This is a genomic window from Pseudoalteromonas arabiensis, assembly GCF_001550155.1.
In the GTDB taxonomy this organism is placed as follows: domain Bacteria; phylum Pseudomonadota; class Gammaproteobacteria; order Enterobacterales; family Alteromonadaceae; genus Pseudoalteromonas; species Pseudoalteromonas arabiensis.
This window is the reverse complement of the sequence record NZ_LRUF01000024.1, coordinates 331,332-389,002: the sequence shown is the minus strand read 5'-3', so window position 1 is coordinate 389,002 and position 57,671 is coordinate 331,332. Positions and strand designations below refer to the sequence as shown.

At 40.7% G+C, this 57,671-nt stretch carries 54 protein-coding genes (2 of these 54 cut by a window edge); 22 read left to right on the top strand and 32 right to left on the bottom strand.

Annotation, left to right across the window (positions count from 1 at the left end):
• A protein-coding gene (locus PAARA_RS14980) for a cryptochrome/photolyase family protein (RefSeq protein WP_062569818.1) crosses the window boundary here: on the top strand, positions 1-779 show its 3' portion. It extends 775 nt beyond the left edge of the window; 779 of the gene's 1,554 nt are visible here — the last part of the coding sequence; the start codon falls outside the window, past its left edge; the stop codon is at positions 777-779.
• Between the two features lie 60 nt (positions 780-839).
• Here PAARA_RS14980 and PAARA_RS14975 read toward each other — a convergent pair whose 3' ends face one another.
• Positions 840-1,286, bottom strand: coding sequence for an Hsp20 family protein (locus PAARA_RS14975; RefSeq protein ID WP_062570041.1), 447 nt, complete (start codon positions 1,284-1,286; stop codon positions 840-842).
• 269 nt (positions 1,287-1,555) lie between these two features.
• Between PAARA_RS14975 and PAARA_RS14970 the strand changes: the two genes are divergently transcribed.
• The 5 genes from PAARA_RS14970 to PAARA_RS14950 all read left to right on the top strand — a co-directional run bounded on the left by PAARA_RS14970 (position 1,556) and on the right by PAARA_RS14950 (position 5,698).
• Positions 1,556-2,074, top strand: a complete 519-nt coding sequence (locus tag PAARA_RS14970; RefSeq protein WP_062569817.1) for a TlpA family protein disulfide reductase — start codon at positions 1,556-1,558, stop codon at positions 2,072-2,074.
• Positions 2,075-2,184: 110 nt separating this feature from the next.
• A complete protein-coding gene (locus PAARA_RS14965; RefSeq protein WP_062569816.1) occupies positions 2,185-2,448 on the top strand; it encodes a GrxA family glutaredoxin in 264 nt (87 codons plus the stop codon).
• Positions 2,449-2,595: 147 nt separating this feature from the next.
• Positions 2,596-4,416, top strand: a complete 1,821-nt coding sequence (locus tag PAARA_RS14960) for a DEAD/DEAH box helicase (RefSeq protein WP_062569815.1) — start codon at positions 2,596-2,598, stop codon at positions 4,414-4,416.
• A gap of 244 nt (positions 4,417-4,660) precedes the next feature.
• Positions 4,661-5,245, top strand: a complete 585-nt coding sequence (locus PAARA_RS14955; protein ID WP_209438188.1) for a hypothetical protein — start codon at positions 4,661-4,663, stop codon at positions 5,243-5,245.
• 81 nt (positions 5,246-5,326) lie between these two features.
• Positions 5,327-5,698 carry a hypothetical protein gene (locus PAARA_RS14950; RefSeq protein ID WP_062569814.1) on the top strand — a complete coding sequence of 124 codons (372 nt, stop codon included), beginning with the start codon at positions 5,327-5,329 and terminating at the stop codon, positions 5,696-5,698.
• Between the two features lie 73 nt (positions 5,699-5,771).
• On the opposite strand, the gene PAARA_RS14945 is transcribed toward PAARA_RS14950, so the two are convergent.
• The 6 genes from PAARA_RS14945 to PAARA_RS14920 form a co-directional block, all read right to left on the bottom strand.
• Positions 5,772-7,331, bottom strand: coding sequence for an AbgT family transporter (locus PAARA_RS14945; RefSeq protein WP_062569813.1), 1,560 nt, complete (start codon positions 7,329-7,331; stop codon positions 5,772-5,774).
• Positions 7,332-7,480: 149 nt separating this feature from the next.
• A complete protein-coding gene (locus tag PAARA_RS14940) occupies positions 7,481-7,756 on the bottom strand; it encodes a YfcL family protein (RefSeq protein WP_062569812.1) in 276 nt (91 codons plus the stop codon).
• A gap of 2 nt (positions 7,757-7,758) precedes the next feature.
• On the bottom strand, positions 7,759-8,901 hold the full coding sequence (locus tag PAARA_RS14935; protein ID WP_062569811.1) for an ATP-NAD kinase family protein: 1,143 nt from the start codon (positions 8,899-8,901) through the stop codon (positions 7,759-7,761).
• On the bottom strand, positions 8,891-9,460 hold the full coding sequence (locus PAARA_RS14930) for an elongation factor P hydroxylase (protein ID WP_062569810.1): 570 nt from the start codon (positions 9,458-9,460) through the stop codon (positions 8,891-8,893). The genes PAARA_RS14935 and PAARA_RS14930 overlap by 11 nt, the downstream gene beginning before the upstream one ends.
• A gap of 87 nt (positions 9,461-9,547) precedes the next feature.
• On the bottom strand, positions 9,548-12,724 hold the full coding sequence (locus PAARA_RS14925; RefSeq protein ID WP_062569809.1) for an HD domain-containing phosphohydrolase: 3,177 nt from the start codon (positions 12,722-12,724) through the stop codon (positions 9,548-9,550).
• Positions 12,725-12,924: 200 nt separating this feature from the next.
• The gene (locus PAARA_RS14920; RefSeq protein WP_062569808.1) at positions 12,925-13,575 is read right to left on the bottom strand and encodes a glutathione S-transferase family protein; all 651 of its coding nucleotides are present in this window, start codon (positions 13,573-13,575) and stop codon (positions 12,925-12,927) included.
• A 98-nt stretch (positions 13,576-13,673) separates the two neighbouring features.
• Between PAARA_RS14920 and PAARA_RS14915 the strand changes: the two genes are divergently transcribed.
• Positions 13,674-14,516: a LysR family transcriptional regulator gene (locus PAARA_RS14915; RefSeq protein WP_338053567.1), complete on the top strand. Its 843-nt coding sequence runs from the start codon at positions 13,674-13,676 to the stop codon at positions 14,514-14,516.
• A 14-nt stretch (positions 14,517-14,530) separates the two neighbouring features.
• Here the strand turns inward: PAARA_RS14915 and PAARA_RS14910 are convergent, their stop codons facing one another.
• Positions 14,531-16,534 (bottom strand): winged helix-turn-helix domain-containing protein, encoded by a 2,004-nt coding sequence (locus PAARA_RS14910; RefSeq protein ID WP_157066213.1) that lies wholly within the window; start codon positions 16,532-16,534, stop codon positions 14,531-14,533.
• 130 nt (positions 16,535-16,664) lie between these two features.
• Here PAARA_RS14910 and PAARA_RS14905 point away from each other — a divergent pair, with 130 nt between their 5' ends.
• Complete coding sequence (locus PAARA_RS14905) at positions 16,665-18,671, top strand: fused MFS/spermidine synthase (RefSeq protein ID WP_062569806.1); 2,007 nt, start codon at positions 16,665-16,667, stop codon at positions 18,669-18,671.
• Positions 18,672-18,760: 89 nt separating this feature from the next.
• Here PAARA_RS14905 and PAARA_RS14900 read toward each other — a convergent pair whose 3' ends face one another.
• The 5 genes from PAARA_RS14900 to prmB form a co-directional block, all read right to left on the bottom strand.
• Positions 18,761-19,108, bottom strand: coding sequence for a hypothetical protein (locus tag PAARA_RS14900; protein WP_062569805.1), 348 nt, complete (start codon positions 19,106-19,108; stop codon positions 18,761-18,763).
• A gap of 123 nt (positions 19,109-19,231) precedes the next feature.
• Entirely contained in the window at positions 19,232-19,579 is a 348-nt protein-coding gene (locus PAARA_RS14895; protein ID WP_062569804.1) for a hypothetical protein, read from the bottom strand.
• Positions 19,579-20,655 carry a hypothetical protein gene (locus PAARA_RS14890; RefSeq protein WP_062569803.1) on the bottom strand — a complete coding sequence of 359 codons (1,077 nt, stop codon included), beginning with the start codon at positions 20,653-20,655 and terminating at the stop codon, positions 19,579-19,581. Before PAARA_RS14890 ends, PAARA_RS14895 begins: the two co-directional genes overlap by 1 nt.
• A 232-nt stretch (positions 20,656-20,887) precedes the next feature.
• A complete protein-coding gene (gene aroC / locus PAARA_RS14885; RefSeq protein WP_062569802.1) occupies positions 20,888-21,988 on the bottom strand; it encodes a chorismate synthase in 1,101 nt (366 codons plus the stop codon).
• A 65-nt stretch (positions 21,989-22,053) separates the two neighbouring features.
• Entirely contained in the window at positions 22,054-22,989 is a 936-nt protein-coding gene (prmB, locus tag PAARA_RS14880) for a 50S ribosomal protein L3 N(5)-glutamine methyltransferase (RefSeq protein ID WP_054553196.1), read from the bottom strand.
• A 101-nt stretch (positions 22,990-23,090) separates the two neighbouring features.
• On the opposite strand from prmB, the gene smrB reads away from it, so the two are divergent.
• Both smrB and PAARA_RS14870 read left to right on the top strand, forming a co-directional pair.
• Positions 23,091-23,648: an endonuclease SmrB gene (gene smrB / locus PAARA_RS14875; protein ID WP_062569801.1), complete on the top strand. Its 558-nt coding sequence runs from the start codon at positions 23,091-23,093 to the stop codon at positions 23,646-23,648.
• Between the two features lie 24 nt (positions 23,649-23,672).
• Positions 23,673-24,593 (top strand): AEC family transporter, encoded by a 921-nt coding sequence (locus PAARA_RS14870; protein WP_062569800.1) that lies wholly within the window; start codon positions 23,673-23,675, stop codon positions 24,591-24,593.
• A 2-nt stretch (positions 24,594-24,595) separates the two neighbouring features.
• Here PAARA_RS14870 and PAARA_RS14865 read toward each other — a convergent pair whose 3' ends face one another.
• The 4 genes from PAARA_RS14865 to sixA are packed head-to-tail and all read right to left on the bottom strand — an operon-like array spanning position 24,596 to position 26,662.
• The gene (locus PAARA_RS14865) at positions 24,596-25,330 is read right to left on the bottom strand and encodes an SDR family oxidoreductase (protein WP_062569799.1); all 735 of its coding nucleotides are present in this window, start codon (positions 25,328-25,330) and stop codon (positions 24,596-24,598) included.
• Between the two features lie 2 nt (positions 25,331-25,332).
• Positions 25,333-25,803, bottom strand: coding sequence for an ASCH domain-containing protein (locus tag PAARA_RS14860; protein WP_167346345.1), 471 nt, complete (start codon positions 25,801-25,803; stop codon positions 25,333-25,335).
• The gene (locus PAARA_RS14855; RefSeq protein ID WP_062569797.1) at positions 25,787-26,137 is read right to left on the bottom strand and encodes a RidA family protein; all 351 of its coding nucleotides are present in this window, start codon (positions 26,135-26,137) and stop codon (positions 25,787-25,789) included. Before PAARA_RS14855 ends, PAARA_RS14860 begins: the two co-directional genes overlap by 17 nt.
• Positions 26,138-26,185: 48 nt before the next feature.
• Positions 26,186-26,662: a phosphohistidine phosphatase SixA gene (sixA, locus tag PAARA_RS14850; protein ID WP_062569796.1), complete on the bottom strand. Its 477-nt coding sequence runs from the start codon at positions 26,660-26,662 to the stop codon at positions 26,186-26,188.
• Positions 26,663-26,852: 190 nt separating this feature from the next.
• On the opposite strand from sixA, the gene PAARA_RS14845 reads away from it, so the two are divergent.
• Complete coding sequence (locus PAARA_RS14845; RefSeq protein ID WP_062569795.1) at positions 26,853-29,573, top strand: insulinase family protein; 2,721 nt, start codon at positions 26,853-26,855, stop codon at positions 29,571-29,573.
• Positions 29,574-29,749: 176 nt separating this feature from the next.
• On the top strand, positions 29,750-31,864 hold the full coding sequence (locus tag PAARA_RS14840; RefSeq protein ID WP_405128727.1) for a sensor domain-containing protein: 2,115 nt from the start codon (positions 29,750-29,752) through the stop codon (positions 31,862-31,864).
• Here PAARA_RS14840 and PAARA_RS14835 read toward each other — a convergent pair.
• Positions 31,861-32,055 carry a hypothetical protein gene (locus PAARA_RS14835; RefSeq protein ID WP_062569793.1) on the bottom strand — a complete coding sequence of 65 codons (195 nt, stop codon included), beginning with the start codon at positions 32,053-32,055 and terminating at the stop codon, positions 31,861-31,863. The genes PAARA_RS14840 and PAARA_RS14835 overlap by 4 nt on opposite strands.
• Positions 32,056-32,274: 219 nt before the next feature.
• Between PAARA_RS14835 and PAARA_RS14830 the strand changes: the two genes are divergently transcribed.
• On the top strand, positions 32,275-32,751 hold the full coding sequence (locus PAARA_RS14830; protein ID WP_062569792.1) for a DUF4234 domain-containing protein: 477 nt from the start codon (positions 32,275-32,277) through the stop codon (positions 32,749-32,751).
• Between the two features lie 101 nt (positions 32,752-32,852).
• Here PAARA_RS14830 and PAARA_RS14825 read toward each other — a convergent pair whose 3' ends face one another.
• The 7 genes from PAARA_RS14825 to efpL form a co-directional block, all read right to left on the bottom strand.
• Positions 32,853-34,172, bottom strand: coding sequence for a DUF58 domain-containing protein (locus PAARA_RS14825; RefSeq protein WP_062569791.1), 1,320 nt, complete (start codon positions 34,170-34,172; stop codon positions 32,853-32,855).
• Positions 34,169-35,152 carry an AAA family ATPase gene (locus tag PAARA_RS14820; RefSeq protein ID WP_062569790.1) on the bottom strand — a complete coding sequence of 328 codons (984 nt, stop codon included), beginning with the start codon at positions 35,150-35,152 and terminating at the stop codon, positions 34,169-34,171. The genes PAARA_RS14825 and PAARA_RS14820 overlap by 4 nt, the downstream gene beginning before the upstream one ends.
• Positions 35,149-36,297, bottom strand: a complete 1,149-nt coding sequence (locus tag PAARA_RS14815; RefSeq protein WP_062569789.1) for a DUF4350 domain-containing protein — start codon at positions 36,295-36,297, stop codon at positions 35,149-35,151. The genes PAARA_RS14820 and PAARA_RS14815 overlap by 4 nt, the downstream gene beginning before the upstream one ends.
• Entirely contained in the window at positions 36,287-37,753 is a 1,467-nt protein-coding gene (locus PAARA_RS14810; protein WP_062569788.1) for a hypothetical protein, read from the bottom strand. Before PAARA_RS14810 ends, PAARA_RS14815 begins: the two co-directional genes overlap by 11 nt.
• Complete coding sequence (locus PAARA_RS14805; protein WP_062569787.1) at positions 37,743-38,693, bottom strand: stage II sporulation protein M; 951 nt, start codon at positions 38,691-38,693, stop codon at positions 37,743-37,745. The genes PAARA_RS14810 and PAARA_RS14805 overlap by 11 nt, the downstream gene beginning before the upstream one ends.
• Positions 38,690-39,418, bottom strand: coding sequence for an RDD family protein (locus PAARA_RS14800; protein WP_062569786.1), 729 nt, complete (start codon positions 39,416-39,418; stop codon positions 38,690-38,692). Before PAARA_RS14800 ends, PAARA_RS14805 begins: the two co-directional genes overlap by 4 nt.
• A 225-nt stretch (positions 39,419-39,643) precedes the next feature.
• Entirely contained in the window at positions 39,644-40,216 is a 573-nt protein-coding gene (gene efpL / locus PAARA_RS14795; RefSeq protein WP_062569785.1) for an elongation factor P-like protein EfpL, read from the bottom strand.
• Between the two features lie 190 nt (positions 40,217-40,406).
• On the opposite strand from efpL, the gene PAARA_RS14790 reads away from it, so the two are divergent.
• Positions 40,407-40,793, top strand: coding sequence for an MmcQ/YjbR family DNA-binding protein (locus PAARA_RS14790; RefSeq protein ID WP_062569784.1), 387 nt, complete (start codon positions 40,407-40,409; stop codon positions 40,791-40,793).
• A gap of 14 nt (positions 40,794-40,807) precedes the next feature.
• On the opposite strand, the gene PAARA_RS14785 is transcribed toward PAARA_RS14790, so the two are convergent.
• From PAARA_RS14785 to fadI, 4 genes are all read right to left on the bottom strand, one after another.
• Positions 40,808-41,338 carry a GNAT family N-acetyltransferase gene (locus tag PAARA_RS14785; protein ID WP_062569783.1) on the bottom strand — a complete coding sequence of 177 codons (531 nt, stop codon included), beginning with the start codon at positions 41,336-41,338 and terminating at the stop codon, positions 40,808-40,810.
• Between the two features lie 99 nt (positions 41,339-41,437).
• Complete coding sequence (gene lepB, locus PAARA_RS14780; RefSeq protein WP_062569782.1) at positions 41,438-42,367, bottom strand: signal peptidase I; 930 nt, start codon at positions 42,365-42,367, stop codon at positions 41,438-41,440.
• 169 nt (positions 42,368-42,536) lie between these two features.
• Positions 42,537-44,762: a fatty acid oxidation complex subunit alpha FadJ gene (gene fadJ / locus PAARA_RS14775; RefSeq protein WP_062569781.1), complete on the bottom strand. Its 2,226-nt coding sequence runs from the start codon at positions 44,760-44,762 to the stop codon at positions 42,537-42,539.
• A complete protein-coding gene (gene fadI, locus PAARA_RS14770; RefSeq protein ID WP_062569780.1) occupies positions 44,762-46,072 on the bottom strand; it encodes an acetyl-CoA C-acyltransferase FadI in 1,311 nt (436 codons plus the stop codon). Before fadI ends, fadJ begins: the two co-directional genes overlap by 1 nt.
• 348 nt (positions 46,073-46,420) lie before the next feature.
• Here fadI and PAARA_RS14765 point away from each other — a divergent pair, with 348 nt between their 5' ends.
• The 8 genes from PAARA_RS14765 to PAARA_RS14730 all read left to right on the top strand — a co-directional run bounded on the left by PAARA_RS14765 (position 46,421) and on the right by PAARA_RS14730 (position 54,628).
• Positions 46,421-47,377: an AAA family ATPase gene (locus PAARA_RS14765; protein ID WP_062569779.1), complete on the top strand. Its 957-nt coding sequence runs from the start codon at positions 46,421-46,423 to the stop codon at positions 47,375-47,377.
• A 3-nt stretch (positions 47,378-47,380) separates the two neighbouring features.
• Positions 47,381-48,325, top strand: a complete 945-nt coding sequence (locus PAARA_RS14760; RefSeq protein ID WP_062569778.1) for a DUF58 domain-containing protein — start codon at positions 47,381-47,383, stop codon at positions 48,323-48,325.
• Positions 48,326-48,327: 2 nt separating this feature from the next.
• Positions 48,328-48,768 carry a DUF4381 domain-containing protein gene (locus PAARA_RS14755; protein ID WP_062569777.1) on the top strand — a complete coding sequence of 147 codons (441 nt, stop codon included), beginning with the start codon at positions 48,328-48,330 and terminating at the stop codon, positions 48,766-48,768.
• Positions 48,761-49,747 (top strand): vWA domain-containing protein, encoded by a 987-nt coding sequence (locus PAARA_RS14750; RefSeq protein WP_062569776.1) that lies wholly within the window; start codon positions 48,761-48,763, stop codon positions 49,745-49,747. Before PAARA_RS14755 ends, PAARA_RS14750 begins: the two co-directional genes overlap by 8 nt.
• A 1-nt stretch (position 49,748) precedes the next feature.
• Positions 49,749-51,623 carry a vWA domain-containing protein gene (locus PAARA_RS14745; RefSeq protein WP_062569775.1) on the top strand — a complete coding sequence of 625 codons (1,875 nt, stop codon included), beginning with the start codon at positions 49,749-49,751 and terminating at the stop codon, positions 51,621-51,623.
• Entirely contained in the window at positions 51,617-53,260 is a 1,644-nt protein-coding gene (locus PAARA_RS14740) for a BatD family protein (RefSeq protein ID WP_062569774.1), read from the top strand. The genes PAARA_RS14745 and PAARA_RS14740 overlap by 7 nt, the downstream gene beginning before the upstream one ends.
• A 103-nt stretch (positions 53,261-53,363) precedes the next feature.
• Positions 53,364-53,879 (top strand): sigma-70 family RNA polymerase sigma factor, encoded by a 516-nt coding sequence (locus PAARA_RS14735; protein ID WP_062569773.1) that lies wholly within the window; start codon positions 53,364-53,366, stop codon positions 53,877-53,879.
• Entirely contained in the window at positions 53,879-54,628 is a 750-nt protein-coding gene (locus PAARA_RS14730; protein ID WP_062569772.1) for a DUF3379 family protein, read from the top strand. The genes PAARA_RS14735 and PAARA_RS14730 overlap by 1 nt, the downstream gene beginning before the upstream one ends.
• 75 nt (positions 54,629-54,703) lie before the next feature.
• Here PAARA_RS14730 and PAARA_RS14725 read toward each other — a convergent pair whose 3' ends face one another.
• From PAARA_RS14725 to PAARA_RS14715, 3 genes are all read right to left on the bottom strand, one after another.
• Positions 54,704-55,894, bottom strand: a complete 1,191-nt coding sequence (locus PAARA_RS14725) for an amino acid aminotransferase (RefSeq protein WP_062569771.1) — start codon at positions 55,892-55,894, stop codon at positions 54,704-54,706.
• Between the two features lie 75 nt (positions 55,895-55,969).
• Entirely contained in the window at positions 55,970-56,629 is a 660-nt protein-coding gene (locus PAARA_RS14720; RefSeq protein ID WP_062569770.1) for a GAF domain-containing protein, read from the bottom strand.
• A 46-nt stretch (positions 56,630-56,675) separates the two neighbouring features.
• Positions 56,676-57,671, bottom strand: the 3' portion of a protein-coding gene (locus PAARA_RS14715) for a fused response regulator/phosphatase (protein ID WP_062569769.1). Its footprint extends 675 nt past the window's final position; the window shows 996 of its 1,671 coding nt (coding positions 676-1,671); its start codon lies off the right edge, out of view; its stop codon occupies positions 56,676-56,678.

Here is a 57,671-nt window from a genome sequence, read left to right as displayed (position 1 = left end):
ACGCCATGACATGTCAATCAGACTATCAATGGTCTTTGTATCATAGTCGCTTATCATTCGCGCTTAATACCAAAATGCTGCACCCGATGCAGGTCATTGAGCAAGTATTAAGTAGCTTTAAGAAACAGCACATCGACATTGCACAAGTAGAGGGTTTTATTAGGCAGATCCTTGGTTGGCGTGAATATGTTCGCGGTATTTATTGGCAAAATATGCCTGATTATGCGAGTAAAAATACCTTGAATGCTGAACGTACCCTACCCGACTATTTTTGGCACGGCAAAACGAACATGAATTGTATGCACCATGCCATTACACAAAGTTTGCAAACGGCCTATGCACACCACATTCAACGCTTAATGATCACCGGTAACTTCTGCTTGTTAACTGCTATTGATCCAAATGAAGTTGATGCTTGGTATTTAGGTATCTATATCGATGCTATCGAATGGGTAGAAATGCCGAACACGCGTGGCATGAGTCAGTTCGCAGATGGAGGGTTAATAGCAACTAAACCCTATGCCGCCAGTGGTAATTACATCAATAAAATGAGTGATTACTGCAAGCATTGTAGCTACAACGTTAAAGAAAAAGAAACTGATGACGCATGTCCGTTTAACAGTTTATATTGGCACTTTATGTTAGAGCACGAACAACAGCTATCGCAAAACCCACGTATTGGAATGATTTACAACAATTGGTATAAACAAGATGAGTCACTTAAGCAAGCAACGTTAAAACGTGCCAAGTGGTGCTTAGATAATTTAGAAAAACTGTAACAAAAAAAGCCGCCTCAATTGAGGCGGCAAAACTAATTCAGGGAACAATGCTGGTCGGTATTACTTATTTTCGAGTAAGTTACCATTACCGATTTCAATTTTACGTGGTTTTAAAGCTTCAGGGATTTCACGTTGTAAATCGATACTAAGTAAACCATTTTCAAGATCTGCACCAAGCACTTTGACGTGGTCACCTAATTGGAATTTACGCTCAAAGTTGCGCTCTGCTATGCCTTGATGAATGAATTTACGCTCTGCATTATCTTCTTTATCAGCTTTAGTACCGCTGACTTTTAAGGTGTTGTTTTCTGACTCAATAGTCAATTCACTGTCACTAAAACCGGCTACAGCCATAGTGATACGATATTTGTCTTTATCGAGTGCTTCGATGTTATACGGAGGAAAACTTGGCTGCTTGTCGGTACGTGCTGCCGCATCCATTAATGATGCTAAATGATCGAAGCCGATGAATGAACGATAAAGTGGTGATAAGTCTACTGTACGCATAATTATATCCTCATATTTAAGCGATATTTTGTTAGTGTTCTTCGTTTGAACAAACGCTAACAAAGTTAAATTAACATTATAAATTTCAATTACTTTAGTTGGTTTGGGACCCATCAGGCGTCCTCACTAAACTATTTATGGGCGGGTAAATTCTTTTCAAGATTTTTTAGTAAAAAAAATGGGGGTTTTTTCTAAAAAGTGAAATTCAAAAAGCCTAAAACTGGTCCGAATAGGTTGATTTTAAAAGGCTAAGCACGTACAAGGTGAGAATGAAAAAAAATCCTACTTTTTTAAAAAAATTTTTCAGTGTGATAAAAACTGCCGTGTTGATAGTTGTGGTTTTTTATGCTGTAACGACATTTCAGCAACGTAACTTACTCTCAACAGATAAAACGCCCGCACCTTATTTTAATTTAGCCACACTCGAAGACCCAAATCAGCGCGTCAGTATTGCACAGTTACAAGGTAAACAAACCGTGGTGTACTTTTTTGCCCCTTGGTGTTCAATTTGTCGCTACAGCATGCCAAATTTAGAAACAGCCCATCAACAAGGTAAGCTAAATGCGATTGCGATCGCTCTTGATTATCAAAATATTGATGAAATAAAACAGTTTACTGACTCATTACAGTTAACCATGCCGGTACTATTGGGCAGTCGAAACACAGGTAAAGATTATAAAGTGTCTGCTTACCCCACCTATTATGTGATTGATGAGCAACTGACCATTACAGCACGTTCTATGGGTTACTCAACTGAACTAGGCTTACGCTTGCGAACACTTGAGTAGTTAAATTATTCATAAAGAGAAAAAACAGAACAGTACAATCGATTTTATGCACTGTTTTTATTCATTTAATCCGTTAAGATGATAAACACATTCACATCGAGGAGAGCGATATGTTAACTGTAATTTTTGGCCGTGAAGGCTGCCCTTTTTGCGTTCGTGCTAAAGACGTTGCTGAGAAACTAGCAAATGAGCGTGACGATTTTAAATACCGTTACATCGACATTATCAAAGAAGGTATCAGTAAAGCTGATTTAGAGCAGTCTGCAGGCAAACCCTGCCCAACCGTACCACAGATTTTTATTGACCAAGCCCACATTGGTGGCTTCACTGAATTTGAGGCATACGCAAAAGAAAATTTAGGGTTATATCAATAAATTGTAAACATGGTTGATTTTGGCACTTTTGGACTGATTAAATTATGACCAACATCAACCACATACAAATTAGTTGTAATTTATACAAGCAATTGCCTTGTATTTCCTATACAATGCGCGCCTCTTTAAATTCGTTGAGGCGTATTAATGTCAGAACCAGTCACGTTTGAATCTCTAAATCTTTCTCCTGCAATCCTTAAAGCAGTTGAAGAGTTGGGTTACAAGACTCCATCTGAAATCCAAGCTCAATGTATACCGTTATTGCTAGAAAGAAAGGACGTACTGGGACTAGCGCAAACGGGTACAGGTAAAACAGCAGCATTTGCACTGCCGTTACTAAATAATATTGACCCGTCTGTAAAACAGCCACAGATCCTTGTTTTAACGCCTACGCGTGAACTTGCGATCCAAGTAGCTGAGGCATTCGAACAATATGCTAAGCATACTCGTGGAGTTGAAGTTTTAGCCCTATATGGCGGCCAAAGCTACAGCATCCAATTAAGTGCACTTCGTCGTGGCGCGCAAATTATTGTTGCAACGCCAGGTCGCTTAATCGACCACATTAACCGTGGTACCATCAAGTTTGAGAGCTTACAAGCGCTTGTTCTTGATGAAGCAGACGAAATGTTACGCATGGGCTTTATCGATGATGTTGAAAGCATCATGGAAAAAACACCGCGTGAAAAGCAAACATGCCTTTTCTCTGCGACCATGCCTAAGCAAATCCAAAATATCAGTAGCAAATACATGAATGAGCCTGAGCAAGTTCATATCTCTGCTCGTAACTCAACTGTATCTACTGTTGAGCAAGTATTTTGGAATGCACATGTACATAAAAACAAAGCTATCGTTCGCTTTTTAGAAGCTGAACAATACGATGGTGCAATTGTTTTCGTACGTACACGTAACGACACTGTACAGTTAGCTGAATTACTTGAGCGCGAAGGTTTCTCTGCGGCACCACTTAATGGTGACATGAACCAACAAGCACGTGAGCGCACAGTAGACCGTTTGAAAAACGGCCTAGTTGATATCGTTATTGCAACAGACGTTGCTGCACGTGGTCTTGATGTAGACCGTTTAAGCTTAGTAATCAACTATGATATTCCACAAGACTCAGAAGCCTACGTTCACCGTATTGGGCGTACTGGTCGTGCGGGTCGTACAGGTAAAGCGATTCTTTTCGTAAAACATAACGAGCGTTATTTACTTAAAAATATCATTCGCCATACGAAGTCAGAAATCGCACAAGTTGATTTACCAACAGCAAAAGTAGTTGAAGAGAAGCGTATTAAAGCGCTTCAAGATAAACTCACTATTGCACTTGAAAACAAAGATATCACCTTCTTTAATCAAGTGGCCGCTAACATGGCTGAAAAGCTTGAACTAAGCTTTGAAGATTTAGCTGGTGCGCTACTTTGTTTGGCACAGCAACAATCACCGATCAAAGTTGAAGAAGTTAAAGTTCAACCGCGTGGTGAGCGTAGCGAACGTAGCGATCGTCGTCGTAACGAACGTGGTGATCGTGGCGACCGTGCTGGACGTGAGCGTAAACCTCGTGAGCCGCGTGAACGCAACAGCCGTAGTATGGGTCCTATGGACACTTACCGTATCGAAGTCGGTCGTGAGCACGGTGTACAAGTTAAGAACATTGTAGGCGCGATTGCTAACGAAGCTGATATTTCAAGTAAGTTCATTGGTGATATCCGCTTACACGACAGTCACAGTACTGTGCAATTACCACAGAACATGCCAAAAGATGTGCTTGATCACTTCCAAAAGGTATTTATCTGTAAACGTCCTATGAATATGACGCTAACACAAGACCAAGGTCCTGCGGCTCCTCGCTCTGAACGCCCAAGCGGTGATCGTGGCGACAAAAAGCGCAGCTTCAAAGACAAAGATCGTGGTGAAAAACGTGGCGGCCCACGTAAAGAGCGCCGTCCAGTGAGCTTCACATCGAACTAATAGAGCAGTAAGCTTTAAGTAAAAACCTTGTCATGAAAGTGACAAGGTTTTTTTGTTTTTAGCGCTGTAAATTTTTTAGATCCATAGCGTTACAGCAGTAAATATCAGTCATACACCATCCCTCATTTATTGCTCGTAATAGTGTGTAATGTTTAATGATGAGTTTCTCAGCTATAAAGTTTGTGGAATAAGGAATACATCTTTATTCAAACTAATACTCAGCAAACTTAAATGGAGATTTATCATGTCAAATACACTTACTATACTACCGAATCCAAAAACAATCCTAGTTGCTAACACTACTCCTGCGAATACAACTGCGCTTGCATCAACTGAAGCGGAGACGTGGCAGATCTCGGAAAAGAAAGGGACTATTTCAGGTGTCGGTGTAACAGTATCTGGAGCTGGTGCTTGGGCTAAAATGTCTGGTTCTTTTGATTTTTCGATAGTAAACCTAGAAAGCTCTCGTACATATCAAAAAATGGTTTCTGAATACAATATATCAGGTGGCGTTAGTGGCTTTTGGGGATGGCTTGGTTTCGGTGCAAATGCCGAAACACACAAAGAGGAAATCAAGGAAGCAATGCAAGAGCTTAGTCAACAGCAAAAAGTCGATGGCTCCGTGGATGTTGACCTTATGGTCACTGGTTTGATCCCTGGCTTTGAAGTAAGTGCAACAGCATATATTCTGGTGCTACAGATTCAAAGCTCATCAGGTGCCACATATAGTATTGCTTCATCAACAAGCCCTTCGACAGATGTTGGCGCACAAGATCAAAACCAGCAAAACCTGCCTACTTCAAATAATAATTCAACTATCAGTCTATAAATATCACATCTAAGATCATCAAAGTACTATGCTTTGATGATCTTAGATTTATCCAGACAAACAGGTAGTTAAGGAGAGAACATGAAGCTATTAACTGCTCTAATACTTATTTTAATCACTTTAGCTTTTAAGGCTAACCCAGCGGTGATATCAGCTATAAATGATAACTTAAACTCTAGCGTATGGACTGATAACTTTAAAATTAATTTAGCTTTTACTGACACTAGCTATGAAATACAAGAAACGAGCGTTACACCCTCTCCATTTGTGATCAATAAACAAGATAACCTTGTTTTCTCTACTTTTACCAGTTTGAATGATGAATCAGAAATAATTATTAAAGATACTACTGGGGACGGTCTGCCAGACATACGTATAACAAATATTCTTGATAAAAATGGCGCTGTTTTATCTACATCTATCGAAAAAATAATAATTAGCTATGAAAAATAAATTTAATTTAAATAATAAAGGCCTCACCATTTTCATGATGAGGCCTCTCTTTTAAAAAATCACATCTTAGTTACTATGGCACTACAGCTGGGTATACATAACTCGACTGTAAGCCAAGTGGGATGCCTAAGCCCCAATACGCCAGTAAGAAGATGCTCCAACCGATTAAGAATGCAATTGAATAAGGCAGCATCATCGCAATAAGTGTGCCGATACCAGTATCCTTAACATACTTTTGGCAGTAAACCACCACCAGCGGGAAGTAAGGCATCAGTGGGGTGATGATATTAGAGCTTGAGTCACCTACCCTATAAGCCGCTTGTGAAAGGTCAGGGGAAATTCCTAACTGCATCAGCATGGGTACAAAAATTGGCCCTAATAACGCCCACTTTGCAGAACTTGAACCTACGAACAAGTTTACAAATGCTGTTAAAAAGATAATACCAATCACTGTGACAGAGCTAGGTAATGCCATCGCTTTAAGTAATTGCGCCCCTTCAATAGCAAGTAATGCCCCTAGGTTTGATTTACTAAATGCCGCAATAAATAGCGCACAGAAAAATGCCATAACAATATAGTAAGCCATGCCCCCCATAGCCTTACTCATTGCATCTATCATATCTTTTGAGCTTTTAAACGTACCAACCACAAAGCCATATACTGCACCTGGGATCCAGAACAATAAGAAGATGAGCGGCACAATAGATTGCATTAAAGGCGAGCGGAAGTTAGTTAATGAACCATCTGGGCTACGTAGAGCAGAATCAGCAGGGGCAGATACAAACCATAGTAAAGCCAGACCTGCAATCATTACAGAACTGGCAATATAAAACGCACGTTTTTCGTCGCTACGCGCTTCATCAAACGCTGGTAAGTCTTCAGTGTCACCATCAAGTGGGGTATTTTGCAAACGCGGTTCAATGATTTTATCTGTGATGTACCAACCTAATAAGATAATAAATAAGCTTGAAGCTGAGGTGAAAAACCAGTTATTAAGTGGGTTAATCGCCATATCAGGGTTAATAATTTGCGCCGCGCTTTGCGTAAAGCTTTGCAGTAACGGGTCAATGCCTGATGGAATAAAGTTTGCGCTAAAGCCGCCACTAACCCCAGCAAACGCGGCAGCAATACCAGCTAGCGGGTGACGCCCCATGGCATAAAAAATAACCCCAGCAAGCGGAATAACTAACACATAGCCAGCGTCCGTAGCAGTATGGCTGACTATCGCTACTAAAATAATCGACGGGGTTAAAAGCTGCTTAGGGGTTACCTTTAGCATTAACTTTAAACCCGTATTGATAAAGCCTGAATGTTCAGCGACCCCGACACCTAACATAGCAACAAGCACTACACCTAAAGGGGCGAAACCTGTGAAGGTTTTTACCATTGATGATAAAAAAGTAGCTAAGGAGTCACCCGCTAAAAGGTTATGTACAACGATAGCCTCGCCTGTACGTGGGTCAATAGCGTCAAATGTCATGCCTGAAAACAGCCATGACAATAACCAAATAAGTAGCATAGCTACTAAGAAGATTATGGCTGGATCAGGAAGTTTGTTCCCAACCCTTTCTATTGTATTTAAAAAACGTGCAATTGCACCACTTTGTGCCTGCACATTATTATTGTTATTCATTTTTTTATTCCCTAGAAAAACGTCTTGCTAACCTTATCGTATCTCTACAACAAGGTAAATTTTAAGTTAATAAAATTACCTTTATTAGGTAAACGGATTATATGAAAAAGCGGCAAAAAAGCCGCTCATATTCTTTTGATAGACACTTATTAAGCCAGTGACTTCACTTCATCCCAAAGGCGAACCACTAATGCTTTATCATCTTCATTAAGCTCACCATTGCGATACGCCTTTACGAGGCTTGACTCTACTTGGCTATTTAGTTCTTCAGTCGTCAGGTTAAGCTCTTCAACTTGGGCATAACCAACGGCTAAATCAAAGTGGCCACGTAAATAACCACCAGCAAAAAGCTCGTCGTCGGTTGCTTTATCAACCAAATCATCAAAATATTGCTGCGCTGCATCAATATAACTTACTAAACTCATTGTTATTTCTCCTCTGGCTGCAGCCCTTCTTGATGACCCACTGCATACATAATATGGTCATTGAACCCTGTGGTTACACGAATATAACCACTTAATTCATCGTCTAATTCACTATCACCTGTATCGGCAATCAGTGGTCGGCCATTTAAAGCCTGTAATTTGGTTTTAGTCGCCACTACAATAATATTATCGCGACCAATCGCACGAATAAGTGCAGGGCTTAGTTGTTGGTTGCCACGGCCAAAAATATGCCCTTGTCCACCAATTAAGGTGATCACCAACTTGGTTTCTTTACCTTCTGTGAGCTCAAGTAATTGCTGCGCTGTTAAATCCTTAGCGACAAGTTCTTGGTCTGCCACTAAGTCAACACCTAATAAGGTATTTTCAAGACCCATCTCTTCCATTATTGCAGCCACGGTTGAACCACTGCCCATCACATATAAGCAGTCTTCATCCATTTCACTGACAACATAAGCAGCAATATCCGCAAGCACTAACTCATCAGTTTCTTTGCCGCCATTTTTAACCGCTTGTACATAACGCACTTCACTAGGTACTTGCATTTCACCATAGCGCTTAGCTTTTACCATGCCTTCACGAAATGCGTCTTCATCAATATCCATTACATCAGCATCGCCAAGGCTAACAAGCTCACCTTTAACTAGCATTTCAACAACGCGCCCCGCAGCTTTAGGGGTAATAGCATAAACCCCAGAATGTATTTTACAGCCTGCGGGAATACCTAACACAGGGGTGCTATCGCCAACCGCATGACAAATATTGCGGGCCGTACCATCGCCCCCTGCGAATAAAATAAGGTCGACACCTTGCTCAACTAATAACTTGGCAGCCTGCTCAGTATCATCGGGTGTTGTGATATCTTTTGTTTGATAAACCACTTGAGTATTAAAGCCTAGCTGACTTGCCGTTTGCTCGCCCATTTCACCGTTTACAGTGTAAATAGTGAGTGCATCTTGATGAGTTAGAAGAACTTCAAGGGCTGCACGGGTGCGTAAATTAGCTTTGGGCTCTGCACCGAGTTGTATCGCTTTTGCTGCCGTATCTGCCCCATCACTGCCCTTCAGTGCCACACTGCCTCCTAAGCCGGCAACAGGGTTAACAATCAGACCTAATTTAAACTGCATTAGATAAAGCTCCTTGGTTGCCATGAAAATCACGCTGCCACGTAAACTGTGCAGCCGTTAATGGCCATGGGGTTTTATAAAAATCACTCAATGCTTTGAGTAGCACTGTCGTGCGCTGATTAAAGCCAGATGCTAAAAAGCTCAACACTTGCTGGTGAACCCGCGCTTGAAAATCAAATCGGCAGGTCTGTTCACCATTTAAATTATCAACCGAGACATTAAAAGCAAACCCCGCAGCCACACTTAGCGCCCATTCAATAGCTTGAGGCTTTACTTCAACCGCTTCAAATTCAGCTTGCTGCTGTTTATCACGACCGTCAGGGCAATACCAATAACCATAATCTTCTTTTAATCGTCGTGCTTCACCGGCCACCAGCCAATGGGCTATTTCGTGTAAGGCACTGGCATAAAAACCATGGGCAAACACGATTTGGTGATAAGGTGTTTGCTGATCAGCAGGCAGGTAAATAGGTTCATCTTCGCCCTTTATCAAACGCGTGTTATGGCTTTGATAAAAGGTGCTTTCAAAAATAGCGATTAAATCGGCAATATGGTGCATACAGGCTGAATTCGTCTCGTCAAAAGGGTTAAAATAACACGCTAAAAACGAGCCGAATTGTACGGACTTTTAGGGTCAAAGTAAAAGCTATAGGTACTTTGTTAGATCGACCTCATCAATTTGTGCAGGGTTCAAGTACCGTTTTGCATAGTTCAAGTAAATTCCGGAGCGTAAAAACAGTGTGAAAACATCACGGTCTACATGTTGCTCATCCACCATATTCGCCAATATATCGATTGCAACACTCAAGGGTTTGGCTTTTTTATAGGGCCGGTCTGCGGCTGTAAGCGCTTCAAAAATATCCGCAAGAACCAACACACGCTCTGGAATAGATAAGTTATCAGCAGTTAATTTACGCGGATACCCTGTGCCAATTAATGTCTCATGGTGAGTTGATGCGTAACGGGGTACTCTAGCAAGCTCATCGGGAAACGGCACATTATCAAGCATACGAATAGTACTTATAATATGTTCATTAATTTTAAAGCGATCTTCTGTTGTTAGCGTGCCACGTGTAATTTTTAAATTATACAATTCACCTAGGTTGTATTTGTATTCAGGAATCGTCACTTTAATACCTAAGCGCTCATCGTATTCTATTGGCTTATCATGGGGTATTAGGTGCTCTGCTTTATCACTTAATAGTTTCTCTGTTGCAGGGAGTTGTTCATCAGTATTACTATGACGAATTTCCTCCACCGGTGACAACCCTAATCTGTCATCAAAATACCGCAGCCACGTGATATTGCTTAACTTCTCTAGCCGCTCAAGGCTCGCTTCATCCATAAACTCACCACCTACATTACAGGATGCTATGAATGAAAAATCTTTTTGTAACTGAGACTGTTTTTCTTTGAGCTGTGACTTTAATTGCCCTTCTTTTTCTGGCGCTCGGCGTGCAGCTTGTAAATAGTCAATTTCAGCATCTCGCCATAACACTTCAAAGCGGGTTCTTATTTCATGAATTCGGTTATAGATAGTTTCGAGCTTTGTCCCTTTATCGACAATATGCTCTGGCGTGGTAATTTTTCCGCAGTCATGAAGCCAAGCTGCTAGACTAAATTCTCTAAACTCATCATCGTTTTTAAATTCAAAGTCTTTAAATGCTTGCTCATTTGAGCTTGACGCAGCCTTTGCAAGCATGATTCCAAGTTCAGGAACCCGCTCACAGTGACCGGCGGTATACGGGGACTTATCGTCGATAGCTTGCGCTATTAACTCGATAAATGATTCCATTAACGCTTTTTGATTTTGTTCATGTTGTTGAATTGATTGGCTCATTTCGACCATCGAAGACGCCAAGTTATGAATTTCTTTAATGTTACTTTTTAAAGTAGAGACTTGATCAAACTGGCGTTTTTTTATTTTTAAGTTCTCACCTTCCAGTGTTTTAATTGGTCCGACAATCGGTGAAGCAAAAAACCACGAAACAGGTAGCACCATAATTAAACAAGCGGCTGTAATGAAAGTAGAAAGCTTAATTTTCTCATGTGTAGAACTAAGCACTCCCTCTTTGGGTACCGCAATTGCCAAAAAGTCACCATTTTTGATATTGGCAGATAAAGGGGTTATATAAACATATTTTTCAATGCCATTTAATGTCATAAGCCTAAGTTTGGAAAACTGATCACTCTGCTCAAGTAGCGTCAAAAGCTTTGGGTAAGGTACTGTTCCTACGACCTTTGAAGTAACATGCAACTCATTTGACAACCACTTATTATGTAAGGCTGTTAAGTACTCACTAGGTAAACGCTTAATTGCCAAATCGATTAAACCTTTAAGCTCGGCATCTTCAGGGTGAAATAATAGGTGTAATGTGTCAGGTAATAAATCATGGCTAAAAGCATCCAAATAGTTGTATTGAATGCCTTTAATAAAAAATTGCTTTTGCGTGTATTTAAACACGGCTTCGTTATCGAGCCCTGCAAAAACTTTCCCTTGACTAACGGCATCTAACACGGCTTTGGTACTTGCAAGTTCAATAATTTCGATATCTGGAAAGTGTTTTTTTATGACCTCTATCACCGACCACCCTTCCCCTATCGCTAGCTTCATACCTGCTAACTGTTTCATACTTAAAATGGGCAGCTCCCCCTCTTTAGTTATGATACTAAATGGCAAGGTTGTTATGGGCTCACTCATCAACCCCAGCGCTTCATTAGTTGGTGTTTTGAAGATAGGCTGAATAATATCAATCTCATTATTGGCAAATTGCTGTAAAAACTCTGACCATGCGTAACCATTGATATATGTCACTTTTAAGCCCAGCATCTCAGCAATCCCATTAATATAATCAATGCTATAGCCTTTGGGTGTCCCGCCAACACTAAAATCAAGTGGTGGCCAATTCGTCTCGTTTGATACCGTTAGGTAGGGGTATTTATTCAACACAGCTTGTTGGTATTCGCTCAAAGTAAGCTGTGTTAATGTGGGTAACTGAAGATTATTTTTTTGCTGGTTAGAGGCTACAATCTCCCCTTCTTTATTGTAAATATACAACTCGGTTAAGTACTTGCTGCTAATATTTTTTTGCTGACGAGCCAAGTATTCCGAAATACTCGACAAACTCACATCTAGTGCTAATACACTTTTTTGATCCGCTGATTTTATAGAATAGGTTTGCCCAGGCGCTTGCAAATGTGTGAAAAAATAAGGCTTCGTTTTACTGACATGGGTTGAATTCGCGTTTTTAAACCAGATCCGCTCACGAGGGTCATAATTAGTTGCTTTACTTTGTGAAATACGCAAATTAAATTGTTCATCAAGGTAATGAGTTTGGTGGGTTCGGGCCTCTCCCTCCCCTTTAATGTGTATCACTACCCAACGATCTGCTTCTATCGCCTGAAGCTGCTGACGAACGATATTGCTACTTTCTAAATTAATAAGCTCATAAAAATCTCCATTCTCATAACCAACATACATGGCATAAAGTTGAGGATTTAGCTGCATTATCTCGCTCATTACATTTCGTAATTCACTTTTGTCGATTTTATTCGATGTAACAAGGGTACTATTTTGAATCATTACACTTAACGTGTTTTCGGACTTTTCATTAATCCTTGTGAGATAACCTGCCACTGAGTCTGTGGTTAAATTGAAGTGTTTTACACTCGCCTCTAATGCCATTTTTTCGCTAAAATAGTATTGCAAGCTGATTGCAATAATTGCTGTTAGTGAGGTTGCAAGCACAAATACAGCCACAACAGTTAAACGAATAGAGAAACGGATTTTTTCTTTTAATTTATAAAAAGCAGCTACCAGCACCTATGCAACTCCCTGCTATGCTAAATTCGTAATTATTAACTTGTATATCTTTTATACACCAATGATTAAGTATTACAAATAGAAAGCTACAAAATTTATGCTCACAGCAAAAAGCAATGCAGTCTTTCAATAAGGCTATTAATTAGTTCATTTAAATAGCAGGGCAATAACAAAATATAGGTAACTACTTTTCACTTTAATTAAATAAGCTCCTCGCCAGCTTCATCACATTCAACAATATCTGTTTCTGCCAATGCCTTAGCAACCCATGTTTGCAAGATTGGGCACGCAAGTACATGCTGGCAATAAGCTTGTGCTGCACTCGAAAGCTCAGTCTGGTACGTTTTAAAGCGCAGCACCACAGGTGCAAACATCGCATCAACAATAGAAAAATCACCAAATAACCACGCATTAGGGTAACTTTGCTGCTGAGCCGAAAATATCTCATCCATGCGCGTAATGTCTTTTCTAGCTTGTTCTGATAACTCAATATGCCTTTTAGCACGAATATTCATAGGCATTTCATTACGAAGTGCAGCAAAGCCAGAGTGCATCTCGGCAGCTAAGCTCCGCGCTTTTGCTCTTTGGGCTATGTCACTAGGCCAAGCAGCACCATTTAGATAAGCATCATTGATGTATTCACAAATTGCGAACGAATCCCACACGATTAAACTGCTATCTATAAGAGCCGGTACTTTTTGCACTGGAAACTTCCTTTTTAGCGCTTCATAAAATTCAGGGGTATCTAAGACTAGTTGCTTTTCTACAAACGAGACATTGAATTTACTCAGTAAATACCACGCTCTAAGTGACCAAGTTGAGTAATTTTTATTGCCAATAAATAATTGCATTATACGTCCTTTAACGAGTAGATTAAGTTCACTATAAAGTAGCGAGCGGTTAATTACTCGCCAATAGTTTTTATACAACCTATAAGAAAAGCTGATACATGATGGATATTGATGCCCTTAGAACTTTTTGTGCCTTTGTTGATACGGGAAGTTTTACCCGCGCCGCAGCACAAATTTGTAGAACTCAATCTGCGGTGAGTATGCAAATGAAAAAGCTTGAACAAGATTTAGCAAGTCCACTCTTTGAAAAACAAGGGCGCCAACTGGTGCTAACCCAGCAAGGCCACCAGCTTGCAAGTTATGCAAAGCAACTGATCACACTTCATGATGAGGCGTTTAAGCAATTAAAAGCAGGCACAGGTAATTTACGTGTGCGCATTGGCTGTCCTGATGACTATGCCCATTCTTTACTACCAGAGCTTGTTGATGCTCTGCACCAACAATTTAATGCGCTTGATTTACAGATAAGCTGCGCCCCAAGCACTGAGCTTAGAGCCAAGCTCGACCAAGGCATGCTGGATTTAGTAATTGCCACTCGCTCACCTGACAGCGAAGAAGGTTACTTATTACAATCAAGCCAAGGTGTGTGGGTGAAAAGCCCTGCTTTTGAGATTAACGATTCAACACCACTTCCAATCGCCTTGTTTCAACGAGACTGTAAGTTTCACCAAGCCAGTATTGAGGGTCTATTAAAAGCCGAGCGTCGTTTTAATATTGTTGCTTGTTGTGGCTCTGTGGGTGCGTTACATGGCCTAATTGAACAAGGCCTCGCCATTGGGAGTATGGCGCGAGTAAGTGTGCAAGGGAGTGTGGAAGAAATCAGCGATGGCTCGCTGCCAACCCTTCCTATGGTTGATATTGTGCTACTGTATGGTAATCATGCCCACAACCCTGTTCGCCATGAACAGTTAAAGCAGATTGTGGAGTTGATTAGGGAATAAATAAGCATAATAAACTACTGGAGTTTAACCAATTTGCGAGTTCTAATTGGTTCTGTAAGATATAAAAACTCACTTAAATCATGAGCACTGTTGATCAGCATATGTTGCTTAGGTTGTGCTAATTGCCAACGTTCAGTTTTGGCAGTTGCTAAATCAATACGCTGAAAGCTGACTTTATCAGCATACTCCATGGTAACGGCTAATTGCTGGTTACTTACAGATATACCAATGATGTCATTGTTAGCTGCTTGCCAAACAGTCTCTATATCGCCACGGCTATTAACTCGAAACACTTCGTTACTGTTCGAAAAGTAAATCTGATCTTGCTCATCTAAATCCATACCATAGCAACTTAAGCGTTTCCCTGAGCCTGTAAATGGTGTCAAAGTTAGACTTGTTAAATCAAATTTAGCCGGGTGAAATGTCTGTCCATCCTCTGCGCGATAAGAAACCAGAATTGCGTTTTCATAATGATACATTTCTCTTAAATAAAAAGAGTGATTACCATGAGGAATTGATTCATAAGTGCCACTGCTTAAATCAATTTTAAATAATGTATCTTTACTTGCAGTGTAAACCTGTTGAGCATCTTGGCTCCAAACTATGCCAAATAACTCATGGTTATCAGGGTTTGAAAAAATACGTGTTTGCTTACCATTGTCGTATAAAAATAATTGTTTTAATCCAAAACGATGTGACTCAAATACAAATTGAGTAGAATCTGGCGAAAACACGGGAAGAAAGTCGATTGATGAGGTATCAACGAGTTTGGTCAGAGTGTCTGGTTTAGCGCGTGTTTGGCTGACAATATCCACATCAACATTTACTAACTCCATCAAAATAGCTTCAGCGTTTGATGTGTACTGTGCATCACGAATTATTTGATAATTATTAAATGGAATTAGCTGTAGCTCACCATCAAGGTCTAAGTGAATAAGCTGATTGCGTTGACTAATTAATAACGCTTGATTATTTGGGTGCCAGCTTAAGCCTTGAATACCATCTTCTATGACAGTAATGGTTTGTGATTTTCTATTGGTAAGGTCAAGTACATCAATACGGTATTTGTTTTGCCCTGCTTCAATGCCTAATGCGATTTTACTACCATCTTTAGATAACGCACTCACAAGTAACCAATCTTGTTGTGCTGCTGTTACTAAGCGTGTCTTTTGTTTAGTGTTTAAATCCAGTGAGACAAGTCGAGTATCGTTGTTTTGTTTCTCTTTTTCTATGTAATAGAGTAGCTTATCAGCTCCCCAATCTATGTGATGACTGGTTAATATGCTGTCACTAAAAACACTCACTGTCGTTTGCTCTAATGGCAGAAATTTTGATAAATCTATGCTTAAGGTGTTGAGTGATTGTGTTTGGTCTACGGTTTTTACAAACGCGATCGCATTATCGGAGGTAGACCACCCCAACGCGTAGTAGCTTGCGGCATCTTCAGTCAGCCTCACCTCTCGCTCTGTTAAGAGCTCTTTAATCCAAATATGTTGGCTCTCTTTATCGCCTCGCACAAAAGCGAGGTACTTACCACTATGTGAAAGTGATAAGTTAGCTTCATTTAGTTCACTCGAAGTGAGTGGCATTAACTGGTTAAAGTGAGTATTTACTTTCTTTTGAGGTATTAGCTGCCAAGCAATAACAACAAAACTAATTAGCAGAACAACTAAAAATGGCAAAAATTGCGCTTTTAGTGTTTTTGCTTGCCCGTCTGTTACTTTTTCAAGGCTATAACCGCGCTTAGGGTGTGTAATTATAAACTGCGGATTTTTGGCATCTTCTTGGAGTGCTTTTCTCAGCAATGCGATACAACGCTGTACCGAACTTGGGTTATAGGTAGCATTAGGCCACACTTTTGCAAAGATTACTTCTTGGCTTACCACTTCACCCTTATTTAAATAAAGAGTATGTAATACATCCATGACCTTTGGCTCGACTATTTGCTCATAATCTTGCGATGAAATTAAACATCGACTCTCATCAATTGCAAATTTGCCGATTCGATAACGCGCCACTTACTTCTCCAATAAATATTTACGAATCAAAGATTAAGGTTTTCTTAAGAGAAACTCAAGGGTTACTCCATTGTCACTTTGCTCTGACTATTAGATTGTTTTTGTTATGTCAAAATAGGTAATAAAAACAATGTATAAATATTTATCAACGCTCACTATTTTCATCAGTGCTTTTTTAATTTTTCAAATTCAGCCGATGCTTTCAAAACAACTTCTACCCCAATTTGGTGGTGGTGCATCCATTTGGTCAGCGAGTTTAGTGTTTTATCAAGTCATGTTACTTATTGGCTATTTCTATGCGCATAGCATGGGTCACTTTCATATTAAGTTGCAGGTAGTCACCCATATAGTTTTAGTCACCTGTGCCACACTCATTGTTGTGACAAAATTTGCAGCCCCGAATCTCACAAAGTGGCCGCCTACGCTTGCGGTGTTTGTTAATTTATTTATAGAAATTGGTCCAATATTTATTCTACTAAGCGCCACCAGCGTGCTTTTACAAAGGTGGTATGTGCAAACTGCTTCAGCACAAGTGCCTTACCATTGGTATTCCATCTCAAACTTGGGTTCTTTACTGGCGTTAATGAGCTACCCGCTCGTTTATGAATTACTATTTTCTTTAGAGCAGCAAACTACCTACTGGCTATTTGGACTTATCAGCTACTGCTTGTTATTAACACTTCTTGTAATATTTTTACTAAAAAAAGCACCCGACATATCAAGAGCGCCTATTCAAACTAGGCATATCACGGTATTAAAAGGTAAAGGTCAATGGCTGTTACTCAGTGCCTTAAGCTCAGCCATGTTGGTATCTACCACGCATATGATCAGCACTAATATTCCACCCATGCCATTACTTTGGTCACTGCCCCTTGTAATTTACTTGCTCACCTTTAGTTATACGTTTGCCAACAAAGCAAATTATCAGCGTCATAAGTGGGCATATGCGTTTATATTTTCGGCTTTTGCAGGCCTGCTGATGTTTTATTTTGGCAGCTTATTCAATGCCCTAGCCCAGCTTATAATTTACAGCCTGATTCTATTTACCGCCTGCATGATTTGCCACGGTGAGCTTAGAAGCAAGGCCCCTGAAAATGAGCAATTTACGATTTTTTATTTCTATATCGCCCTTGGCGGTGTGTTAGGTTCGCTTTTCAGTACGCTCATTGCCCCATTGCTATTCGTCCAAATTGACGAGTATTTACTTACATTAGCGGTTATTTTTAGTTTTGTGTGTTACTACCAATTAAAAGCTAGAACAAAGACAAAACAGCTCAAATTCACTCTCGCAACCAGCTCCGTTGCTTGGCTATCGTGTTATTGTTTTTTAGCGGTAAACTTTAACCAATATAACGTTGCGACTAGCCGCAACTTTTATGGCTATTTAGCGGTTAAAGATATAAACACTCAATCAATAAAAGAAAGGCGCTTAATTGACGGCACCACGATTCATGGCTCAGAGCCACTAAACCCAAACCAACAGTTTGAGCAAAGTTATTACCACCAGCATACTGGTGTCGCTAAATCACTTGCCATACTACAACAACACAGCGCACTAAACATTGGCGTGATTGGTTTGGGTGCAGGCGTTTTAGCTCGGTTTGCAGACCAGCAGGATAGTATTCACTTTTTTGAGTTAAACCCTGCTGTGGTCGAGATGGCAAAGCGTTATTTCTCATATTTAGAAAACAGTGAAGCCAAGCTCACAGTCAGCTTAGGGGATGGTCGTATTGCGCTAAAAAATAATGCGAACGAAGTATTTGATGTCTTAATTATTGATGCATTTACCAGTGATGTAATTCCTGCGCATTTGCTAACCCAAGAAGCAATGTCACTTTATTGGCAGAGGCTCAATGAAAATGGCGTATTGATTGTGCATATTTCAAATAATCATATCGACTTACTGCCTGTATTACAGGCACATAGCCAACACTTCAATAAGGCTTTGTTAAAGTTTAGCTATCAAGGCCATAGCCCATCAGACATAGGCTCAGATTGGGTGGTGCTAACTGATAATCAGGCTTTTTTAAATCGTGTATCTATCAGTGATTTGTCACCCATTAAACGCTACCCACATAGCGAGCTGGCAATGTGGACTGATAGCAAACACAGCCTACTCCCCTTATTAAAATTCTAACAGGCATAAAAAAGCGCGATGATTTTTATTAATCATCACGCTTATTAAATTGCATTAATTTCTAAACACTAAGCCACTTTAGGGTATTGCTAGTCAAAGTATCCCAAACACAATCCCGTTATCCCTAGGAGAATCATACCAATTAGGCTGATATCCATAAAAAATGCCAGAAAACGGTCTATGGGTCTTGCATGGCGTAAAATGATATCTTCATTTGCTAGAGGGGTTTTTCCTTTCTTACCTCGAACTAATATTCCTGCATACATACCAACTCTGAGACCCACTCCACCTCGGTCCCAACTTGGCGTTCCGCTTCCTTCCTCTTTCACTTTTCTATCTAATCGGCGGATTGTGAGCCGTGTAAAAAGTAACCCTGAAATTAAGAAACTAACTAAAAAAATTACATTTAACACTTCAAAAACACTTTTCATTTCCATTAAAAGAAACTCATATTTGAACTTTTATAATACAGCTACTTGTAGTTAGTTGGCTCATTACTAAAAACTGCATGTATTAAATCTAGCTCCATGCCTAAATGCTGAAGTTAACCAAAACAAATACTAAACTAAATAGCCCAGCCATTTCCCTAATGGCCATAATATAAATATAGCCACTAAACTTATACTCATAGAAAAAGCTAGAACACGGTCGATAGGCCTTGCATGACGTAGAATGATCTCATCCTCTGTAAGTGATGCTTTATCTGACTTATTCTTTATCAGTGTGACCGCATACATACCGACTCTAAGACCCATCCCGCCCCTATCCCATGACGGTGTTCCTTCACCTTCCTCTTTGATTTTTTTATCTAAGTGACGAATGGTTAAGCGCGTAAAACACAATCCAGAAATTAAAAAACTCAATACAAAAATTACATTTAAAACTTCAAAAACACTTTTTATTTCCATTAAAAGAAACTCATATTTGAACTTTTATCATAGAGCATACCGGCAGCCGATTGACCAGAATAGTCGCCAACTTTAGCTGCAACATAACCTGCTGCTAGCCCTACACCAATAAGTATCACCCAGCCTACAGGACCGGCAGCAATAGCTAAACCCGCTCCAAGCTTAACAACTGCACCTCCTGCTGCAAGACCCGATGCAGTTCCTAAGCCGAAACCTGTCGTTTCCACAGCCAAAGTTCTGTGCCAATCTGCCCCTGATTTATAATCACCATATATCTTATCTGCTCGTACCGCTGCATCTAAAGCAATTAAGCCATTACCAAGTACTGATGAACCAACTTCTAAAGAACGCAGGCTACGAATACCTGATAGCGATGTAACTTGTATAGGTGCAGCATTTCGAGCACTTTTGGCTATATTGATACCGCGTTGAGGGTTAGACCAAATATTCCCTCTACTGCCGCTCTTCACTCGATTTGCAATAGCGCTAAGCTCTCGAGTAAATCTTTCGTTCACTTCTAAATGGGCTGCTTTTGCTTTATAACCTAGTTTAACAAGTTCATGCTTAGGCGCTTTATTTTTAGCTGCAGCTCTAATTGCCATTAAGCTCTTCTGATATTTAAATAACGCTTTACCAAAATTGCTTAACCTAGCTTCTTTCGAGTTGATAGCAGTTGCAGCGGCCCCCGAAGCAGCAATAGAGTCAACCTTATAGCTCATTATATCCGCCATCTCTTTGAGGTAAGGCTGGAGTTCTTTTTCGTATAACTCTGCGATTGCAAATGTATTATCGCTACCGAAATCATTAGCCATTTTAGTGATATTGCGTTTAGTCGACTGAGACCAGCTATTAACACTGTCCAGAGCACATGCAAGGTCTGGACGATTAGCACGTAAATTTTTAACACTTTTTGAACCTGGTTCACTCAAAATAAAAGGGGTACCTGCAGGTATAAAAGAACCAAAAATATGGGGATTATCTTTTCGAAACTGTTTATAAGCTTCTTTATTACTAATATCGATGGGTAATGCAGCACGGCTTTGTGTGCTAAAACACAAGTTGAATTGTTCTGACATAAAAATATCCTTTTTTAAATTAGTCCCTAAATTGTGATGATTCTAATGCAAATGAACAGTTCAATAAACCCGCAATGAAAAAATTTTTGCATTAATTGCCATGTTAATAAATTGGTTTATATAAAGATAAAGCACATCACTCTTAGAAAATATATAGCTCACACTTTCAATCAAAAACGCGGCAAATCAAGCCGCGTTTTAAGTTTATAGTTCTTTGCTAAATCAAACCAAGTTAATCAATCGAACCTTTGATTGGTCCATGTTCGTGGCTTACATGTGGGTTTTGACCACGTTGGCGCAATAAGTGATCCATTAAGGTAATCGCCATCATCGCCTCAGCAATAGGAATTGCGCGAATACCTACACATGGGTCATGACGTCCTTTGGTGATCATCTCTACCGCTTCGTTGCTAGTATTAATGCTGTTGCCAGGTATGGTAATGCTTGAAGTTGGCTTAAGTGCGATAGAGGCAATAATATCTTGTCCTGTCGAGATACCTGCAAGTACACCGCCCGCGTGATTTGATGTGAAACCATCTGGGGTCAATTCATCACGGTGCTCAGAGCCTTTTTGCTCAACCACATCAAAGCCATCACCAATCTCAACGCCTTTTACTGCATTAATGCTCATTAATGAATGTGCAAGTTCTGCATCAAGGCGATCAAATACAGGCTCACCAAGACCAACAGGCACATTTTTAGCAACCACTTTAACTTTAGCGCCTACCGAATCACCTTGCTTTTTTAGGTCGCGCATATATTCATCAAGCGCGTCTAACTTGCTTGGATCAGGGAAGAAAAATGCATTGTTTTCCACTTCATCCCAGTTGTAATCTTCAGCTTTAATTGGCCCAAGCTGGCTCAAACAAGCACGCACTTCAATACCATGAAACTGTTTTAGGTATTTTTTTGCAATTGCACCTGCCGCTACACGAATTGCTGTTTCACGGGCTGAAGAGCGACCACCACCTCGGTAATCACGGATACCGTATTTATGCCAATAGGTATAATCGCCGTGACCAGGGCGAAATACATCGGCAATTTTGCCGTAATCTTTTGAACGTTGATCGGTGTTTTCAATCAGTAAACCAATGCTAGTACCTGTGGTTTTACCTTCGAACACACCTGAAAGAATTTTTACTTCGTCACTTTCGCGGCGCTGTGTTGTATAACGACTTTGCCCCGGCTTACGACGGTCTAAATCAATTTGTAAATCGGCCTCACTAATTTCAAGACCAGCTGGTGTGCCATCTACAACGCCGCCTAATGCAACGCCGTGGCTCTCACCAAAGGTGGACACTTTAAATAGTTGCCCGATGCTATTACCTGCCATTAATTTTCCTCATTCCTAATGACTACTGAGACCGAGCCCTCAGGCTCGGCTTTTAAAATCTGCTGTTAATCTGCGAAATAGTTAACAAGCTGCTGTTTGCTGATTACAAACACGCCAAGACCACCTTGTTCGAATTCAACCCACTCAAACGGCGCACCTGGGTACAGCTCTTCCATATGTACCATAGAGTTACCAACTTCGACAAATAACAAACCGTTATCAGTTAGATGCTCAGCAGCTTCCGCTAGGATGGTGCGAGTAACATCAAGACCATCATGACCCGATGCTAAACCAAGCTCTGGCTCGTGATGGAATTCACGTGGTAAATCAGCCATATCTTCAGCATCAACATACGGTGGGTTAGCGACGATCAGGTCATATTTTTGACCCGGAACACCACTAAACACGTCTGACTGAATTGGCAGTACACGGTCATTTAGCATGTAATCGCTGATATTGATATCGGCAACTTCGAGCGCTTCATAAGAAATATCAACCGCATCAACCTGTGCATCTTCAAATGCTTGCGCAAGTGCAATAGCAATACATGCAGAGCCTGTACATAAATCAAGAATGCGCGTAACTGAGCTTGGCTCTTCTAACCATGGTGCAAAGCGATTGTTAATTAACTCTGCAAATGGCGAACGTGGAATTAACACGCGCTCATCAACATAAAACGGCATACCTGCGAACCACGCGGTGTTGGTCAGGTAAGGTACTGGCGTACAATCATTAATACGCTCTGCAATTAGTTCAGCTAAACGGTTTTTCTCGGTGCTGGTTAAACGCGCATGCATTAGCTCTTTTGGCGCGTCGATTGGCAAGCTTAGCGCTGGCAATAACAGGCTAACAGCTTCATCCCACGCGTTGTCTGTACCGTGCCCAAAGAAAATACCACTGCTGGCAAATTGACTGGTTGTCCAACGTAACCAATCGTGCAACGTTGAAAGTTCTGCAATTGCCTCGTCTAAAATTGCGTCTTCTATCTGGAAATGGTTCATGTATGTTCCTTAACTTTCAAAGTCTGTTCTGACGCGTATTGTACCGTCTTTTCAGTTGGTTTTTACTCGATTTTTAGCGTTTTTTTGTTTAGACTGCCGCCATGAAAAAAGATCCCCACGACAACAACCACATTAGCACTGACGATATTGACTTATTTCGTCAGAGTATCAGTGGTGCCAAAGCATTTAAACAAGACACTATTCGATTCACCAATAAGCCTAAAGTGTCACAAGCGAAGCAATTTTCCCAGCAAAAAAAGCAACATCAGGCAGAATTTTTCTTTTCTGATGAATATGTACCAGATATCGACACTCACGGCACCGTCAGTTATGTCAAGCCTGGTCACGATAGCTATTTGGCAAAACAACTTCGCCGTGGAGATTACCCACCTGATTTAACCCTTGATTTACATGGCTTAAATAAAGAATTAGCCAAAGACGAGCTAGCGGGTTTGATTCATGAGTGTAAAAAACAACATTACTATTGCGCCTGTGTTGTGCACGGTATTGGTGAGCGCATACTTAAACACAAGGTACCGCAATATTTAGTACAACACCCTGATGTGATTGCCATGCACCAAGCACCGCTTGAATTTGGTGGTAAGGGTGCAGTACTTATTTTAATTAACCTTCCACAAAGTGACGAGTTCAGACGCTAACGTCTTCTTATCATAAGGCCTAATGTGCATATTTTTTCGATTATCTTTCCACTGATTTTTATCGTGTTAAGTGGCTACATCAGCTCGCGAAGCACGTTTTTATCGAAAGAGCATATAGCAGGGTTAAGTAAGTTTACTTTTTACATTAGTGTGCCTGCTTTTTTATTTTTAAATATGGCCCAAGCTGATTTACAAAGTAGTGTGTCTGTTGCGGGGTTTTTGAGCTTTTACATTCCGGTGTTGGCTATTTACACCCTTGGCTATGTTATTGACCGCTATTGCATTAAGAAACAATCTGCAGCATCACATCACGCAGTTTTTGCCCTTGGCAGTAGTTACTCAAATACGGTACTGGTAGGTTTGCCTATTATTATTGCTGCACTTGGCGAGCAAATGGTCGGCATTGTGTTTATGATCATTACTTTTCATAGCGCACTTTTGTTTACCCTCACCTTTTTGCTCAGTGCTAAATCGCAGCAAACGTTTTCTTGGCGAGCATTTGCTAAAAACATGCTACTGAACCCTGTGGTATTAAGCATCAGTAGCGGCCTTGCTGTAAACCTACTTGGCTTTACACTTTTTGATGATTTAGTAAATGGCCTCAGCTTACTTGCTAAACCTGCCATTGCCTGTGCGTTATTCGTATTAGGAGCGAACCTTGCGTTTTATAAAGTGGCCGACAACTTACAAGCATCACTTATCGCAACCATCATCAAGCTTGCCATGTTACCGTACGGAGTCTACTTTTTTGCAGGCTACGTATTTCATCTAGAACAATCGTTACTGAACGTTTTAGTACTTTTAAGCGCCTCTCCTTTAGGAGTCAACGCTTACCTAATCGCCAATCAAATTAAGCAGCATCAAGCGACGCTCGCAAGTACTGTGGTGCTCTCAACGGTATTAAGTGTAGTCAGCTTTAGTGTTTGGTTAAGTATTTTACTTTAGTTTTATAAACCACCCGACACATCGATAAAACTGCCTGTTGTGAATGAAGCTTGTTCACTTGCCAGAAAGTAAATTGCTGAGGCAACCTCATCAGCCTCACCACCACGCCCAAGGGGTAACTTTGATTTTAAACGATCAACTCGGTTCATTTCACCGCCATCACGGTGCATATCGGTATAAATAAGGCCAGGCCTTACCGCATTCACCCGTATACCTTTACTGGCTACTTCTTTAGCAAGGCCAATAGTAAACGTATCAAGTGCACCTTTCGATGCGGCATAATCTAAATATTCATTTGGCGAACCTGTTCGCGACGCACCCGAGGAAACATTCACAATACTGCCTTTATCCATTCGTTTAATAGCTTCTCGCGCGCACAAAAATGCGCCTGTGACGTTGCAACTTAAAATGGCGTTAATGCGCTTGGCATCCATCTCTAATAGCGGCATTTGTGGTTTCATCATCGCCGCGTTATTAACTAAAACGTCTAAGCGCGCAACTTGCTCATCTAATTTAGCGAACATGGCGAGTACTTGCTGCTCATCAGCAATATCGGCTTGGAACAAATATGAATTCACGCCAAAGGCTTCTAGCTCTTCAGCGACCTGCTGTGCACTTACTTGATCTGACTTATAGTTAATACACACGTCATAGCCTTGCTCGGCAAATAACTTAGCCGTTGCAGCCCCAATACCACGGCCGCCTCCAGTGATAAGAACCACAGGGTTCAAACTCATTCTCACTCCTTAAATACCAATTTAAACTGCTCGCATACTAAAAGCATTTCAGGATGACATTGATAACCTGTACCTGCTAGCTCTCGCTGATAATAATTCCAGTGCACACGCTGCCAATAAGCAAGGCTTTTGTCACCCTCCCCCTCTAATGCAGCATATTCGTCTGTGATTTGATTAAATGGCGTAATAGTAACCGCGATGGTTTCAATAATGCCTAGGGGCTGTTTTTGCCAATTAGTAAAAATAGCTAGGTCGCCAACTTGAGGTAAAGCTTCGTCATTAGCTTTAAACCAATACAGTGAAGAGGTTGTTGCTTGTTTTATACCTTTTAAAACAAGTAATGCGCAGTCATTGGCATCTTGCTCATTATCACAAAAATGCCAACTTGGTAGTTCATCAACGGCGCACCCTGATTGCTCATTAAAGCGAGCAATCAACTGCGCCTTACGCTGCTCGTTACTTAACGGCTGCAACAACCGAAATCTCTACAAGCAGTGCATCGCGCGCCATTTTTGCCTCTACACAGGCACGTGCTGGCGCATGACCTTGTGGTACCCATGCATCCCAAACCGCGTTCATCGCTGCAAAGTATTCCATGCTTTTCAGGTAGATTGTGGCGCTTAGCATATGCTCTTTGCTACTCCCCGCTTCAATAAGTAACGCTTCGACCTTATCTAGCATGGTTTGCGTTTGTTCGCTGATATCTTTTTCTGCATCTGCACACACTTGGCCACACAGGTACACCGTACCGTTATGCTTAACGATACGGCTCATGCGCGCACCAGTTTGTAAACGTTCGATTGTCATAGTTTTAATTCAATAGTTAACAGAAACATAAATCTAGCAAATTCATACTTATATTTCGACGTTATTAGGTGAGTGAATACTTAAGTAATGACTGCGCTGCTTGGTATCGTCATATTCAATAACAGCAATAGCGCCTGTGTTAAAAATCGGCATGTTACCAGGGCTCAATTGGTCAACCAGATAACTAACAATTGGCATGTGTGCAACAACCAACCAAGTTGAGCATTCTGGGTGCATGGCGATTAAGGTTTCAAGGTAGTCAGCAGCAACTTGAGGAGTGCCATCTGGAATTATGTCATTACAAGTTTCACTAAATTGTAATGGATTATTTTGCGTTGCCGCTTTCGCAGTTTGCTGGGCACGTATGTAAGGACTTACCAATAACGCATCTGGTTTATAATTTATTGCTAACCACTGCCCCATTTTACTGGCTTCCTGTTGCCCTGTATTTGTCAGTTGTCTTGCTGCATCATCTGCTTGCATTGGCGTTGCTTCGCCATGGCGCATGATTAAGATTGTTTTCATAAAAAATCAACCGATTAAAGAATATAAAACAGTAGCCAGTTTGCTTGATTGTCCGCTATATTAGAATATCATCACAAAACACATTAAACATCCTCTTATGATATTCAGGTAGATTTTCGTTGCAGTGCCTTTAGCGTTCCTGATTTATCATCTGTTGTTAGGACATTAACGCATTCTTCAGGAGCACCTTTTGAATATCAGCCGCAATGATAACAGAACATACCAACCCCTCACACTGGACAATGGTCTAAAAGTACTTTTAGTGCAAGACTTAGAATCAACTAAATCAGCGGCATCAATGGCAATTAATGCGGGTCACTTTGACGATCCCCTTGATCGGCAGGGCCTAGCACACTTTTTAGAGCATATGCTTTTTTTAGGCACTGACCTATACCCTGAGTCTGGCGGGTTTTCTAATTTTGTATCACAATCTGGTGGAAACACTAACGCATGGACAGGCACTGAGCACTCTTGTTACTTTTTTGATATTAATAATCATCAGTTTCCTGAAGCCCTCGCTCAATTTAGCCGCTTTTTTATTGCCCCACTATTAAACCCAAAAGAGACAGCCAAAGAGCGTAACGCGATTGATGCTGAATTTAAATTAAAGATCAAAGATGATGGCAGGCGCATCTACCAAGCACATAAAGAAACGGTAAACCCTGCACACCCCTTCGCTAAATTTTCGGTTGGTAACCAGCAAACTTTGGCTGATCGCGAAGGCTGCATAAGTGACGAGCTACGCGCTTTTTTCAACAGCCATTACCAAGCACAGTGGATGACACTGGTGATCTGTAGCAATGAAGATATTGCGACCATGACCAACTGGGTGAAGCACTATTTCAGCGAGATTAAAGGTCAGCCAAAAAGCAAAGAAATTATTGAACAGCCACTTTATCGTAAACAAGACTTAGGTAAAGTGCTGCACATTGAGCCGCATAAGCACATGCAAAAGCTCATCATTAGCTTTGCTATGCCAAATATTGATGATTTTTATCGCCATAAAACGGTGAGCTTTATTGCTCACTTGTTAGGTTATGAAGGAAAAGGCTCACTTTACTCAATTTTAAAAGAGCAAGGTTGGATCAACGCACTCTCAGCAGGCGGTGGTATAAACGGCAGTAACTTCAAAGACTTCAATATCAGTATGGCACTGACCGATGAAGGTATTGAATACTACGAAGATATTGTTGAAATGGTATTCGAATACATTTGTCTGATAAACCAAAACTGTGACAAGTTACCAAGGCTTTATCAAGATAAAAAGAATTTGCTGCAAATTGCCTTTGATAATCAAGAAAAAGCCCGACTTATAGATTGGGTAAGTGGTTTAAGCATTAATATGCAACACTATGATGAAGCCAACTACGTGCAAGGTGATTACCTCATGGAAGGCTTTAATCACTGTGCACATGAAATTGCAATGCAGTGGTTAACGCCTGATAATATGCGTCTTGTACTCATACATCCAGATGTAGAGCCGGAAAACACCACGGCTTGGTACAATACGCCTTATAAAATCGAAAATATATCACCTTGCTGGCTTGATGCATTAAGTGAAATTAACACCCCATTACCTGAAATGAGTTTGCCTGTTGCCAACCCGTATCTAACGAAGAATGTTGAACTTTTAGCACTGGATAAACCTAAAAAAACGCCTGAGTTACTGATAAAACAAGAAGGCTTTGATTTTTGGTTTAAGCAGGATGCGACTTTTCGCGTTGCTAAGGGACATTTTTACTTAGCGATGGACTCGCACTATGCCATTAAAGATGTCAAGCATATGGCTTTAACTCGGCTGTTTGCTGATTTATTTATGGATAGTGTCGCTGAGCAATTTTACCCTGCCGAGCTGGCAGGCTTAAGTTATCATTTAACCTCTCACCAGGGGGGTCTAACGCTTCATACTGCAGGCTTATCATCAAGTCAGCTTGAGCTAGTTGATGAACTACTCGAAGCCTTATTTAGTGTAGAAATATGCGCAAAACGTTTTGCTGAATATAAAAAGCAACTTGTGAGGCATTGGCGTAATAGTAATCAAAACAAGCCAGTAAGCGAGTTATTCAGTATCTTAGGTGCTAAAATGATGCCATGGAACCCAGAACCGAATGCACTTGCACAAGCTTTAAAAGATACAAGTTTTCATCAGTTTAATTGTTTCAGACATGAATTCTTTAAAGCGTTACATGTAGAGTCGTTTTTACATGGTAATTGGCAGCGTAGTGATGCACTGGCTTTTCAAAAACAAGTGGCGCATCATTTAGCAGGTTGCACTAAAATTATCGACCTAACACGCCCTCTTAACGATATAACAGATGTCGAGCAGCAACGCGTTGAGCTAAATTGTAATGACCACGCCATGGTTCTTTATTACCAAGCGCTGACTGATGACACAGCTGAAAAAGTAAAGATGATGGTGTTAAATCACCTTATCAATCAAGACTATTTTAATGAGCTTAGAACCAAGCAACAACTTGGTTATTTAGTGGGAGCTGGCTACGCACCTTTTAATACGCGTGCCGGTATTGCATTTTATGTACAGTCTCCAAAACACACCGCTGACGAAATACTCATCCGTCATCAGCATTTTATAAGTAACTATCTACAGCACATTGATTCTTTAGATGAGCAACAATGGCAAGATACAAAGGCAGGGTTAATTACACATATAGCAGAAAAAGATAAAAATCTTCGTCTTCGCTCACAAAGGCTCTGGTTAGCAATTGGTAATCGAGATAGTAAATTTAATATGCAGCAACAACTTCTTGCTGAGCTTGATAAACTGAGCTTAAAGCAAATGCAACAATACATAAAAGAGACATTTGCCGAATCGCGACCTCGAATAGAGCTGTTAAGTGATAAAGCAATCAAAAAACAGTCAAAAACAACCCTTTCTTCGCATTCTCTTTGACTCGCTTGCGAGCTTAGATTAAATTATCTGGTGCGAATTAAGGTATTGCATTAATGACAAAAATAATAACAATGATTTCAGTATTTCTAACACTCAGTATGGCCGGTATATTTTCAGCCGCCGCAAGCCCTATAGAGCTAGAGCAAAGCACCCTATTGCTTATACCTAGCTCTATAATGCTGCTGTTATTACCGTATTTGCTATTCGTTATTTATAAGCTCAAACGCTCACGCCATCAACTTCGTATTTCAGAACATAGATTAAAAAGTACCGTAGAAGGCAGCGGAGACACGTTGTGGGACTGGAATATAAAAACAGGTGAAGTTATTCGTATAAACGATAAATATACCGCCGATACGAATAACGCAGCAGGCTTCCCGCCCAACCGTGATTTAATACACCCTCATGATCTACAACATGTTGAAAAAGCCCTTAAAAAACATTTTGCTGAACACACTGCCTTTTTTGAAGCAAGCTATCGTATAAAAGACAGCTTAGAGCGTTGGCATTGGGTACTCGACCGCGGAAAGATTATTGAAAAAGATGTCAATCTTAACCCCCTACGTATGACTGGCACCGTACGTGACATATCACAGCTCAAATCCACAGAAGCACGTTTAAACCTATTTGCAAAATGTGTTGAGTCACTGACTGATGCCATCGCAATTTACGATAAAAACTTTAAATTAGTTGATTTAAACCCCAGCTTTTTGACCCTTTTTGGTGGTACTCGAGAGCAATATCTAAAGAAAGATTTTGCTCTTTTTGGCTATGATCAAAGCTACGTAGATGAAATAAAAGCAACGGTTAGAGCTACAGATCACTGGCAGCAAGAAGTTAAGCTTAGAAATGCACAACGACAGTTACTCCCCATAGAGATTTCTATCGACGAAATCAAAAACGAGCATAATCAAATATGTAATTACGTTGTGGTTTATTCTGACCAAACAGAGCGCAAAAAAGCTGAGTCACAGTTACATAATTTATCAAACCGAGACCGGACTACCGGCTTGCCTAACCGTAATTTGTTTTTTACTAATCTTAAAAAGCTCGCCAAACAAGATAATCATCATGCTCTATTAGTATTTGACTTGGATAACTTTAAAAAGATCAATGATTCCTTAGGCCACCAACTTGGTGACAGCCTGCTCGCCAAATTGGCTATGAGATTAAATAAGCTCACCCGTGAAAAAGACGTATTTTATCGCCTTGGTGGTGATGAGTTTGCACTTGTTATGTCAGGCACCAACGACATTCATACGATTACGCGAATGGCAAAGCTGTTTTTAGCAGCGATTGCCACACCTTTTAACATGGCAGGCCATGAACTAGTAATCACCTCAAGTGTTGGTATTGTGCTCTTTCCTGAAGATGGTAATACACCTGAGCTTTTATTAAAAAATGCCGATACAGCGATGTACCACGCTAAGAAAAAAGGCAATAGTTACTTATTTTTTAACGACACAATGAATCGCCAAGCCGTTAAACGCCTGCAAATAGAAAACCTAATGCGTTACGGCTTAAAAGAAGATCATTTTGAAGTTTATTATCAACCCAAAATGAATATTCGCACCGGCAAATTGGATGGTATGGAAGCACTTGTGCGTTTTATCACACCTAAAAAAGGGATTATCAGCCCAGGAATGTTTATTCCTATCGCAGAAGAAACGGGGCAAATTATTGAAATCGGTGAAGTAGTGCTTAATAAAGCCTGTCGTGATGTGAAGGCATGGATCGACCAAGGATTATTTAATGGTCGTGTCGCTGTAAACCTATCAGCAAAGCAATTTAGCTTACCTGATTTAACAACTCGCATTGATGTGATTTTACAAAAGAATGAACTACCCTCTTACTTTTTAGAGCTCGAAATAACCGAAGGAACGGTAATGGACGATCCTAATGAAGCAATTTCAGTGATGCGTTCTCTTAGTGCTCGGGGTATACACTTAGCGATGGATGACTTTGGTACGGGTTACTCATCGTTGGCTTACTTAAAGCAGTTCCCACTCAATACTTTAAAAGTTGATAAAGCTTTTATAGACGACATGCAATCAGAACGAGGTCGTAACATGGTCGATTCCATCGTTACCATTGCACACAACCTTGACTTACATGTTGTTGCTGAAGGCGTTGAAAAAGCAGAGCAAATAGCCATGTTAGAGCAATTAAATTGCCAAACAGTACAAGGTTATTACTACTCAAAACCCTTGTCACAACCTGAGTTCACAGCCTTTTTGAAAAAACAGCGTAATAAATCAGCGCCCAGTTTATTAAGAAGCGTTGAAGTTTAAGGTCGCCAACTGCACGCTTGTAAACCGATATGACGTATCAATGCACGTCGATAATGTATATTAAACAAGCACCAAGCAATAGGGCCTAGCGCCCCACCTAAAAATACCCAACGTTTAACAGGCATGCCTTTTGAAACTGACTCTAAATACATTACAAAAATAAATACACTACTTACACAAACAAAAAACACAGTAGCCCCCACAGTTATAAGCGCGCAGTGTACATAACTTAAGCACCGGTGAAAACGTCAGGATATAAATAGCCACTATAAAGGCAGATTATATTCTTAAATATCAAACATAAACCTAATAAAAAATTGTATTATTTATATACAAAGCGGTCAAAATTGTTAAAATAGGAACGTGCATTGATGCACATAAGGAATAAACAAAAATGATTAGGAGACATCATGTCTGACAATACTGCAAACGTCTACGAGGCACCGGAAGCAAACCTTACAGAAAATAACGATGGTAGCAACAAACCCATTTTGAACTTTGACCGCTTCTCGGCGTGGGGCGTGTTCTTTTTAAGTATCATTACATTAGGTATCTACAGTGTGTACTGGCTTGTAAATAGAACAAACAAAGCAAACTCACTGGCGAAAAACCAAATAGCTCAAGGACTAATTTATGGCTATGTGGCGCTGTATGTGGTTAACCTTGTTTTATCAATAGCCGGTATTTTACCTGAGCTCGGCTTCATTGTGTCGCTAGCCTCATTTGTCGTAGCTATTATTTTAATTTTCTCACTGCGTACTTCACTCACAGAATTAATTAATGAAGGTAGCGCTGAGCCTGTAAAATTAAATGGTATTTTAACGTTCTTTTTCAACGTTATTTATTTCCAATACAAGATTAATGAAGCAATTGATAGACAGCAATAAGCTACTATGATTTCATAATGAAAAAGGCATTAATTTTTAATGCCTTTTTACTATGTATCCCGTTTAACATCCAAGTATGTATTAGTTACTTAACTGCATCATTATAAAGCACCTGAATGTTTCACATTCAAATATGTATTGAGCACATGAGGCAATAACTGCTCAGGGTTACAATCAATCGCAATCACCCCTTCTTTTCTCAGTTTCGCCATATTTTTCTTATGTGTATTTAATAAACTGAGTGCTGCGCAATAACTTGTTGCATCTTCGTACTTTTGAATTGGTTCTTTAAGCACTTCACTCACAGAGCGGTTATTTATGTTGATTAAAGCAACTAAATGATGCTTCTGTAATAGTTTTATCGCTGGCAGTAATTCATCAATACTTTGTTCGTCGAGTGTTGTAACGAGTAAAACTAAAGAACGCTTACTACGCTTGGCAATTAGCTGATTTACAGCAACCACATAATCACTGCTACTTTGGTCTGGGTAAAGATCATAAAAGTGGTTCATTACCCGCGACACATTTTGTGCTCCTTTTACACCCGGTAACCAACGCACGTTCTGATTAAAGCTTTGCATACTAAACCAATCGCCTTGCTTTAATACCGTGTGTGATAGTAACAATAATGCATTTAGCGCGTGGTCAAAGTGACTGCCCTCTTTAGCCTCTATAGCCATTTTCTTTGAAGCATCCAGCATAACAATGACATGCTGGTTTTGCTCTTCTTGGTATTCTCGGGATATTAATTTACGGCGTTTACTGGTTGCTTGCCAATCTATCTGCCTAACGCTATCACCTTGGCGATACTCTCTTAGTTGATGAAACTCAATTCCATCACCACGTTTTTTTGTTAGCTTAAGGCCATTAATTGGTTTATTTGTCACGCCGTTAAGATGTTGCTTAGACGTGACGCGGCTGAAGTCTGGGTATACTTTCAACTGCGTCTTGTGTGTTGCTAACCAATTTGATTGCCATAACCCAAACGCAGAAGTTATACGCAATTCAACCGCCGAAATATCTGCATCTCCTCGCTTATGAGCACGAATTGAATAGCTAAGCTCAGCTTGTTGGTTTGTCTCAAGTTCAATACTTTTTACAGCTTCAGCAAGCTCCAGTGCATTTGTTAAATGAATACTAATGTCAGCACGTAGAACCTGTTTTGCTTTATTTTTTAGTCGCAACTTTATTGGCTGCCAGCGATATAACGCCATATTTTGATTTGTTGAAAGCTCTACAGATACATTGTGCGCAAATCGCGAAAAGTAACAATCAACACAAGCAATCAGCAAAGGAACACAAAGCAGTAGCGTAATAAATAAGCTGCTAAGCTCAATCAAAGCAGATACCACCACTAAGAGGACAATAACACTCAGTATCTGTACTAGACGTTTTGATGGTCTTAGCTTTATACGTTTCATGATCGTGGTGCTTCAACACTAGCAAGAATGGCACTAATCACTTCATCAAATGACACACCTTCAAGCTCAAGATCAGCAGATAAAATCAAACGATGGCGAAGTATATTAACTGACACTGATTTAACATCATCAGGGATTACAAAGTCACGACCATTCATTAGCGCCATCACTTTTGCCGCTTTAATAATATTAATTGATGCTCGCAACCCTGCTCCATGTAAAACTCCCTGCCACGTTCTTGAGCTACGCGTAATATCAACCGCATAATTTAAAATCTGTTCGTCCACTAATATATCTGCACAAAGCTGTTTAATTTGTGCAATTTGGGCAGCATTTAATACAGCTGGCAATTCATCAACGGTTGATTCATTCGAAACCATCTTGGTGTTTAGTTTTAGTAACTCCACTTCAGATTCGAACGAAGGAAACCCTAGCTCAATCTTCATCATGAAACGGTCAAGTTCTGCTTCAGGTAGCGGATACGTACCTTCTTGGTCAAGCGGGTTTTGCGTGGCAAGAACCATAAATGGCGAGTCGATTGACAGCGTGTCACCATCAATGGTTATTTGTTGTTCTTGCATCACTTCAAGTAACGCTGACTGAGTTTTTGCTGGTGCACGGTTTATTTCATCGGCCAATAATATGTTGGTGAAAGCAGGTCCCTTTTTAATATTAAATTCACCCGATTTCATATCATATAAACTGTGACCAACGACATCCGATGGCATTAAATCGGGTGTAAACTGAACCCGTGAAAAATCAACACTCAAGCTTTTAGCAAGTGCTCGTACCAACAAGGTTTTACCAAGCCCTGGTACACCTTCAAGTAACACATGTCCGCCGGCAAACAATACTGTTAATACGTCTTCTACAATGGCATCTTGGCCAACAAGAACACGCGCAATATTTTCTTTCACTTTTTTTACTGCGTTTGCCGCATCTACCAGGCTCAATGAGTGAGTATCTAGTTCCGTGCTCATAAGGCATTCCTTAATTGTTTATATCGTTTTATATAATCTGTTCGTTGTTCACGAGACTCGGGAAGTTCACTTGAAAGCAAGGTCTCGACTTGCTCTTTATCAAACTGAGTTAAACTGGCAATAATCTCAGCCTGTTTATGTGCACTAAGCATTTTGAAGTTAGGGACTCGCGTCTCTACTTTTGCATTAAAATCTTTTTTTAGCGCCTCGAATAAACGCGCTTCATGACCATGTTCTGTGTAAAAATTTGCAATAGCTCGAATATGCTGATTAAAGCTTGTTTTGCTATCGACATCTGGCGCATATGCGCGGCCAATACGGCTAGTAATATGCCACACAGCAAATACCACTGTCAGTAATAAGCTAACCACAAACTGCCAGCTCCAATGCCACAACTTAGATAACCAATTTGGGTAACTTAAATACGGCACATACGTCACTTTACTGGCACCTTGAGTAAGCCAAACTAATAGGCTGCCATGATCTAGATGTCGTAACTTATAATTAGTAAAAGGGGCCAGTGATGGTAAAACGATAACACGACCCGCACCAAATGGCAGATCGCACATTACAGTATCACCCGCTTGATTTTCTGTTTGCACGCCTTGGCAACTATCAATTTTAAAAGCTTGGCTAAGTTCGAGTTCTAATTGCGTTGTCTCATCAATTGTCAGTGTTGTATTTGAGCTGCCTTCTTCTAATAGCACAAAATTGAATTCAAACACATCATCGACGGTTGTAACATCAATCCCTAACTCTTGGAAAAAAATTGCGTTATCAATCCCTAGCTCATCGCGCTGTCGGTTAAGTACATACACTAAACGCCCACCGTCAGCGACCCACTGCACTAGCTGTTGATCAAGCTCATATGAGTTAGCAAGTACAGCCTCATCAACAACCAGCATAGTATTTGGGTCTATTGTTAATTGATTGGGGTTAGTTTGGCTGGCTAAACGTTTATCTTTGTGCCATTTCACATCATATGAAGCCAATAACCGCTGAGCCAGAGTGAAGCTGTCTTTTGCTACCTCTGGTTGAAAACCTATCTCTACTTCCTGTTTTTCCCATTTTACTGATGCCAACATTGACCCGAGTAAAGCAACGGTTAAAACCAGTAAACCAATCATAAAATACTTAAGTTTCATGGTTTAACTCCACAGGCAACGACATTTGCTTAATTTGCTCTGCAAGTTGTTCAAAGTCGATATTAGGTTTTCGATGTCCCCAAGCAACACTGACCCATGCTGAAAATAATGTGCCAAATACAGCTTGCCATTGCTCGGGCACGCTTGCATCAATTGCTTGTTTACACTCACGTTCAGTCATTGAACGATGAAGTTTTATCTCATACTGAACCTGTGCCCAGCGAAGTGAGTGATGTAATAAGTAACCAAGCGCTAACCGTAAGTTTCCTGAACGATAACTCTCAAGTGCAGCACTAATTAAATCAGCAGGAAGTTCGTCTTGTTTAATGTCAGTAAATAAAGACGGAATAACATGGTCTGACTTTTTTTGTGACTTTTCAGGCAATTTCAACCCTGTGAAAAAACCTTTATTCTTAACAAGATAATAAACAAGCCACAGTGCAAGTAATCCCACAAAGCCCCACACTAAATAGCTAAGCGTAAATCCAATTAACTCAAAAAAGTTACTCAGCCATGAAAAATCAAACGATGATGGACTTGCGTTGTCTTGTTCAAAATTAAAGTCAGGAACCCAAGTCGTTTTCTTTTCAATAACATCATCTTGATTGTAAAGTGTAATCACTTGTTCTTTAACAGCATCTTTATCAAGCTCCTCAGCAAAACTGGTTTGTGGCATCGCTGCCAAAAAGCTAAGTAAGCAAGCGCATATCAACGGCAAAGGCTGTGCAAAACGTGTTTTTATATTCTTAAAAGCAAGCTCAATGTCCCAACCTTCGAGCTCAACCCTGCGATGTAAATAGGCTAAAAATCCCCCTGTGACAAACAGTGGAGCTACTAGAGAAATACTTAATAAATAAAGTAAATTAAAGGCAATTTCTAGCCAAGCAGGAGAGTCTTGAAATTGATAGATAGATTCTTCAAGAGAAAATGAATTTGGGATCAATGCAATTGAAAAAGCCGAAAGTCCCATTAAAACAATAAACTCGAAATGTACGCAAAAAAGCATCCATAAGGTTTGCTTTGGCTTTGATGTTGCAAAAAGAACTTGCTTACGTTTTTGCTTTCGCTCTGCTGATAAGCGCTCTAATTGCTCCACCGGAGCCAAAAATGCACGATTAGGGCTGAGCCTGAATACGGTTAGATGCGCTAGCATATCCTTGAATTTAAGCTGCTTTATAACCAGTATGCTTGACTTAATAGAGGTTGGTTGACTAAACACAGCCTTCGACATGTAATCAAGTAAAGGGCGTTCAAATAATGGTTTTAATAGCCATACAGCAAATGCAGCGATTGACCAGCCAAGTAAAAACCCTAATATCAAAAATGTTGGTAAAGCTAAGCAGATATAAAGGCTAAACAAAGGTAAAAAGTGCTGCTTAGTTAATAATACAGTTAAATCAAAGTTTTCATAGGCGCTACGTTTACGCGGGTTAAAACTTAGCCTATTAAGCTCCATAACGCATCCCCTTGTATAGCCTATACAAAACAAACGCCCAACAAGCACTCCCTACACTATATTTAATTTCATTGGCTATATCACGTGGCGACCAAAAGGCCTCAATAAATGCCGCAAGCACAAGCATTAAAAACGCACCAACAATAAGAGGCAATGCTTTTTGGGCGGCCTGTTTAATTGCATAGCCGCGGGTAAAATGACCAGGATTTAATAATGCATAACCTATCTGACACCCTGCAGCAGAGGCAATAATAATGGCGGTTAATTCAAATGAACCATGGGTTATAACGAATGAGAAAAATGGCCCTTCAAAGCCAATATTAACGATGTGAGCGGCAATCGCACCAAAGTAAAAGCTGTTAAATAGTAAGAAAAATGCAGCGCCAACACAAAACAATACCCCACCAGCAAACATTTGAAATGCAATGCCAATGTTATTGTAAATATAAACACCAAACATCATGAGATCTTGAGCTGCGCCACGCTCAGCTGTTTGTACACTGCCCCCGGGGTTATACATTTCTTCAATTTGCAGTACGGTGCTTTGCCCTAAAAATGTATATACCGCATCAGGGTCAAGCATCACCCAAATAAACGCGATAAGTGCTAAGCCCCAAAATGCTAATAAGTTAATGCCCAGCATTATACGGTTCTCATAGAGGGCCCGAGGAAATGCAGTGCGGGCAACATGCCATATCTCAGAAAACTGATTGCTGCGAGATAAGTACAAGCGCTTTTGACCATACTGAACTAAACGATTAATTTGCTCAATAAGCACGGGGCTGTATTGGCGACTGCGGGCAATGGCTAAATCATTACACACCTTACGGTACATATTAGGAAAATAAACCGGCAAACTTTCTGATTCTGCAAGCTCGCAAAGCGCCTTAAATTCATTCCAACTCTGGCTATTCGATTTTACAAATTGCGTTTGCTTCATTGCACTGTCTCACTCTGCGCCTGTTCATTAGAGTTACTTAACTGACCTGAGTAAAAACGCGCATAACCGACTAACATACTTTGCGCTTCACTGGTCTCTAACTTAAATGGTTCCGCTAAAATAGCAGCGAGTTCACTGCGCCTCGCATCAGAAAGCTCATCACTGCGCTCTGCAAAAGCAAGCACTGCTAATTGTTCTTCCGTGCTTAAGCTCAATACTGGGATTTCAATATTGCCTTTCGGTAATTCAGGGCGTGCCTCTACTTCATCATCATAAATAACCATGGTGCCTGCAGCCCAATCACCAATACGCTTAAAACGAGAGTTGAACATCATTACAACAAGCCCTAAAAAATAGCCAATAGGTAACATATCTGCTGGTCGTAATAGGTTTCGTACAACAATTTGTGAAAAACTGGCTGGTAGGCCATTATCTTGTACTACGCGGATCTTAAGACGCTTTTTCCCAGGAGTTTGACCATTTTTCATTTCAAAAAAAATGTTGTATCCCCAAGATGTTATAAAATAAATAATCAGAATAATGCCCTGTCCTGCATCACCTAAAAGGCTAAATACAAGTGATACAACGAACATAATAAGACTGCGAAATAGGAAATCGATGATGTAGGCATAGCTACGGGAGACAACACCTGCGGGTGTGATTGCAATATCAACCCCTTCAGGTAATTTAACGTATTCTCTGTTTTCCAATCCGTGGTTTAACATTTAATCTACTACTGCTTGATATTATTGTTTTCGCTACCTAACCCGTATACATGATAGAAACAGCCACATAGCAATAATTTGAGCGCTTAATAATGCGCTTTTTCTGTCCCTTTTTCAATCTTTAAACAAAGTAATATTAAATGATTAATAAAAATACTACTTTATAGGTAAATAAAATGATAAAACCGATCTGCAATCGGTTTTATCAAACATAACCAGTTAGGACTACTTTTCAGCGCGACCCATAAACTTTTGTTCTGCGGTATTAATACGAATACGATCGCCTGTTGAAATATGCTCTGGCACTTGAATAGTAAGACCTGTACTCAAACGTGCTGGTTTTGAGCGAGCACTTGCTGAAGCGCCCTTAATTGAAGGGTCTGTTTCTTCAACAACAAGTTCTACACTTGAAGGTAAGTCAATCCCCACTGGTGAGCCATCGATCACTATAACATGTAGACCTTGCGTCTCTTCATTAACAAATAAAATCTCTTCGCTAATTGCTTCTTTGTTTAAGTTATAAGGCGTGTAGTCTTCATTATCCATGAAAACATACTCCTCACCATCAATGTAAGAGAACATCGCTTCACGACGAGTTAAATCAGCAAGTTTAAGCATATCGCTATCTTTAAATGTTTCGTCTACTTTGCCACCAGTAACAACATCATATAAACGCATGCGGTATAAACTACCACCAGCACGACCTTGCGGTACTGAACGTTGAATATCTTTTACTACTAAAACTTGGCCGTTATGCTCAATAGCGGCACCTTTTTTGACTTCACTAGCCTTAGGCATGGGTGTATTCCTATCGTTTTTTAATGACAGGAATTTACCACGTAATTACTATTGTTCAACAAAAATTTGCAGTTTTACTTTTGCTGATGTAATTGGTCTATTTTTCAGCGAATTATCGTAATAAATGTCTCAAACCGAATAAAAAGATGCTATCTTTATAGCAACGAAAAATGACTTCAAGGACTGGATCATGAATCAACATGCTGTACATGAATACTTAATGAAAAAGCCAGTGGTAATGCTCACTCAGCCATTTGGTCAAGACGTCGATGTTTATAAAGTAAATCATAAAATGTTTGCGACTCTCGCAGAGGGAAAAGAAGGCCAAACAAATGAAGATGGTGAACCTGTTTGGTGGCTTAACTTAAAATGCGATCCGGACGAAGCTCAAGCATTACGTGATATTTTTCCTTCTGTAATTCCTGGTTACCATATGAATAAACGGTTGTGGAATACAGTGATTTTAGATGGCACTATCCCACAAGGAGAAATTGAACGAATGATTGATAACTCGTTTGATTTGGTGGTTGCGAATATGCCTGAAAAAGACAGAAAAGCGATTGAGCTTCACCTATAATTCGACCGCACTGATCACACCCTGTGATCAGTGCAATTTAAATGAAAATGGTGATCGGTATACAAAACCCCACCAATAGCATAGGCATCTAACTGCTTATCAACTAGCTGAAAGCCACACTTCTCGAGTACTTTTTCTGAACCTATGTTGCCTTCAGTGACGACAGCTTTAAACTCCTTCACAGAATACTCAGCCTGAGCAAAATCAAGCACCGCCTTTAAAGACTCGGTGGCATAGCCACGACCATGAAAATTAGGCAGCAATAAGTAGCCAACTTCTTGAATATCAGGAACGGTTGATGAGGTAAAACCTGTCACCCCCACCTCTTTACCTGTAGTCGTTTCAATAATAACTAAACACAATGGCGAGTTTGCATCTGGCTGCCAGGGCTTTAAACGTTCGTTAAACTTCGCACGTAGCTGCGCCTCTGAGGGCTTATCAAAGCATTTCTCAATAACCTCTGCATCATTGTGCAAAGTGTAAAACAGTGGCCAGTCATCAGCATTTAACAACCGTAAAGTTAATCGCGCAGTGGTGAGAATCATGGTGATCAATCGCTAAGTAAATAAGTCTAGTTATAACAAACCTACTTAGCTAATTAAATACCACTTATGGCCAATACTGCAGCGTAAGCTGCTTTACAGCTACCAAGTATAAATCACTTTTCCTATCACGTTATCTTTAGGAACAAAGCCCCAAAAGCGGCTATCTGAGCTATTATCTCTAGAATCCCCCATAACAAAGTAATGATCTTCAGGGATGATCCATTCCGCCTTTTCGCTGCCAGCTTGGTTGAAATAATGACTTATCTGTTCAGGGTGATTCTCATTTAGTAAAATTTGATAACGTTTACCATCATTTACCTCTTGCAGAACTTTAAGTCCACCTTCAGTTTGAGAAACGAGTGATTGCTCTAAAGGGATGAAGTCAGTGCAAATATCGGCTCTCTCATCACATGCTTTTTTCACGTAAACGGTTTTATTTCGATAAACAATTCTATCGCCAGCTACCCCTATTACGCGTTTCAGCCAAGTATAATCAGGGTTTTTCGGATACTGAAAAGCAACAACATCACCTCGACTCACTTTAGCTGACATGGGCGATCTTGAAATTTGATAGCCTAAGTACCGATAATTACCAAAACCTATTTTACTAACCAAAACTTGGCTCCCTTTATCTAACTGAGGTGCCATAGATGAAGCTGGTAAAGTGAAAGGCTCAAATGAAAAAATTCTCATTAAAATAAGAGCAGCAGAGACGGTAAGATAAATTAAAGTTACAGCCCACCAACTTGCGAACCAAGGCCGCTTCTTATCTGCGTTATAGTGCTTCGTTATCCAAAAAGCATGGAGTGGACATATAATTATAAACACACTTGTGAGATAAATGCCTTGATACCAATCGGCCTCTCCCGCACTCGCTTGGATTTTAATGTCAAACAAGTAGCATAAGGCCGTTAAAACAAGGTAAGTAATAAACAACCTGAATTTGTTAACGTACAAAAATACAAATGGCTGAAATAACACGCCCAGAAGAATAGCGATAAAACCTTTAGGCTTCCATGAAGTAGACACTCTGACATCCTTGTTTAAATTAAGTCATTGAATTTATTTGTTTATATTAAATATAAAATCACAGTGATGCCATAAAATTTTTATATTTCTTTAAAGCAATACTCCTTTAAAGCAAAAAGCCCCGCTCAAAATGAGCAGGGCTTTTAAATTAACTAATTAATTTAAAGCATTAGCTTTTCGTCGTTTCTGTATCCACTTCTACTGAAGCTTGCTCGTCTTCAACCACTTCCTTGGTTACTTCAACCGGATCGACTTGTGCAGCTTCGGCAACTGCCGACTCTTCACTTTCTGCTTGGTAAAAACGACCCCCCTTTTCAGCCATTGCTTTTAATGTATCGCAAGGAGTAAAAATTGGGTTGTAATTAGCGAATGTGGCCATTTCAGAAGTAACCTGTGCTGCGCCAAGTTTATCCATATAACTAAATGGACCGCCTAAGAAAGGAGGGAAACCGATACCAAAAATAGCACCAATATCACCGTCACGAGGACTTGCAATAATGCCATCATCTAAACAACGTACCGCTTCGTTCAGCATTTGTGCCACACAGCGTTTAGCAATTTCGCTCTTGTTTAAGCGAGGTGATGGCGTAACTCCCAGTAACTCGTATACTGACTCATCCACTTTTTTATCTTTTTTGTCATAAAGATAAAAGCCACGACCTGTTTTACGGCCTAAACGCTTAGAATCAATTAAGCGGTTAAAGGCATCGGGGGCTTTAAAACGCTCGCCCAATTCTTTTTCAAGGATGGGAGCAATTTTAGAGCCAATATCAATCCCTACTTCATCAAGTAATGCTAATGGGCCAACAGGAAAACCAAACTCAACTAAGGCTTGGTCAATCTTTTCAATTGGCTCACCTGCAAGCAGTAAATTAGCCGCTTCATTGACATAAGGCGCTAAGATACGGTTTACATAGAAACCAGCCATATCTTTAACCACAATCGGCGTTTTGCCTTGTTTACGGGCAAAGTTAACAACACGGGCTATGGTTTCTTCAGACGTACCGGCATGTGGAATAATCTCAACAAGTGGCATTTTCTCAACAGGTGAGAAGTAATGCAGACCAATTACATTTTCTGGGCGCGCTGCATCCGCAGCGATTTGTGCAATCGGTAATGACGAGGTATTACTTGCAAAAATCGTGTTGTCTTGGCATTCACGTTCAACATCAGCGACCATGCCTTGCTTAAGAGCTAAGTCTTCAAACACTGCCTCTATCACGATATCAATGTGTTTAAAACCACTGTAATCGGTGGTGCCGGTAATACGGTTCATGGTTTGTTGCAGCTCAGCTTTAGATAAAATACGGCGCTTTTGCTTTTTATCTAAAATTTTATAGCTGTAATTCATCGCATTGCTGATGCCCTTTTCAGCTACATCTTTGATGCGCACCGGAACACCCGCTTTCACAGCACTGACATGAGCGATACCCGCGCCCATCAAGCCACCGCCTAATACTGCCGCTTTAGCAATTGCTGGTGCATCATCGTTGCGCCATTCTTTTTTCATTTCAGTGGTTGCAAAGAAAATACCGCGCAATGCTTTTGACTCATCGCTCATAACTAGCGTGGCAAAGCCTTCAGCTTCAGTTTTATATGCTTTTAACTGATCAAGCTCAACACTTGCACGAACTGCTTTAATAATGGCCAAAGGCGCTGGGTAATGGCCACCGGTTTTCTTCAGCACATTTTCTTGTGCTTTTTTGAAAATAATATTGCGGCCAAATGGGTTCGACTCAAGTAATTGGCTTAAACGGTCAAGTTTTGGTTTAGTAGCCTTAGCCTTACCTTTTAATGCAAATTCTTTAGCAACGTCAAGTAATACACTGTGCGGCACACAGTCGTTTACTAAGCCTGTTTTCTTCGCTTGCTTAGCACGCACTTGTTTACCTGTAAGCATCCATTCTAGTGCTTTTTGCAGGCCGACTAATTTAGGTAAACGTTGAGTACCGCCACCACCTGGTAATAAGCCTAACTGTACTTCAGGTAAGCCAAGCTTAGTGATATCACTGTCAGAACAAACACGGTAATCACAGGCTAGAGCAAACTCTAAGCCGCCACCCAATGCTGCACCATGAATGGCACTCACTGTTGGAAAAGGCAGTTTTTTCATATCAAAAAACGCTTCTTGGCACATTTCGCTCAGCGCTAATGCGTCTTCACGGCTAGTTGCGCTATCAAGCATTTTAATATCAGCACCGGCGATAAAGTTATCGCTTTTACCGCTAATAAACACCATGCCTTTGACCGCTTGTGCTTGTGCGTCTTTAAGTAAGGTTTTTAAATCTTCTGCAAAACTGCTACGCAGGGTGTTCATTTTCTCACCCGGCACATCAATAGTTACAACGGCTACGCCGTCATCAGCCACTGATAAACTAAATACTGAATCTGTCATTACGCACTCTCCAATACAAAGGCTGCACCTAAGCCACCCGCTGCACACGCAGTCGTGAGTGCTAGGCCGCCACCGCGACGATTAAGTTCATTCAAGCTTTGCGTGATCAGGCGCGCACCTGTTGCGGCAAATGGGTGGCCGTATGCTAGTGAGCCACCTAAGACATTGAACTTGTCCATGTTAATTTCGCCGATCGCTTTACTACGACCTAGCTTTTCTTGTGCAAATTTATCTGACGCAAACATCTTCATATTGGCAAGTGTTTGCGCTGCAAATGCTTCGTGCATTTCAATTAAATCTAAATCAGCTAATGTAATACCTGCTCTATCTAAAGCGATTGGCGTTGAGTGCGCCGGACCCATTAGCATGTCTTCATGAACACCGATTGCAGAAAACGCAAAGCTACGTACATAACCTAGAATGTTGTAACCCAGTGCTTTGGCTTTGCTCTCGCTCATCATTAATACCGCAGCGGCACCATCTGTTAATGGTGTTGCGTTAGCTGCAGTAACTGAACCATGCTGACGGTCGAATACTGGTTTTAATTTCGCGTAGCCTTCAACCGTTGAGTTATGACGAATGTTATTGTCTTGCTCAATAAAGCTCTTATAGGGTGCAACATGGGCAGTCATTACTTCATCTTTAAGTTTACCATCAGCCCATGCTTGGCTTGCAAGAGTGTGAGAACGATGAGCTAAGGCATCTTGATCTTCACGGCTAATACTATGCGTTTTCGCCATTTGCTCTGCCGTTTGACCCATAGATAAGCCAGTAGAGTACTCAGCTACTGCAGGTGGTACAGGGAGTAAATCTTTTAGGCGCAGTTTTGAGAAAATCTTCAAACGCTGGCCAAGTGTTCGCGCTTTATTTAAATCAACCAAGCTGCCAGCTAATTTTTTGCTCACACCGATTGGTAATACAGATGATGAATCAGCGCCACCGGCGATACCCACTTGCACTGAACCTGCCATAATTGACTCAGCAACATTAGCAATTGCTTGGAAGCTTGTCGCACACGCACGTGATACAGAGTATGCATCTACTGAAACAGGCATACCTGTGCCTAACACAATCTCACGAGCAATATTAGGCGCTTCTGGCATTTGCACTACTTGACCAAATACAAGCTGATCGATTTCAGACTTATCAAAATTAAGACGCTCAAGCATCTCGTTAACAACCAGTTTACCCATATCAAGTGCTGGCACATGGTGGAATGCAGTCGCTTGTTTTGCAAACGGCGTTCGTAAGCCGCTAACGATGGCGATACGATCGCCCTTTGCTGTTTTAAGTATATTTTGCTCAGACATTTATGCTCTCCCGCTGACAGGTCTGACCTGTTTGTTTTTCCTGATTCTAAAACAACCCGAATACGAATGCCAATAGAGAAACGAAATTAGTTACCAACCATAGGCTTTTTTTAGCTTATTTACAAAAATAACGTGTATTTATATGGTAGGCTAAAAATCCTTAAAAAATAACGAACTATTTTAGGATTTTATGTCTAACACTTGTGTTGTAAGCTTTGAATCCTTATAACTTGTAAAAAGCGCCTAGCTCATAATAACGCTTAGCTAATTTATCAGCACTGAATAGGCTTATATCGGCGCATAACAAAAACAATTTTGACTCACGCTATTTAGGACAGTCTTTTTATTATGGCAGTTAACGCATTTTCACAATTAAAATCATACTTAGACACGCAAATTATCGGCCAACCCCAATTAACTCAAGCACTGTTAATCGCTATTTTGGCAGATGGCCATTTACTTGTTGAAGGTCCTCCTGGTCTTGCAAAGACACGTGCAGTGAATGCGTTAGCAAAAGGCGTAGAAGGTAGCTTCCAACGAGTACAATTTACTCCTGACTTACTCCCTGCGGATGTCACTGGCACCGACATTTACCGTCAGCAAACCAGTGAATTTGTATTTGAAAAAGGCCCGTTATTTCATAACCTAATTTTGGCTGACGAAATTAACCGTGCCCCTGCAAAAGTACAATCTGCTTTATTAGAGGCTATGGCTGAGCGCCAAGTAACGGTTGGTAAAAACACTTATCCACTGTCTGAGCTATTTATGGTTATGGCAACCCAAAATCCGCTAGAACAAGAAGGGACCTACCCCCTTCCTGAAGCACAGCTTGACCGCTTCTTATTGCATCTAAGTATTGATTACCCAGGGGCAGAACACGAGCTTGATATTCTTCGCCTGACCCGTGGTGAAGCAATATCTGATAAACAAGCTGAAACACAGCAAATTAGCCAAAGTGATCTTTTCGCGGCACGAAAGTCAATTTTGGGTTTGTACCTTGCTGAGCCACTTGAAAAATATTTAGTGCAGCTAATCATTGCGACCCGCGAAGCTTCAGAACTGGATGAGCAACTTGGTCGCTGGATTGAATACGGTGCCAGTCCGCGTGCAACCATTGCCCTTGACAAATGTGCTAGAGCTCATGCTTGGCTTGAAGGTCGTGACTTTGTTGCCCCTGACGATATTCAAGCGGTACTGCATAATGTATTACGCCATCGTATTATTTTAAGCTATGAAGCCCAAGCAGACGGCATCAGCAAGGATGATGTGATCACGCGTATTTTAGAACTGGTTGCAGTACCATAAGTTATGTCAGGTCAATTAGATATAGCTACTTGGTTGCATGAAAGCCATAGCCAAGGTGTTAATTTATCACTCAAAGAGTTGATGTATTACAAAGCCAAAGCGCGCTTACTTGAACTAGCACCTAAAGTAAAAATCAAAAACAGCTTAGCTGGGCAATACCTTGCGCCGCATAAAGGGCGAGGCATGGAGTTTGCTGAGGTACGCCATTACCAAACTGGTGATGACATTCGCTCAATCGATTGGCGAGTCACCGCTCGCACAGGCGAAACTCACACAAAACTGTTCCAAGAAGAGAAAGAGCGCCCCGTTTTTGTGTTCACCGACTTTTCAAACTCCATGTTGTTTGGCTCAAAGTTATTGTTAAAGTCAGTGCAAGCAGCACATATCAGCGCCTTGGTTGCATGGTCAGCTTGTCAGCGTGGTGACCGAATTGGTGGTTTGGTGTTTAACCAACACAGTCATCATGAACTAAAACCTACATCGCGGGAAAAAGCTGTATTAAAGCTTTGCCATAACTTATGTGACATTCATAGTCAGGCGTTAGCTAATGTTGATAAAAGCACGACCAGTTTATTTAGTGAGAACCTCAAGCGCCTTAACCATTTAGCTAAACCCGGTAGCTTAGTTTATATCGTTTCAGATTTTAGCGCACTAGACGAAGCTAGCTTTAAACAACTTGAAATACTAAGCCGTCACTGCGAGTTAATTGGTTGCCACGTTAGCGACCCATTCGAACATCAACTTCCTGCATTTAAGCAAACAGTGACTGTATCTGCTAATGGGCAAGATCTTGCTCTGCCGTTAATGGATAAGCAATTTCGGGAACGTTTTGCTAAGTCAGCGCAAGAGTCATTCGCTGTTAGGCTAAAACGCTTACAAAAATCTGGACTTAGTTTAATTTCATTCAGTGCAGCCACCCCGCTTGAGCTGCAATTAGTGAGAAAGTAATAATGCAAACAAATCCGCTCGATGGCTTACATGATGTCATTGCACCTTCAGAGGTCGCATGGTGGCCACTGGCTCCTATTTGGTGGCTAATTATTGTATTTTTAGTTGCACTACTAGTAGTTGGTTTAGTGCTGCTATATAAAAACCTGCAATTCAAGAAAGCCAAAAAGCAAGCGATTAAAATGAGTCAAAATGTGGCTAAAGATGATGCACAAGCGTTGCATATTATTCTTAAGCGCTTAACACGTCATTACTATAATAGTCAGCTTGCTTCGCAGCCTTTGGCACAATGGTCAGAGAGTTTATCTAAGCTTTGTGGTGACACTTTTAGCTACGATGAGCTCATGCCACTTTACCAACAGCAAAATAATAATGCAGAGCTTGCGGCTAAATTACGCAACGCCATTCACACTTTTAAACTCAAGGAGCCTATCAATGTTTGAGTTTAGTTGGCCTTGGTTCTTTGTGCTTTTACCTTTGCCTTGGTTAGTCAGTCGCTTCATGCCTTCAAAACAGCAAGGTCAGTTACGTCTACGTATTCCAAGCTTTGCTAAGCTTGGGCTTAACAACCAAGCCGTGCAACAACATAGTCGCAAAGTGTCATTGCTTGAATGGGCGGTATGGGTAGCATTGGTGATTGCGGTTGCAAACCCAACATGGCTTGATGAACCAATTACTTTACCCAATGAAGGCCGTGACATTATGCTGGCAGTGGACTTATCAGGCTCAATGACTGAGCAAGATATGGCTTATCAAGGCCAATATGTCGACAGACTAACCATGGTTAAAGCCGTATTAGGTGACTTTATTGAACAACGTCAAGGCGATCGCCTTGGTCTGATTTTATTTGGTGATACCGCATTTTTACAAACACCGCTTACGCGTGATGTTAAAACCGTAAGCCAAATGCTTGGTGAAGCACAAATTGGCCTTGTAGGCCGCGCAACAGCCATCGGTGATGCCTTAGGTTTATCTGTAAAGCGTTTTGCTAACAAAGATGAAAGCAATCGAATCGTCGTGCTCTTAACTGATGGACAAAACACTGCTGGTAACCTCAATCCTGAAGATGCGCTACTGTTAGCTCGCGAGGAAGGCATAAAAGTATATACCATTGGTGTCGGCTCAGATAACCCACGTGGTTTTAGTCTATTTAATATGGGCGGTATGAGTGGTGGCAACCTTGATGAAAGCTTGCTAAAACGCATCGCTGAACAAACCGGTGGCTTATACTTTAGAGCAAAAGATGTGGCTGGTTTGCAGCAGATTTATCAAGAACTCGATAAGCTCGAACCTGTTAGTAGTGATGAGCAGACTTTTCGCCCTCAAATTTCATTGTTTTATATTCCGCTATTGGCAGCACTTGGTTTAATTGTTCTTGCTGTATTCACTAGCTTTACTCGCCAACTTAAGCAGGAGAAGTAATATGGATTTCGAATTTATTCGCCCTGCCCTACTTTGGTTATTAATACCTGCGGTCATTATTTTTAGTGTGTTATTGGTGCGTAATAAAAAGAACACACCGGCAGCGTTAATTGCCCCACATTTAGCGCAATTTGTTATGAGCGACAATCATAAAAAACAAAGTCAGCCACTTTGGTTAGTTGCTCTATTTACGATTCTCGCTATCGTGTTTAGTGCAGGACCAAGCTTTGAGAAGAAACAAGTCCCTGTGTTTCAAGCAAAAAACGCCCGCGTTATTGTTATGGATATGTCGTATTCTATGTTCAGTACAGATATTGCGCCAAGTCGTTTAGTACAAGCACGTTTTAAAGCCCTTGATATGATTGAGCTATTTAAAGAAGGTGATACAGCATTAGTCGCCTATGCAGGTTCGGCCTTTACCATTTCACCATTAACAAACGATGCCAGCACATTAGCAAATCTCATTCCAAGCCTCAGCCCTGAAATCATGCCTAGTAAAGGCTCTAATGTAATCGAAGGACTTGAAAAAGCGAACGAGTTGCTCAGTCAAGCGGGTTACTTAGAAGGTGATATCATTCTAGTCACCGACGGTATTGATAGCCTAGATCAAGAAGATATTAGTCGTTTTACGGATCAGTCACATTATCGCTTAAATGTTTACGGGGTTGGCACTGAACAGGGTGCACCTATTAAGTTACCTGAAGGTGGCTTTTTGAAAGATATGCAGGGGCAGATTGTGATTCCAACGCTGGATATCAGTCGTTTAAGCGCGCTTGCACGTAATAGTGGTGGCAAATTTGCACTTTATCAGACCAACAATCAAGATATTCAAACCTTTGCACCCAGTGCAAATGCTGAAATACTTAAAGATGAAAAACAAAGTCAAACACTCTGGCGTGTAGATGCGGGTATTTATGGACTCCTGCTCTTAATGCCACTGGCACTCTTTTTAATTCGTCGTAGCAGCCTAGTGCTTGGCTTTATGTTCGTTATGCTATTGCCGCAGCAACAGGTGTATGCCGCTGAGCTACCAGCAGTGCTCAAGAACCAAGATCAACGCGCACTCGATGCTTATCAGCAAAAGCAATTTGAACAAGCCGCCCAAGCTGAGAACTCTCAACTAAAAGGTGCTGCACTTTACCAACAAGGTAATTACCAAGCTGCAATGGATGCGTTTAGTGAAGATAAATCTGCTACGGGCTTATATAACTACGGCAATGCCCTTGCAAAAGCGGGTGAGCTTGAACAAGCTATAAATGCTTACAAGCAAGCACAACAGCTTAGAGATAACTTCACTGAAGCAAAAGAAAACCAAGCTCTGGTTGAAAAGTTGTTGAATCAGCAAGAGCAACAGCAACAAGAAGATCAGCAGCAAAATAACGATCAACAAAACGAAGATAGTCAACAAGACAACCAGCAAAAGCAACAAGGCGATAATTCAGAGCAAGGCGAAAACTCTGAACAAACTGAGCAACAAGATGACCAACAGCCATCAGAGCAAAGTGAGCAGTCAGATCAAAAGGGTGAACAGAGCGAGTCTAATAAAGATCAGCAAAATCAACCAGAAATGGAGTCTGAATCAGAGCAATCATCACAATCTGATGAACAAAAGCCTGAGCAATCTAATGAGCAAAAAGAGGCTCAACCTGAGCCTATGCAAAGTGATGAACAAGCCAAGCAGCAAGCTGAGCAGCAAGCGATGCAAGCACAAGCAGCCGAACTAACCAATGAAGAAAAAGAGAAAGCACAACAACTGAATCAGCTGTTGCGCAAAGTCCCCGATGATCCTGCAATCTTATTAAGAAATAAAATGCAGCTAGAAGCACAAAAACGAACCTATCAACGTCGTCCACGAGGAGCCGAAAAATCATGGTAATGCGATTATTATGTTGTTTATTGTTAATCGCGGCAGCGCCGCTATGGGCCGCCAGCCAACTGCAGGCAAGTGTTGATAAAAACCCAGTACTTGCTGGCGAGTTTTTTATTTTAACGATCTCCGTAGATGATAGTGTCAAAAGCGAGCAGCCTGATACCTCTGTACTATTAAAAGACTTTGTTGTAGGGCCCACCAGCGTAAGCTCTCGAACCAATATCGTAAATGGTGAGATCAGTAAACAAACTAATTGGTCTGTAAAACTAATGACGCGTAAAGAAGGTACTTACACTATCCCCGCCTTTACAGTTGCAGGTGTAAGTTCAAAACCAATTGAGTTAGAAGTGTCTAAGCGCAGTCAAAACGCTGAGCAAAATAATGATGCATTTATAAAAACGAGTGTAAAATCAGATAGCTTGTATGTCCAAGAAGCCGGTGTATATACCGTTAAACTTTACTTAGATAACAATAAAGAGCTACTTGATGGAAACCTAAGTACTCCTCAAATGGATGATGCTCAACTCAATGCTATTGGTAAACAGTCAGAAAGCTATGAATTAATCGATGGTAAGCGTTATCTCGTTATTACCCGAGAATATTTACTACAACCACAAAAAAGTGGTCAACACACAATTACTGCGCCAGTATTTAATGGCCGTATTAGGCAGAACTATCGTCAGATGGAAATATCGGCAATGGGTGAAGACCTTGAGCTTGACATTAAACCTATTCCAGAAAATTACCAAGGTGCATGGTTACCAAGTGAACTAGTAAACTTAGATGAGCAGTGGCAACCAAAAGACGATACTGTTGAAGTGGGCACACCAATCACACGTACAATCACTTTAACCGCGCTCGGTGTAACCAAAGAGCAATTGCCAGATATTGAGATGCCGCAAGTACAAGGTTTTAGAAGCTATCCTGATGAAAAAGAGACAAATCATTTAGTTAGAGATGGACGTGTTATCTCTCAACAAACAGCCTCGTATGCGCTGCTACCCCAGACACCAGGTACATTTACATTACCAGAAGTCAAGCTGCCATGGTTTAATACAAAAATTAATCGAATAAGTTACGCAACGATCCCTGCACGTACTATCACAGTGATACCTAGCACTAATGCACTTACACCTAATACCAATAATGCAACAGCAAACACCAGCCAAGAGCTAACAGGTGAAATTCCCGCTGTTCGTACTATTACTGAAGTAACTCAGCCTATTTGGCTTATAATTGTTGCGGCAGGCGGATACCTTTTATGGATTGCAACACTCGTGTTCTTCTTAAGAAAACGACCTGTTAGCGACTATTCCAATAAAAATGAAGTTAACAGTGAAGTGTCTTCGGTTTCTTTATCTGAACTAAAGAAATATGCAAAGACGAAAGACTATTCAGCATTTTATTTAGCCCTTTCACGTTACGCCAAACATGAAACAGGGCAAACACATAACGCGATTGATACGCTCATGGGCACAAGATCAAGCTCTAAACTAAACGAAGAAATTGCTAAATTGCGTGCAAAACTCTATAGTTCAAGTGATGAGCAGCCTGATTTAGCAATCATCATTAATGGTTTAGCCCAAACAAAAAGCGCTCAATCATTTGATAAAGATCAGGGGCTAAAAAAACTTTACGATTAATAATAACTAAACAATACACATCATGCGGCTAGCAGCGATTAGCCGCATTGAAAAAAATAATAAATCCAGAAAGTTTTTTCCTTAAGGGCGGGTCTAGATAACTATGACGGAAAAACAAAAGCGATATGAAGAGCTCGTTCATATCTACCACAGTGAGCTTTATCGCTTTGCATATTGGTTATGCCGTGATCAAACTATTGCTGAAGATTTAGTGCAGGAAACCTTCCTGAGGGCTTGGCGTGCCTTGGATTCACTCCAAGATCAACAGGCTGCTAAACCTTGGCTACTAACGATATTACGTCGCGAAAATGCGCGACGTTTTGAAAGAAAGCAATTTGATTACGCTGACGTTGAAAACGATACCTTAGTGGATGATAAAAGCACATCCCTTGATGCTGAAATGGAACAAACAGTGATTCAACGACAAATTGGAAAGTTAGCAGACGAATATCGAGAGCCTCTGCTTTTGCAAGTAGTAATGGGCTGTTCTGGTGATGAAATCGCTAAGATTCTCGATTTAAACAAAAATACCGTTATGACACGATTATTTCGTGCCAGAAACCAGCTTAAAGAGGCTTTAAGCAGTGATGATGACCAACTTAGAGGAGCATCAAAATAATGGATGAACTCGAGTTTCGCCGCCGCATCCTCGCCGAGCCAAGCACTATTGATAAGGAACTTGAAGCGTTTGCCGAGCAGGACGATGATAAACAAGCATTTATTGACGATGTTCGTGCATTTGACGACGAACTAAACGCTGCTTTAAATGTACCTGTGCCAGACGATTTAGCTGCGCGCATTATTGAACAGACCTATGCATCTGAAGAGCATGTTGAACAGCAACAAAATGATAATGTTGTTGAAGCTAAATCACGCTTTGCATTTAATCGCTTTTATTTAGCGGCTGCAGCATCATTCTTAGTTGCTATAAGCGTGTTTTTTGTTACTACTAAACAGCATTCATTATATAGTGTTGGAGAGCATGCTTTAGCACACTTATACTATGAAATTGGATCTTTAGATAAACATAAAGCAATTGACTTAGAGTACGTTAATGAAAAATTTGCCACCATTGGCGGCCACTTAGATGAGCTTCCAGGCAAAGTCACGTACTTGATGTTTTGTGATTTTAAAGGTCAAAAAGGATTGCACTTGGTATTTGAGTCTGACTTTGGCCCAATGACCGTATTTATTGTACCTTCAGAGGAGCAGCCTTTTGGCTCTGGTTCTGATGACTTTAGCGATGAGCGTTTTGCAGGCCACATAAGTCGTGGAGAAAAAGCCGATACAATTTTAATCGCTAGCATAGGTGCACCATTAGAGCGTTACAATAATATGGTGACCAGTGCTATACGCTGGCTTCATTAGGTGAGTTAAAATAGCAGATACAAAAAAACCGCATCATATCAAAATGATGCGGTTTTTTTATCACTATACAGCTGGTTACTTACAAACGTCTGCTACTGCATTTGCAAAGTAGTCAATGTTTGCATCGCTGATACCAGCAACGTTTACACGACTAGAGCCAACAATGTAGATAGAGTAGTCTTTTTGTAAGCGCTCGATTTGCTCTTTATTAATACCTAGGAATGAGAACATACCATTTTGACGGTCAATAAATGAGAAGTCTTGCTCAATGCCTCTCGCTGCTAAGCTTTCTTTGATTAGAGTACGTAAGCCATTAATACGACTACGCATTTCATCAAGCTCGTCATGCCACATTTGCGTAAGCTCAGCGCTACCTAAAATAGTGCTAACTATATCAGCACCGTGTGCTGGCGGCATTGAATAGATACTACGTACAACACTTAACAATACAGAGTTAGAGATATCTGCAGTTGCGGCGTCTTTAGCAATGATTGAACATGCGCCGATACGCTCACGGTATAAACCAAAGTTTTTCGAACAAGAAGAACAAATGATCAGCTCATCAACCGCTGCTGCTAATTTACGAAGACCCGCTGCGTCTTCTTCTAAGCTTGAACCAAAACCTTGGTATGCAATATCAACCAGTGGTGTAAAACCAACTTCAACTGCAAGATCTGCCACTGTGCTCCATTGCTCAGCATTTAAATCCATACCACTCGGGTTATGACAACATGCGTGGAACAACACAACATCACCTTTAGGCACTTGCTTAAGCGTGCTTAGCATGTCATCAAATAAAAGATCTTTATTTTCGTAATCGTAGTAAGGGTATTCTTTTACTGTTAAACCAGCCGCTTCAAATAAGCTGATGTGGTTTGCCCACGTTGGTGTTGTAACCCATACAGTTGCATCTTTGTTGCAACGCTTAATAAATTCGGCTGCAACACGAAGTGCACCTGTACCACCTGGTGCTTGTGCTGTGCGAACACGGTTTGCTAATAACGCAGGATGCTCACCCAGTAATAAGTTTTCCATTTTTTGGCAGTAATCTAAGTTACCCGCCAAGCCAATGTACGATTTACTGGTTTCGTTTTCTAAACGAAACGCTTCCGCTTTTTTAACCGCTTTAAGAACTGGCGTATTGCCTTGCTCATCCTTATAAACACCTACACCCAAATCAATTTTCTTTGGGTTTGTATCTTGTTTAAAGGCCGCCATTAGGCCAAGAATAGGATCTGTTGGTAATGGTTTTAATTCTGAGAACATTGACTATCTCTTTTATATAGGGGGTTAGCGTTGCCACTAGCTTAACATAAAAACCGAGCCTGATTACTAGTAAAATTAGACCAATAGTTGAGGAATTTTAATACAACAAGCTGCAAGTAAAGCAAGGGTTTGCTGATCAAAGAAATCATTACTAAATGCTTCTGCATCAATAATGCCTAAACAGGTATTTTCACTAGATAAAATTGGTAAACACGTTTCGGCTTTTACTTTAGGATCGCACGTATAATATTCACCACCTTGCGCTAAATAATCTGCAACATTATTAATCACACGACCTTTTTTAGATAAAGCAACTTGAACATTGTTACTGCCTTTTGCAAAATCTTCAGTGAGCGGAAACAATGGGCGACTTGGTGCGCCGTGGTAAACGAGTTTTAATAGCTGAGCACCTTCGTCAGTGTCGGTTGATTGATAAATACCAAACCAATCCACTTGCGTTTGTTGGACAACATAATCGATGATTTGCTGAAGCCTTGCTAACTTTTCAGTATTTGTAGCATCATCAGCAATATAGTCGTTTAATTTAAACGGTTCATCTTGCAAGTAACCAAACAAACTACACGCCCCACCCTCCCCAAGCTCAGGAATTTGGTACTGCCAACGTACTTCAGGTAACTGTGACTGTGCAAGATATTGCTCTAGGTTTGATAATTGCTCTGCCACTAAAGTCTCTGATAAATCAAGCTGAGCGACAGATAAGTATGTAGAAATCATTTAGCCATCCAAACATCTATAATGCTAGAGAGCATAACATGGGCTTTCAATCAGAGCCAGCACTGTTTATGGATAATTGGTAACAAATTTCAACTTGGTTTCCAGACGCATTAAAAGCTACATTTGACGCTACTTCACTCAGTAAAGACAACCCACGGCCATGCTCTCGTTGCAGGTTATGCTGGCCGTCACTTTTATTCGCAAAACCATTGCCAGAGTCGCAAATAGTGAAATAAAGAGCCAGGGTATCTGGGCAATAACGAATATCAATAATAATAAGTGCATCAGTCAGTTTTTCTAATGCCTGCTCACGTTCTTGGTAATAAATTAAAAAGCCGTCATCTTGATTTTTTATCTCAGAATCGAGCCCTAATACGCCGTGATCAAGCGCATTATTGTAAGCCTCGGAGAGGATTAAAAAGATATTCGCACGGTGCGCATTCAAACCCGCTACTTTAGATATTACATCGACCACTTCTAGAACGGGATCTGTACTTTTTATTTGTTTTGAATTTAAACTCAGTGAAAAATTAAAGGGTAAAGGTGAAAAAGGCTCAACCTCTTGCTCAGGCTCTGGCGCCGGTAAACAGTTTAATAGCACTAAACTTAAATCATCTTGCTGTTCATGACCTTGGGAAAACTGGTTTACAATTTCTATTAGCTCCTGAGTATTAATATTTTCTTTTGAACTTAATGCTTCAATGAACTGATGCTCACCAAAAAACTCATCATGTAAGTTAACGGTCTCTATTATGCCATCGGTTGCCATTACAAGCCGCATTGTTTCGTTGACTTCTATATGGATGAGACCCCGCTCAAATTCATCTTCTTCTAAAATTCCTAATGCCATGTGTTGGGACTCTAATGTGCGTAATATTTGACCTTGCTGATCAATTACATAGGTATCAGGTAGCCCGCCTAACCATGCTGACAAGCTTTTTCCTGAATTACTTAACTCAATAATAGTAGCCGCACAAAACATGTGACCAGGTAATAAGTTACTCAATACGGCATTTATTTCCGCTGCAATGTCGCTAACCGA

Bases quoted from the DNA above. Each gene is read 5' to 3' on its own strand.
- aroC (WP_062569802.1), bottom strand. From the start codon at position 21,988: ATGGCAGGTAATAGCATCGGGCAACTATTTAAAGTGTCCACCTTTGGT.
- PAARA_RS14930 (WP_062569810.1), bottom strand. From the start codon at position 9,460: ATGCACCATATTGCCGATTTAATCGCTATTTTTGAAAGCACCTTTTAT.
- PAARA_RS14800 (WP_062569786.1), bottom strand. From the start codon at position 39,418: ATGTTAAACCACGGATTGGAAAACAGAGAATACGTTAAATTACCTGAA.
- PAARA_RS14900 (WP_062569805.1), bottom strand. From the start codon at position 19,108: ATGGAAATGAAAAGTGTTTTTGAAGTGTTAAATGTAATTTTTTTAGTT.
- PAARA_RS14920 (WP_062569808.1), bottom strand. From the start codon at position 13,575: ATGCAATTATTTATTGGCAATAAAAATTACTCAACTTGGTCACTTAGA.
- PAARA_RS14950 (WP_062569814.1), top strand. From the start codon at position 5,327: ATGAAGCTATTAACTGCTCTAATACTTATTTTAATCACTTTAGCTTTT.
- PAARA_RS14805 (WP_062569787.1), bottom strand. From the start codon at position 38,693: ATGAAGCAAACGCAATTTGTAAAATCGAATAGCCAGAGTTGGAATGAA.
- PAARA_RS14970 (WP_062569817.1), top strand. From the start codon at position 1,556: ATGAAAAAAAATCCTACTTTTTTAAAAAAATTTTTCAGTGTGATAAAA.
- PAARA_RS14865 (WP_062569799.1), bottom strand. From the start codon at position 25,330: ATGAGTTTGAACCCTGTGGTTCTTATCACTGGAGGCGGCCGTGGTATT.
- PAARA_RS14975 (WP_062570041.1), bottom strand. From the start codon at position 1,286: ATGCGTACAGTAGACTTATCACCACTTTATCGTTCATTCATCGGCTTC.
- PAARA_RS14810 (WP_062569788.1), bottom strand. From the start codon at position 37,753: ATGGAGCTTAATAGGCTAAGTTTTAACCCGCGTAAACGTAGCGCCTAT.
- PAARA_RS14955 (WP_209438188.1), top strand. From the start codon at position 4,661: ATGTCAAATACACTTACTATACTACCGAATCCAAAAACAATCCTAGTT.
- PAARA_RS14735 (WP_062569773.1), top strand. From the start codon at position 53,364: ATGACGGAAAAACAAAAGCGATATGAAGAGCTCGTTCATATCTACCAC.
- smrB (WP_062569801.1), top strand. From the start codon at position 23,091: ATGAAAAAAGATCCCCACGACAACAACCACATTAGCACTGACGATATT.
- PAARA_RS14960 (WP_062569815.1), top strand. From the start codon at position 2,596: ATGTCAGAACCAGTCACGTTTGAATCTCTAAATCTTTCTCCTGCAATC.
- PAARA_RS14745 (WP_062569775.1), top strand. From the start codon at position 49,749: ATGGATTTCGAATTTATTCGCCCTGCCCTACTTTGGTTATTAATACCT.
- PAARA_RS14830 (WP_062569792.1), top strand. From the start codon at position 32,275: ATGTCTGACAATACTGCAAACGTCTACGAGGCACCGGAAGCAAACCTT.
- prmB (WP_054553196.1), bottom strand. From the start codon at position 22,989: ATGAACCATTTCCAGATAGAAGACGCAATTTTAGACGAGGCAATTGCA.
- PAARA_RS14895 (WP_062569804.1), bottom strand. From the start codon at position 19,579: ATGGAAATAAAAAGTGTTTTTGAAGTTTTAAATGTAATTTTTGTATTG.
- sixA (WP_062569796.1), bottom strand. From the start codon at position 26,662: ATGAAAACAATCTTAATCATGCGCCATGGCGAAGCAACGCCAATGCAA.
- efpL (WP_062569785.1), bottom strand. From the start codon at position 40,216: ATGCCTAAGGCTAGTGAAGTCAAAAAAGGTGCCGCTATTGAGCATAAC.
- PAARA_RS14965 (WP_062569816.1), top strand. From the start codon at position 2,185: ATGTTAACTGTAATTTTTGGCCGTGAAGGCTGCCCTTTTTGCGTTCGT.
- PAARA_RS14765 (WP_062569779.1), top strand. From the start codon at position 46,421: ATGGCAGTTAACGCATTTTCACAATTAAAATCATACTTAGACACGCAA.
- PAARA_RS14750 (WP_062569776.1), top strand. From the start codon at position 48,761: ATGTTTGAGTTTAGTTGGCCTTGGTTCTTTGTGCTTTTACCTTTGCCT.
- PAARA_RS14855 (WP_062569797.1), bottom strand. From the start codon at position 26,137: ATGACAATCGAACGTTTACAAACTGGTGCGCGCATGAGCCGTATCGTT.
- fadJ (WP_062569781.1), bottom strand. From the start codon at position 44,762: ATGACAGATTCAGTATTTAGTTTATCAGTGGCTGATGACGGCGTAGCC.
- PAARA_RS14760 (WP_062569778.1), top strand. From the start codon at position 47,381: ATGTCAGGTCAATTAGATATAGCTACTTGGTTGCATGAAAGCCATAGC.
- fadI (WP_062569780.1), bottom strand. From the start codon at position 46,072: ATGTCTGAGCAAAATATACTTAAAACAGCAAAGGGCGATCGTATCGCC.
- PAARA_RS14935 (WP_062569811.1), bottom strand. From the start codon at position 8,901: ATGCAGTTTAAATTAGGTCTGATTGTTAACCCTGTTGCCGGCTTAGGA.
- PAARA_RS14785 (WP_062569783.1), bottom strand. From the start codon at position 41,338: ATGATTCTCACCACTGCGCGATTAACTTTACGGTTGTTAAATGCTGAT.
- PAARA_RS14840 (WP_405128727.1), top strand. From the start codon at position 29,750: ATGCTGCTGTTATTACCGTATTTGCTATTCGTTATTTATAAGCTCAAA.
- PAARA_RS14820 (WP_062569790.1), bottom strand. From the start codon at position 35,152: ATGAGCACGGAACTAGATACTCACTCATTGAGCCTGGTAGATGCGGCA.
- PAARA_RS14790 (WP_062569784.1), top strand. From the start codon at position 40,407: ATGAATCAACATGCTGTACATGAATACTTAATGAAAAAGCCAGTGGTA.
- PAARA_RS14740 (WP_062569774.1), top strand. From the start codon at position 51,617: ATGGTAATGCGATTATTATGTTGTTTATTGTTAATCGCGGCAGCGCCG.
- PAARA_RS14725 (WP_062569771.1), bottom strand. From the start codon at position 55,894: ATGTTCTCAGAATTAAAACCATTACCAACAGATCCTATTCTTGGCCTA.
- PAARA_RS14755 (WP_062569777.1), top strand. From the start codon at position 48,328: ATGCAAACAAATCCGCTCGATGGCTTACATGATGTCATTGCACCTTCA.
- PAARA_RS14940 (WP_062569812.1), bottom strand. From the start codon at position 7,756: ATGAGTTTAGTAAGTTATATTGATGCAGCGCAGCAATATTTTGATGAT.
- PAARA_RS14730 (WP_062569772.1), top strand. From the start codon at position 53,879: ATGGATGAACTCGAGTTTCGCCGCCGCATCCTCGCCGAGCCAAGCACT.
- PAARA_RS14720 (WP_062569770.1), bottom strand. From the start codon at position 56,629: ATGATTTCTACATACTTATCTGTCGCTCAGCTTGATTTATCAGAGACT.
- PAARA_RS14915 (WP_338053567.1), top strand. From the start codon at position 13,674: ATGATGGATATTGATGCCCTTAGAACTTTTTGTGCCTTTGTTGATACG.
- PAARA_RS14815 (WP_062569789.1), bottom strand. From the start codon at position 36,297: ATGAAACTTAAGTATTTTATGATTGGTTTACTGGTTTTAACCGTTGCT.
- PAARA_RS14905 (WP_062569806.1), top strand. From the start codon at position 16,665: ATGTATAAATATTTATCAACGCTCACTATTTTCATCAGTGCTTTTTTA.
- PAARA_RS14945 (WP_062569813.1), bottom strand. From the start codon at position 7,331: ATGAATAACAATAATAATGTGCAGGCACAAAGTGGTGCAATTGCACGT.
- PAARA_RS14825 (WP_062569791.1), bottom strand. From the start codon at position 34,172: ATGAAACGTATAAAGCTAAGACCATCAAAACGTCTAGTACAGATACTG.
- PAARA_RS14890 (WP_062569803.1), bottom strand. From the start codon at position 20,655: ATGTCAGAACAATTCAACTTGTGTTTTAGCACACAAAGCCGTGCTGCA.